At 71.1% G+C, this 57,671-nt stretch carries 42 protein-coding genes (1 of these 42 cut by a window edge); 9 read left to right on the top strand and 33 right to left on the bottom strand.

What is annotated here, in order from left to right:
- Window positions 1-686: the 3' portion of an RICIN domain-containing protein gene (locus ABTY59_RS32555; RefSeq protein ID WP_352022698.1), read on the top strand. The gene continues 1,315 nt to the left of window position 1, outside the view; only the last 686 of its 2,001 coding nucleotides appear in the window; its start codon lies off the left edge, out of view; its stop codon occupies window positions 684-686.
- Between the two features lie 116 nt (window positions 687-802).
- On the top strand, window positions 803-1,444 hold the full coding sequence (locus ABTY59_RS32550) for a hypothetical protein (RefSeq protein WP_352022697.1): 642 nt from the start codon (window positions 803-805) through the stop codon (window positions 1,442-1,444).
- 34 nt (window positions 1,445-1,478) lie between these two features.
- Here ABTY59_RS32550 and ABTY59_RS32545 read toward each other — a convergent pair whose 3' ends face one another.
- From ABTY59_RS32545 to ABTY59_RS32500, 10 genes are all read right to left on the bottom strand, one after another.
- Window positions 1,479-3,230 (bottom strand): glycoside hydrolase domain-containing protein, encoded by a 1,752-nt coding sequence (locus ABTY59_RS32545; protein ID WP_352022696.1) that lies wholly within the window; start codon window positions 3,228-3,230, stop codon window positions 1,479-1,481.
- Window positions 3,231-3,434: 204 nt separating this feature from the next.
- On the bottom strand, window positions 3,435-4,169 hold the full coding sequence (locus ABTY59_RS32540; protein ID WP_352022695.1) for a D-Ala-D-Ala carboxypeptidase family metallohydrolase: 735 nt from the start codon (window positions 4,167-4,169) through the stop codon (window positions 3,435-3,437).
- Window positions 4,170-4,395: 226 nt separating this feature from the next.
- The gene (locus ABTY59_RS32535; RefSeq protein ID WP_352022694.1) at window positions 4,396-5,280 is read right to left on the bottom strand and encodes an alpha/beta fold hydrolase; all 885 of its coding nucleotides are present in this window, start codon (window positions 5,278-5,280) and stop codon (window positions 4,396-4,398) included.
- A 255-nt stretch (window positions 5,281-5,535) separates the two neighbouring features.
- The gene (locus tag ABTY59_RS32530; protein ID WP_352022693.1) at window positions 5,536-6,744 is read right to left on the bottom strand and encodes an ATP-grasp domain-containing protein; all 1,209 of its coding nucleotides are present in this window, start codon (window positions 6,742-6,744) and stop codon (window positions 5,536-5,538) included.
- Window positions 6,745-6,776: 32 nt separating this feature from the next.
- Window positions 6,777-8,006 (bottom strand): ATP-grasp domain-containing protein, encoded by a 1,230-nt coding sequence (locus ABTY59_RS32525; protein WP_352022692.1) that lies wholly within the window; start codon window positions 8,004-8,006, stop codon window positions 6,777-6,779.
- A gap of 14 nt (window positions 8,007-8,020) precedes the next feature.
- Window positions 8,021-8,983: a cupin-like domain-containing protein gene (locus ABTY59_RS32520; protein WP_352022691.1), complete on the bottom strand. Its 963-nt coding sequence runs from the start codon at window positions 8,981-8,983 to the stop codon at window positions 8,021-8,023.
- A gap of 80 nt (window positions 8,984-9,063) precedes the next feature.
- Complete coding sequence (locus ABTY59_RS32515) at window positions 9,064-9,756, bottom strand: alpha/beta hydrolase (protein WP_352022690.1); 693 nt, start codon at window positions 9,754-9,756, stop codon at window positions 9,064-9,066.
- Between the two features lie 44 nt (window positions 9,757-9,800).
- A complete protein-coding gene (locus ABTY59_RS32510; protein WP_352022689.1) occupies window positions 9,801-10,436 on the bottom strand; it encodes a GNAT family N-acetyltransferase in 636 nt (211 codons plus the stop codon).
- Window positions 10,433-12,115, bottom strand: a complete 1,683-nt coding sequence (locus ABTY59_RS32505; protein ID WP_352022688.1) for an AMP-binding protein — start codon at window positions 12,113-12,115, stop codon at window positions 10,433-10,435. Before ABTY59_RS32505 ends, ABTY59_RS32510 begins: the two co-directional genes overlap by 4 nt.
- Window positions 12,116-12,180: 65 nt before the next feature.
- A complete protein-coding gene (locus ABTY59_RS32500; protein WP_352022687.1) occupies window positions 12,181-13,875 on the bottom strand; it encodes a hypothetical protein in 1,695 nt (564 codons plus the stop codon).
- Window positions 13,876-14,336: 461 nt separating this feature from the next.
- Between ABTY59_RS32500 and ABTY59_RS32495 the strand changes: the two genes are divergently transcribed.
- Window positions 14,337-15,080 carry a DUF4232 domain-containing protein gene (locus tag ABTY59_RS32495; protein WP_352022686.1) on the top strand — a complete coding sequence of 248 codons (744 nt, stop codon included), beginning with the start codon at window positions 14,337-14,339 and terminating at the stop codon, window positions 15,078-15,080.
- 105 nt (window positions 15,081-15,185) lie between these two features.
- On the opposite strand, the gene ABTY59_RS32490 is transcribed toward ABTY59_RS32495, so the two are convergent.
- The 13 genes from ABTY59_RS32490 to ABTY59_RS32430 form a co-directional block, all read right to left on the bottom strand.
- A complete protein-coding gene (locus ABTY59_RS32490; RefSeq protein WP_352022685.1) occupies window positions 15,186-16,052 on the bottom strand; it encodes a phytanoyl-CoA dioxygenase family protein in 867 nt (288 codons plus the stop codon).
- Window positions 16,053-16,397: 345 nt separating this feature from the next.
- A complete protein-coding gene (locus ABTY59_RS32485; protein ID WP_352022728.1) occupies window positions 16,398-17,498 on the bottom strand; it encodes a phosphotransferase family protein in 1,101 nt (366 codons plus the stop codon).
- Complete coding sequence (locus ABTY59_RS32480) at window positions 17,498-18,736, bottom strand: acyl-CoA dehydrogenase family protein (protein ID WP_352022684.1); 1,239 nt, start codon at window positions 18,734-18,736, stop codon at window positions 17,498-17,500. The genes ABTY59_RS32485 and ABTY59_RS32480 overlap by 1 nt, the downstream gene beginning before the upstream one ends.
- 29 nt (window positions 18,737-18,765) lie before the next feature.
- Window positions 18,766-19,548, bottom strand: a complete 783-nt coding sequence (locus ABTY59_RS32475) for an SDR family oxidoreductase (RefSeq protein ID WP_352022683.1) — start codon at window positions 19,546-19,548, stop codon at window positions 18,766-18,768.
- Between the two features lie 3 nt (window positions 19,549-19,551).
- Entirely contained in the window at window positions 19,552-21,231 is a 1,680-nt protein-coding gene (locus ABTY59_RS32470; protein WP_352022682.1) for a class I adenylate-forming enzyme family protein, read from the bottom strand.
- Window positions 21,232-21,273: 42 nt separating this feature from the next.
- The gene (locus ABTY59_RS32465) at window positions 21,274-22,830 is read right to left on the bottom strand and encodes a long-chain-fatty-acid--CoA ligase (protein WP_352022681.1); all 1,557 of its coding nucleotides are present in this window, start codon (window positions 22,828-22,830) and stop codon (window positions 21,274-21,276) included.
- Between the two features lie 99 nt (window positions 22,831-22,929).
- Complete coding sequence (locus ABTY59_RS32460; RefSeq protein ID WP_352022680.1) at window positions 22,930-24,186, bottom strand: aspartate aminotransferase family protein; 1,257 nt, start codon at window positions 24,184-24,186, stop codon at window positions 22,930-22,932.
- Between the two features lie 17 nt (window positions 24,187-24,203).
- Entirely contained in the window at window positions 24,204-25,319 is a 1,116-nt protein-coding gene (locus tag ABTY59_RS32455; protein WP_352022679.1) for a Zn-dependent alcohol dehydrogenase, read from the bottom strand.
- A 29-nt stretch (window positions 25,320-25,348) separates the two neighbouring features.
- The gene (locus ABTY59_RS32450) at window positions 25,349-26,707 is read right to left on the bottom strand and encodes an NAD-dependent succinate-semialdehyde dehydrogenase (RefSeq protein WP_352022678.1); all 1,359 of its coding nucleotides are present in this window, start codon (window positions 26,705-26,707) and stop codon (window positions 25,349-25,351) included.
- Between the two features lie 26 nt (window positions 26,708-26,733).
- Entirely contained in the window at window positions 26,734-27,441 is a 708-nt protein-coding gene (locus ABTY59_RS32445) for a transporter (protein WP_352022677.1), read from the bottom strand.
- Window positions 27,438-28,832 carry a flavin monoamine oxidase family protein gene (locus ABTY59_RS32440; protein ID WP_352022676.1) on the bottom strand — a complete coding sequence of 465 codons (1,395 nt, stop codon included), beginning with the start codon at window positions 28,830-28,832 and terminating at the stop codon, window positions 27,438-27,440. The genes ABTY59_RS32445 and ABTY59_RS32440 overlap by 4 nt, the downstream gene beginning before the upstream one ends.
- Window positions 28,816-29,751: an alpha/beta fold hydrolase gene (locus tag ABTY59_RS32435; protein ID WP_352022675.1), complete on the bottom strand. Its 936-nt coding sequence runs from the start codon at window positions 29,749-29,751 to the stop codon at window positions 28,816-28,818. The genes ABTY59_RS32440 and ABTY59_RS32435 overlap by 17 nt, the downstream gene beginning before the upstream one ends.
- A complete protein-coding gene (locus tag ABTY59_RS32430; protein WP_352022674.1) occupies window positions 29,744-31,279 on the bottom strand; it encodes a flavin-containing monooxygenase in 1,536 nt (511 codons plus the stop codon). The genes ABTY59_RS32435 and ABTY59_RS32430 overlap by 8 nt, the downstream gene beginning before the upstream one ends.
- 453 nt (window positions 31,280-31,732) lie before the next feature.
- Here ABTY59_RS32430 and ABTY59_RS32425 point away from each other — a divergent pair, with 453 nt between their 5' ends.
- The 3 genes from ABTY59_RS32425 (at window position 31,733) to ABTY59_RS32415 (ending at window position 36,053) form a co-directional block, all read left to right on the top strand.
- A complete protein-coding gene (locus tag ABTY59_RS32425) occupies window positions 31,733-33,214 on the top strand; it encodes an APC family permease (RefSeq protein ID WP_352022673.1) in 1,482 nt (493 codons plus the stop codon).
- A 130-nt stretch (window positions 33,215-33,344) separates the two neighbouring features.
- Entirely contained in the window at window positions 33,345-34,454 is a 1,110-nt protein-coding gene (locus ABTY59_RS32420) for a dihydrodipicolinate reductase (RefSeq protein ID WP_352022672.1), read from the top strand.
- Between the two features lie 234 nt (window positions 34,455-34,688).
- Window positions 34,689-36,053, top strand: a complete 1,365-nt coding sequence (locus ABTY59_RS32415; RefSeq protein WP_352022671.1) for an NAD(P)/FAD-dependent oxidoreductase — start codon at window positions 34,689-34,691, stop codon at window positions 36,051-36,053.
- A gap of 68 nt (window positions 36,054-36,121) precedes the next feature.
- Here ABTY59_RS32415 and ABTY59_RS32410 read toward each other — a convergent pair whose 3' ends face one another.
- On the bottom strand, window positions 36,122-36,730 hold the full coding sequence (locus ABTY59_RS32410) for a helix-turn-helix domain-containing protein (RefSeq protein ID WP_352022670.1): 609 nt from the start codon (window positions 36,728-36,730) through the stop codon (window positions 36,122-36,124).
- A gap of 392 nt (window positions 36,731-37,122) precedes the next feature.
- On the opposite strand from ABTY59_RS32410, the gene ABTY59_RS32405 reads away from it, so the two are divergent.
- Window positions 37,123-38,358 (top strand): PucR family transcriptional regulator, encoded by a 1,236-nt coding sequence (locus ABTY59_RS32405; RefSeq protein ID WP_352022669.1) that lies wholly within the window; start codon window positions 37,123-37,125, stop codon window positions 38,356-38,358.
- A 315-nt stretch (window positions 38,359-38,673) separates the two neighbouring features.
- On the opposite strand, the gene ABTY59_RS32400 is transcribed toward ABTY59_RS32405, so the two are convergent.
- Window positions 38,674-40,764 carry a LamG-like jellyroll fold domain-containing protein gene (locus ABTY59_RS32400; protein ID WP_352022668.1) on the bottom strand — a complete coding sequence of 697 codons (2,091 nt, stop codon included), beginning with the start codon at window positions 40,762-40,764 and terminating at the stop codon, window positions 38,674-38,676.
- A 125-nt stretch (window positions 40,765-40,889) separates the two neighbouring features.
- Here ABTY59_RS32400 and ABTY59_RS32395 point away from each other — a divergent pair, with 125 nt between their 5' ends.
- On the top strand, window positions 40,890-41,588 hold the full coding sequence (locus ABTY59_RS32395; RefSeq protein ID WP_352022667.1) for a HEAT repeat domain-containing protein: 699 nt from the start codon (window positions 40,890-40,892) through the stop codon (window positions 41,586-41,588).
- Window positions 41,589-41,664: 76 nt separating this feature from the next.
- Here the strand turns inward: ABTY59_RS32395 and ABTY59_RS32390 are convergent, their stop codons facing one another.
- The 6 genes from ABTY59_RS32390 to ABTY59_RS32365 all read right to left on the bottom strand — a co-directional run bounded on the left by ABTY59_RS32390 (window position 41,665) and on the right by ABTY59_RS32365 (window position 54,699).
- A complete protein-coding gene (locus ABTY59_RS32390; RefSeq protein WP_352022666.1) occupies window positions 41,665-48,336 on the bottom strand; it encodes an RHS repeat-associated core domain-containing protein in 6,672 nt (2,223 codons plus the stop codon).
- A 1,056-nt stretch (window positions 48,337-49,392) separates the two neighbouring features.
- Complete coding sequence (locus ABTY59_RS32385; protein WP_352022665.1) at window positions 49,393-50,367, bottom strand: D-alanyl-D-alanine carboxypeptidase family protein; 975 nt, start codon at window positions 50,365-50,367, stop codon at window positions 49,393-49,395.
- Between the two features lie 113 nt (window positions 50,368-50,480).
- A complete protein-coding gene (locus ABTY59_RS32380) occupies window positions 50,481-51,737 on the bottom strand; it encodes a sensor histidine kinase (protein WP_352022664.1) in 1,257 nt (418 codons plus the stop codon).
- 16 nt (window positions 51,738-51,753) lie between these two features.
- A complete protein-coding gene (gene cseB, locus ABTY59_RS32375; protein ID WP_502995452.1) occupies window positions 51,754-52,512 on the bottom strand; it encodes a two-component system response regulator CseB in 759 nt (252 codons plus the stop codon).
- Window positions 52,513-52,577: 65 nt separating this feature from the next.
- Complete coding sequence (locus tag ABTY59_RS32370) at window positions 52,578-53,585, bottom strand: endonuclease/exonuclease/phosphatase family protein (protein WP_352022662.1); 1,008 nt, start codon at window positions 53,583-53,585, stop codon at window positions 52,578-52,580.
- 169 nt (window positions 53,586-53,754) lie between these two features.
- Complete coding sequence (locus ABTY59_RS32365; protein WP_352022661.1) at window positions 53,755-54,699, bottom strand: ligand-gated ion channel; 945 nt, start codon at window positions 54,697-54,699, stop codon at window positions 53,755-53,757.
- A gap of 318 nt (window positions 54,700-55,017) precedes the next feature.
- Here ABTY59_RS32365 and ABTY59_RS32360 point away from each other — a divergent pair, with 318 nt between their 5' ends.
- Window positions 55,018-55,869: a universal stress protein gene (locus tag ABTY59_RS32360; protein ID WP_352022660.1), complete on the top strand. Its 852-nt coding sequence runs from the start codon at window positions 55,018-55,020 to the stop codon at window positions 55,867-55,869.
- A gap of 19 nt (window positions 55,870-55,888) precedes the next feature.
- Here ABTY59_RS32360 and ABTY59_RS32355 read toward each other — a convergent pair whose 3' ends face one another.
- Entirely contained in the window at window positions 55,889-56,449 is a 561-nt protein-coding gene (locus tag ABTY59_RS32355; RefSeq protein ID WP_352022659.1) for a hypothetical protein, read from the bottom strand.
- Between the two features lie 59 nt (window positions 56,450-56,508).
- A partial coding sequence (locus tag ABTY59_RS32350) for a MinD/ParA family ATP-binding protein (RefSeq protein WP_352022658.1) occupies window positions 56,509-57,671 on the bottom strand: 1,163 nt, incomplete at its 5' end.

Genomic DNA, 57,671 nt, shown 5'->3' with positions numbered 1-57,671 from the left:
GCCCGGCGGTGACGGCCGGTCAGGTCCAGTCGACGGCCGTCGTCGTGAGCTGGCCCCGGGTCGCCGACGCCACCTGGTACCAGGTCCTGCTGAACGGCAGGCACCTCACCTGGGTGCAGTCGCAGGCGCTGCGGATCTACAACCTCCAGCCCGGCACCGCCTACCGGGTCGCCGTCTCGGTCCGTGACCGGTCCGGCCGTGACAGCGGGGCCGGTCCGACGACCACCTTCCGTACGGCAGAGGCGGGCGGCGGCGCGACCACCCCCGGCGCCCGCTACACCCTCGGCAACGCGGGCACCGGCATGGCCGCGGAGATCTGGGGCGGGCGCTCCGCCGACAGCACGGTGCTCGTCGGGGCGCGGGCCACGGGCTACGCCCAGCAGCAGTGGCTGTTCGACGACGCGGGCAGCGGACTCGTCCGCATCCGCTCCGCCGTCTCGGGCAAGTGCCTGCAGACGGGCGGAGCCCCCGCTCGGGGCATGTGGATCGCCCAGCAGACGTGCGGCGACGTCGCCACGCAGAGGTGGAAGCTGTCCAGCCGCGGCGGAGCGGTCACCGTGACCGAACCGAGCGGCGACTACGCCCTGTCGGTGAGCAACCGCCCGTACTACGGGAGCTGGCTGCTCGACCTGCAGCGCACCGACGGTGGTGCGACACAGGCGTGGACGGTCCAGAAGCTCTCCTGACCTCGGCCTGAACCCCGACGGCGACTGTCCGGGTCGCCCCCAGCGCCGGTGAACGGCCACCGCGGCCGTTCACCGGCGCCACCGCACAGCACCCTCGTACCAGGAGCACTGCAACGATGCGTAGACACCGTGCCTTCCCCGCCGGCAAGGGCCTCGGCCTCCTGCTCATGCTCTTCGTCCAGGCCCTGGCCGTGCCGGCCACCGCCCAGGCCCACGGCGACACCGTCGAGGTGGTGGTGACCGGCCAGCGAGACGGCCACGTCACGACGGAGATCACCTGGGAGAACGACGGGGACGCCGTCGACGAGGCCGTCGCCGCCACGGTCAACGCGACCAGCCCCGACGGGTCTCGTTCCCTGGGCCCGTGGCCGCTGGTCCGCGACCCCGGCACACGGACGGGCTGGAGCACCGCAGAGGTCCTCACCCCCGGCACGTGGAAGGTCAGCGTCGACGTGGGCTTCCCCGCCCTCGGTCATGGAGTGGGGGAGATCTCGGTCCCTGCTGTCGATCCGTCACCGCCCGGCACGCGCCCCACCCGCACCCCCACCACCCCCGCTCCGGTCCGCACGACGTCCGCCGCGTCTGCCGCTCCGGTCCCGTCCGCGCCGGCGCCCGTGCCGTCGTCTCCCTCCGCAAGCCCGGCGGGCGACGGGGAGGGCCGTACGGTCGGGTGGACCGTGGCCGGTCTGGCCGGGTTCGCGCTCGTCGGCGCCGCGGCCGGCCTGTTCGTGCGGAGAGCCCGCGCCCGCAGGAGCTGAGCACGGGCCCCGACCGCCACGGCAGGGAGTGACCTCACCGTCCCGACAGGAGGGCGTCCCAGGTGCCGGAGCCGACGATGCCGTCGACGGTCAGGGCGCGTGCGGACTGGTAGTCGCGTACGGCCTGGTCGGTGCCCGGACCGAAGGCGCCGTCGACGGCCACCGTCCGGCCGAGCGCGGCGGTCAGGGCACGCTGGAGTCGGGTGACGGCCTCTCCCGTCGAGCCGCTCCGGACGAGGGGGGTGGCTCCTCGGGACAGCAGGGCGGTCCAGGTCTTCGGCCCGATCACTCCGTCCGCGGTGAGCCCTGTGCCGCTCTGGAAGTTCCGGGCGGCGGTGGTCGTGGCGGCCCCGAACGTCCCGTCCGGGGTGCCCGGGTCATGTCCGGCGGCTTCGAGCAGGCACTGGGCCGCCTTGACCTGGTCGCCGGTCGAGCCGTTCTGGACGGTGGGGTACGCGCTGAAGTCGAGGTTCGTCTCCGTGCAGTCGGGTGCGGGCTGTGTGCCGGTGCCCACGTCCAGGTAGTCGCGGTCGATGGTGATCGAGTAGCCGCCGTAGGACTCGGTGGCCTCGCCCGCGTACTGGTGGATGCGCTGGTGGCCGGCCCAGGAGGTGGACGGAACGTAGGAACCGGTGCTGGTGTCCGCGGTGCCGTTCCACCAGCCGTAGAAGATGTGGTCGACCCGCGTGTAGGCGCTGTTGCCGTACTCGCTCGCGGCGTCCTTGATGCCGGAGGACGCGCTGGAGTAGAAGCCCGACAGATAGCCGCCGCTGTGCAGCCGCTCGGTCCAACCGGACAGGTACGACAGCACGGCCGCCTTGCAGGAGGCCGTGGAGGCGTATCCCTCGATGTCGCTGTAGACGGCGCTGCCCGCGGGGATGCCGAGGTTCGCCGCGGCGGTGAGGGCGGCGGCCGCCGCTGTGACGCCCTGGGACCTGGCCGTGGCGGGGTCGGCGGACATCTTCAGGGAGAAGCTCGTGCACGGGGCCTGGCGGCCGACGTCGATGGGGATCAGCCGCCAGCCGTTGCCGGTCTGGCTGGTCACCCAGTTCGCGGTCAGATTCGGCTGGGCGCAGCCGCGGAAGGAGCCGCTGATGTAGACGCCGACGGCGCGGTACGGCGAGCCGGCCCGCCAGGCGTTCATGGCCGCCTGGGAGGGTGCGGCGCAGGTGTCGAAGCCCTTGCCCAGGTAGCTGCCGGGTTGCGGCGCGGCCGCGGTCAGGGCGGTGGCGTCGGGCCGCTGGGCCGCGCGGGGCAGCTCGGTGCGCTGGGCACTCGGGGTGAGTGCGGCCGAGGCCAGGACGTCCCGCACCAGACTCTCGGTCGCCGGGGTGTGGGCGGCGGTGACGAGTACGCCGGCGTCCTCGACCGCGATCTGGATGGTGTCGTTGCCGGACGTGGCGGTCGGAGCGGTCGCCTTGCCGCGCGGGGCCCGTACGGTCGCCGCCGACGCGTGCTCGGCGGAGCGCGCGGTGAGGGGCTCCACGATGATGCCTGCCGTACGGCCCACGAGGTGGGCGGGGCAGTCGCTCTGCTCGGCGGGCTCGCCCAGGTAGACGGCGGGTCGGTCGAATCGGAGGCAGGCCTGCGGGCTTTCGGCCAGATCGACGACGTGCCAGTCGGCGGGGACCTCGATGCGGTAGCCGTGGTAGGTGACGGTCTGCCGGGCGGCCCCGGGCGAGGGGGCGGCCGTGGCGGATCCGGACGCGGAGAACGCCCCGATACCGGCGAGCACCGCCAGCGTGGCCGTTCCGGCACGGACGCGCCGGGGGATGCGGGAGGACATCAGGGCACTCCTACTCGATGGGGGAGGGGTGAGAGGGGTGGGTGGGGCAGGTCTGTTCGGGCCGGGGAGGAGTGGCGCCCGTAATCGGAGGGCCGGAGCGTTGTCGGCCTCGTGCCTCGTGCCTCGCGGGCAGGTGCGGGCTCTCGCCCCCGGGCCCGAGCCGGTCCGGCGGAGAGAGCCCGCTGCCCGAGGCGTCCGTACGGGTCAGACGCCGCAGTTGGGCGCGGACCAGGATCGGCTGGTGCGTCCGTCCACGTGGGTGTGGTCGCCGTGGTCGGGGTAGCCGGGGCCGAAGATGCCGCCGAAGCCGTGGTAGCGGGCCCGCTGGGCCAGCGTGCAGAGCGACGGGCTGCCGGTCAGGTCGGCGGCGTCACCGTACAGGTGCCGGCTGTTCGAGGCGCCGCCCACCGCGCTGTTGCAGGCGTACGAGCGGAATCCACTGGTCACGGTCAGCGGCACGTCACCCAGGGCGTGCCGCATGGCCTCCAGCTTCCACATGGTCCGCAGGCCGTTGGCCTTGGCCGTCGTGGCGCTGACCGCGCCGCCGGACCAGTCGGAGTTGCACTTGTTCAGTTCGGCGTAGGTGAAGTGGACGGGGGTGCAGTCCGGGTCCTGCAGGGCGTAGATCCTGCTGAACGTCTGGGACCCCGCTATGCCGTCCGCGGGCAGACCGTACGCCTGCTGGAAGCGGGTCACGGCGGCCTTCGTGGCCGGGCCGAACGCGCCGTCGACGGCGATGACCTCGCCGTACGCCGCGTGTCCGGCCACGCGGATCTGCAGCTGCGTCACGTCGGAGCCCGACATGCCCTCGGACAGGGTGCGGCCCCAGGTGTAGCACTCGTCGGCCTGGGCGGATCCGGCCGTGGACAGCATCCCACCCAGCATTGCAATCATGGTCATGACAACCGCGAGGGTCAGTTGGATCGTGCGCCGAAGCATTGCGCCTCCGTCCCGATTCCGATTCCCCGTCAAGGGGCTGAGGCGAGTGTGATGTCTGACAGCGGTGCGTGTCCACACCGACACCGTCCGCCACAGGATCAGACCTTCGAAACAACCCTTCTGCAGGTCGACGGGCGTGGTGACGCCGGTCGCACACCGGCCCGGATGTGTCCCGCTCCAGGGATCGGACGCACGCTCGGCCCGGTGTGCCGCATCGGGTCCGGTGCTACATCAGTTTCAACTCCTCGCGCACCGTCTCCGCGATGGCCGCCGTCGCGTGCTCCGCGAACAGGATCGTGTAGTGGTTGGTGTCGTCGACCCGGCGGATGGTGAGCCGGTCCGGGGAGAGGCCGCCTGCGGCCAGACGCCCCTCGTCGTAGAGCCCCTGAGGCTCGTCCATCACTCCTCGCTCCGCCCACAGCATGGTGCCGCGCACCTCCGGCCGGTGGATGGCGGCCAGCGTCTCGGGGTCGCCGATGGGGCCCGCGCCGTCGGCACGCACCGCGTCCAGGACACAGCTGCTGCGCATCTCGGGGGGCTCGCCGGTCAGGTCGCGGTCCACGTATGCCTGTATGTGCGGGCCCCAGTGCGCCGTGAAGGCCGGGTGCTCACGGAAGAGCGCGTGGTACGCGTCGCCGTCCGGGAAGGTCGTCCTGAGCCGGCGCATCGCCGGGCCGATGACCGACTCGATCACCGCGTCGATGTCCGCGCCGCCCGGTATCGGGAATCCGAGGCCGCCGTCGACGAGGACCACGCGCGGGAAGCGGTCCGGGTGCCGCGCGGCGGCCACCGCGGTGGTGAAGGCCCCCAGGGAGTGGCCGACGAGCAGCGCCTGACGCAGGCCCAGGTGATCGAGGAGGGCGACGACGTCGTCGACGTGCGCGGGGATGCCGTAGGGAGCCGGCAGACGTGCGCTGCCGGCCCTGCCGCGCAGGTCCGGGGCGTACAGGTCGATGTCGTCGAGCTGCTCGGCGACGGCGCCGAAGGACAGGCTGTTGCCCGTGATGCCGTGCAGGGCGATGACCGCGGGCCCTTCGCCGGGCCAGCGGGTCACGGCGAGGTCGCCTCCTCGCACGGGGACGGCGAGTTCCTGCGGAGTACGGGTGGTCATGCGGACCTCTCCCATCTGATCGGTCTCCCGCTGCCCGGCGCGGCGGCACTACCCGCGACCTCGGGGAGACCGCCGCCAAGAAGGGTGTCCCGAGAACGAGCGCGGGTTCAAGGCCTTGATCCGCCGTCGGCGGACAGGCCGATTCTCGCCACGAGCGCCGGCGCACACCGCGCGCACGCCGTCAGATCTCGATCACCGAGAGGCCGGTGACCGGCACCGGGCCGCGCACTCGATCGGACGGCTCCTCGTGGAGGTTCAGCCGTAGACGAAGCGCAGCATGCCGGTCGCGCTGCGGGCGTGGTGGAGTGCTTCCTGGGGTGAGTCGCCGACGGCGAGGACCCGGCCGGAGCGGTCGAAGTTGTGCCGGACGGTGGGCTGGGGGCTTCCCGGTTCCCTCAGGAGCGTGACGGCCCGGACCTGGGGGAGGCCACGGGCCCGTTCGATTCCCTGGACTTCCAGCAGGGTGAGTGTCGGGGGGCCGGAGGGTGCCGCGTACCAGGCGGCGGCACTGCGTGCGTGGACGATGTCCTCGGGCAGCAGCGCACCGATGTCCTCGCCGATGCTCTGCCGTGCGACGAGGTCGTACATGTCCACCCCGGTGGAGAGGCGGACGAGGTCCATGATCGCGTCGCCGCCGATCCGGTTGTGCATCTCGATGATCCGCGGGCCGTTCTCCGTCAGCATGACCTCGGTGTGCGAGGGACAGTCGTGGAAGCCGAACGCGTCGAGGACACGGGTGACGTACGCCGTCACGGCGGCGTGCTCCTCGGTGGTGAGGGGGGCGGGGATCACGTGGCCCCGCGAGACGAAGGTCACCGGGTCGGTGAACTTGCGGGTGACCGCGACGATGCGGTGGCGGCCGCCCGTCGACAGCGCCTCGACGCTGAACTCGTCGCCGTCGAGGAACTCCTCGACGACCACCCCCCTGTCGATGTGGTGGGGACCGACCCGGCGCAGTGCCGCTTCGACGTCCTGCGCGGTGGCGATGCGGGACACCCCCAGGCTGCCTTCGGTGTCCACGGGTTTCACGATGCAGGGCAGGCCGATCTCCTCGACGGCGTCGAGGACGGCCCGGCGGCCGCGTGCGAGGACGAAACGGCAGCTGGGGATCGCGTGGTCGTCGAGAATCCGCCGCATCCGCGACTTGTCCACGACCCGGTGGAACAGCTCGACGTCGACCGTGGTGGGGATGCCCAGCCGCTCGCTGACGGCCCGCACGAGGGGGTAGGTGTGCTCGTTGTAGGCGGCCACCGCGTCGAAGGGGTATCGCCGGTGCAGGACCTCGGCCGTCTCGGCCCACAGATCCGCGCCTGCCTCGTCGTCGAGGATCACCACGTGGGCGTACGGACCGACGGCGTCCTCGCGCCGGGCCCGGCCGCGGGGGACGAAGAGCACCATCTCGTGCCCCAGGTCGCGCAGCCGGTCGTGACACACCCTGTTGGTGCCGATGACGAGAACGCGCATGGTCCCTCCGGGACGTCGTGCTTCCGGGGCGCTCACGGGCGCCCTGCCGCGCCGGTGCCCGCGGCGAGCGGCACGGAGTCGACCCGGACGAGGTCCCGTGCCGCCTCGGCCTTGGCCACGGCGTCCTGCGTGCTGTCGCCGGTGCAGAGCACGTATCCCTGCCGGGAGTCGGAGGACAGCAGCGGGCCGAGGTCCTGGTCCGGGCGCAGCGTGCACACCGCCCGGATGACGCCGGGTGCCGACCGGGCTTCGGAGAGGCCGTCGACGTGCCGGACGCGGACGTTCTCCTGGGAGAAGAAACGGATGGCGGCCGCGGGGGCGCGGGGCACGCGCGGCGGGTCGGGAAGGCCGAGCAGGGCGCACATGGTCTCGGTGATCTGGTCGACTCCGCTGACGGTTTCGCACATCTCCCAGATCTGGTCGCCGCCGACGCGGGTCTGGGCTTCGATCAGGCGGGGGCCGTGCGTGGTGAGGCGCAGTTCGCTGTGGACCGGGCCGGTCTTCTGGCCGATGACGTCGAGGAACTCCAGGATGAGCTTCTCGATCGCCTCCAGGTCGCCGGCATCGAGGCGGGCGGGGACCTGGTGGCCGAGTTCCACGAAGCCCGGGAAACCGGTGGTGAGCTTCTCGGTGACCATGACGACCTCGTGGACACCGTGCCGGGAGACCGACTCCACGCTGTACTCGGGCCCGGACAGGTACTCCTCGGCGAGCACCGGTTCCGGGCCGGCCACGGCCGAGGTCCAGGCCCATCGTTCAGCGAGCCGGCGCCCCGACTCGACGACGTAGACGCCTTCGCTGAGACCCCCCGAGGGGGGCTTGAGGACGAGGGGCCGCCCGTCGAGCTCGGCCAGGAAGTCGGCCGCGTCCGCTTCGGTGGCGCACACCCGGTGGCGCACCGGGCTCAGCCCGTGCCGGTCGAGCAGTGCGCGGGTCCTGGTCTTGTCACGGGTGGCGAGGACGGCGGCCAGGTTCTCCCCGGCGACGCCGAGGTCCCGCGCGACCCGGGACGCGGGCTCCAGGCCGTACTCGGTGAAGGAGAGCACGGCGTCGAAGGGGTCCTCCCGGTGCCAGGCCCGGACCACGGGGAGGAGCGCGTCGAGATCGCGGTAGTCGAGGACGGCGTACCGTGCGGCGGCCGCCGCCTGTTCCTCGCTCGCCCGCTCGGGGCTCTGGACCATCGAGTGGCGCAGGCCCAGCGCCGCCGCCTTGGGGATCTCGTGGCCCCGGCCTCCGACCAGCATGATGTGCTGCTGCCTCATGGGCTCTTTGTACCTCACTGACGCAGGCGGGACAGGTCGATGTCCATCCGGTCGGCGAGTGCCCTGGCCCGCGCGACGACGACGTCGAACAGCTCCGAGTGGGTCACGCGCAGTTCGTCCGGATTGAGGGCGAGCGCGAGGAGTTCGCCGATGCGCTGGCGGACGTGGGCACGGAGGTTGGCCTCGTCGAGGCACTTGCGGCCGAGTCCGATGGAGTCGCCGAGGAGCTCGATGCGGTGGAACCACAGCGCGGGCAGGTACAGCACATCGCCGGGGCGCAGGACGAAACGCGTCAGCCGGGTCTCGGGGGCGGCGCACAGCGCGTCCAGGTCGGGCTCGCCGCCGGGTCCGGGCAGGAGCTCGGCACCGGGCCCCATGACGTGCCAGAGCTTCTCACCGACGATCTGCGCGTGCATGACGTCGACGGAGTACGCGTCCTGGTGCAGGCGCGTGATGCCGCCCCGCTGGCCGATCCACAGCTGGTGGTTGGTCGACGCGGCCTCGCCGTAGAGGTCCCGGCGGAAGTCGTACTGGGCGATGTCCAGTTCGGGCATGTCCGCCGCGAGGTGGGGAGCGGTGGTCTGGTAGTACCACTCCTGCAGGTAGAGGGGGGCCGCGCCGCTGCCGGTGTTCTCCTCCAGGAGGTCGACGAACGCCCCGAAGGTGGTCCTGCGCGCCGCGGCGCTGCTGTAGCTGTCGACCACGACCGGGACGTCCGCGCATCGCTCGGCGAGGTTCCGGAACGACCACGCGCGGACCGAGGGCCAGTCGGCGGCGTACCCCTCCAGCACGACGGGACGGCCCGGGAAGCGGTACTCCCGCTCGAACTCCTCCCGCGTCAGGTCGGGGCGGCGTTCCAGTTCCGGGGCGGACGCGAGGAGATCCGCGAGAGGGCCGGAGTGGAATGCGGACTCGACCGTCTTGAGGGCGTCGATGTCGCGTCGTTTGAGCAGGTTCCGCTCGTTCTGCACGGCCATGACGATGAGCCTCCTGAGGTACGGGAGCGGGTGGGGCGCGGACGGGACGGGGGCCCGGGGGTCCGGGCAGGACGGGGGCGTCAGGCGGCGAGCAGGCGCAGCACGGCCCGGACCGTCTGCTCCCGCTCGGGCACCCGGTCGGGCAGCCAGCGGTGCACGAAGTGGTCGCAGCCCTCGAACCACACGACCTCCGCGGACCGGGCGCGGCGGGCGTTGTCGAGGTACCCCTCGACGACCTCGGGTGCGCACACCTGGTCCTGCCGTGCACCGAAGATCAGCAGATCGCCGTCGAATTCCCGCAGGGCGGCGTACGCGGGGGAGTCGGGGTGACGGGCGGGGCGCACCAGGCTGCCGTCGAAGGGCAGGTCGACGGCGTGCGCGGGGTAGGTCGCCGGGCAGAACAGCACCAGGGCGCGCGGGCGCAGCTCCCGCACGGTCCACGCGGCGAGATGGGCGCCCAGGCTGGTGCCGACGACCACGGGCGGCCTGTCGGCGCCGAGCCAGGCGGCCGCGGCGAGCGTCTCGGCGCGGCGGCGGCGCAGGGTGGAGCGTTCGAGATCGCCGCTGCTGTCGCCGTTGCCGGAGAAGTCGAAGGTGAGCGAGCCGTGTCCGTGGCCCGCCCACGCGTCGAGCAGGTATCGCGCCCGGTGCCGGGTCGCGGTCGTGCCCAGACCGTGCAGGGTCAGGATCTCCGGATCCGCCCCGTCCGCCCCGGTGGTCCGCGTCGCCGCCAGCCGTTCTCCGGCGGAGTCGAAGAAGAAGTCCTGCCGCACAGCCCACTTCCTTTCGCGCCGGGCATCGGGATCGGGTGCCGGACTCAGACGTCGGTGTCCGCCGTGCCCGTGGCTCCGGCCGCCAGGCCGGCCCCCCTGGCCTCGAACCGTTCCTTGCGGACCGTGGGCCAGGCGTCGCGCAGGATGCTGTAGTAGACGACGTCCCGGCGGCGCCCGCCCGGCATGACGTTGAAGCTGCGCAGGACGCCCTCCTCCTGCGCCCCGATGCCGGCCAGCCCCGCGCGTGCTCCGGTGTTGAGGACGTCGGTCTTGAACTCGACCCGTTCACAGCCCATCTCGTCGAACGCGTGGTCGAGGAGGGCGAGCTTGACGGCTCGGTTGACACCGGTCCGGCGAGCCCCCGCGTACAGCCAGGACCAGCCGATCTCCAGCCGGCGGTCGGCAGGGAGGAGATTGCCGTACGCGGTGCTGCCGACGATCCGTCCGTCGGACCTGTCGATGACGGCGAACACGATCCGGCCACCGGTCAGCGTGTCCTTGATCGCGGTCTCGACGAACGCGTGGAGATCGTCCGCCGTCTCGATGCGCTGGACGAAGTAGCGCCAGATCTCCGGCTCGTACACGATCTGCGAGAACGCCTCGACGTCGCTGACGCGGACACGCCGCAGCGCCACCCGGTCATTGCCCAGTTCGAGGTCGGCCAGCCTGTCCCAGCTCACGGTTCCTGTCCCTCCGCTTCCCTCACCACCACCGGTGCGCCACCGATCGTGCCGTCGTTGTAGACGCGGTGCTCGTCGTAGACCCGCTCCAGGTCCCGGGCGTAGCGCGCTCCGATCCGTCCTCGCACCAGCTTGTACTGGGCGTTCAGAAGGCCGTTGTCGATGGAGAACGGCTCCTCCGCGACGACGGCCGCGTAGACGCGCTGCTCGTAACGGAGCTCACCGTTCAACTTGGCCAGGCCCCGGGCGAGCTCCTCCCGACACCTCCGCCGCCCGACGGTCCCGCCCCCGCCGCCGGACGAGGCGGCAGGAGAGACCACCACGGTGAGGTAGGGCCGCCCGTCGCCGAACACCGCGCAGTCGTGCACCCCGGGGAGTTCCCTGACGCGTTCCTCCACGAGGGGGACCAGGACGTTGAGCGCGCCGCTCAGGGTGACGATGTCGTCGACACGGCCGTCGATGTAGAGGAAGCCGTCCTCGTCGACGTGGCCGACGTCGTAGGTCCTGACCTCACCGGTGGGCAGGAACACCTTCTCGCTCGTGCCGGGTGCGCACCAGGTGTAGCGGGTGTTGACGGGGGCGCTGGTGCCGACGACGAGCACTCCGTCCTCGTCGAACCGGATCCGCTTGTGCGGCAGGACCTTTCCCACGCTGCCCAGCCGGAACGCCCCGGGATGGTTCTTGGAGACGATGCACGTCTCGTTCAGTCCATAGCCCTCGTACAGGGGAACACCGGCATCGTTGAAGAACCGCAGCACCTGTCGTCCGGCGGGGGCGGAACCGGTCCACAGGTAGCGGACGCGACCGCCCAGCGCCCGCTGGATCGCCGCCCCCCGGTCCGCGCGATCGGCGGAGACGCCGTCCGCTTCGAGCCGGGCCTTCAGCTGCTCGTAGAAGCCGGGCACGCCCATGACGACGGTGGGAGAGACCGCCCGCGCCGTCGTCTCGGCGGTGACCCGGTCGGCCAGGGTGACATCGTGACCGTGGAAGAGGGCGGAGTAGAGCCAGTAGCGTTGCTGCAGGAACCTGACGGGCAGGAACACCAGCAGGTTGTCGCCGTCGCCGTGACCGAACATCTCCTGGACGGCGGCCAGTGACTGGTTGACGCTGGCGACGGTGACCTCGATGCCCTTGGGAGGGCCGGTGCTCCCGGAGGTCTGTTTGATCGCGCAGATGCCGGCGGGATCGTAGCCGGGGTGGGGAGGGGGGCCGGAGGGACCCGTGGGCTCTCCGGAGGGGCCGAAGGCCCACTCCCGGACCTGAGCGATGCCTCGCACGGCACCGGAATCCGGTCCGGCGTCCCCGGGGCGAGGGGCGTCGGTGAAGAGCAGGGCGAGACCGAACTCGGCGAGCACGGCCGCCGGCTCGTACCGGTCCGGCTCGATGCCCGCGGTCACCGCACCGAGCTTGAGCAGGGCCAGATCGAGCAGCACCCACTCGATCCGGTTCGGCGCCATGATGCCGACACGGTCACGGGCACGGATCCCCAGCGCGTGAAGCCGGGCCGCCACGCGTAGGGCAGCGGCGTCGAAATCGGCCAGGCTCAGGGAACGGACCTCGTCGCCGTCGCGGTAGTGGAGACGGTGCCGGGTGTCCTGGCAGCTGCGGCGGGCGAGGGTGCCGATGACGTCGGCGGGCGGGGGAGGGTTCTGGGCGGGACCTAGACTCTGCTCGCTCATCTACGGGGTGTCCTCCTCGAAGGGGCCGAGTCACCGGCCGTGTCACCGGGCCGGGGGGGCGACGTTCAGCCGGGAACGGAAAGCGCGCCGGCCGCGCGCACGTACCCGTCCAGCCGTTCCCAGCCCCGTGACGCGTACCAGTCGCGGTCGAAGCCGCCCAGGGGGCGTACGGGCAGGCTGCCGTGCTGGACGCCGTCCGCGAGGGTGCGCCACAACTCGTCGACGAGCGAGCAGTGGCGCACGGCTTCGCGCAGCTCCCGAAGGGTGTAGGCCGGGCCTTCCATGCGCACGAGCCGGATGTCGTAGCAGCCGCGGAAGCCGTGCCCGAAGACGGTGAACGGCGGGTGCCACACCTGCGCTCCCGGCGCTCGTATCGTGAAGCGCACCCGAGAAGCGGCGTGGCCGCCGTGGTGGTGCTCGGCGTGCTCGGCGATGTCGGGGATCTGGGGAGGGAAGAAGTAGTGCCGCGTCTCGGGAATGTCCTCGCGGTCGAACTCCCCGGGAGCGAAGTGCCAGCGGTTGTACATCATGCGCTGGGCCGCCCGCCACAGGACGGACGAGGTGTCGTCTCCGACGTCGGCCATCCGCGTGGGGTGAGGCAGACAGCAGCAGACGAAGTCCCTCTTCCCCAGTTCCAGCACACCCTCGGCACCCCCGGGACGCGCGCCGCGCAGCCGCGTCAGATCGCGGACCGCGCTGCTCATGCCGTAGTCGGAGTCGGTGGAGCAGACGGCCGAGAGCACGATGGCCGCGAGGAGTTCACCGACGGCGCCGTGTCCGGCCCGGAGTCCGGCGCCCGCCGACACCTCGGCGTCCTCGCCGGACCGGGCGTCGACGAGGACGGCGGCGACCGCCAGGGCGCGCAGGTCGTCCCGTACCCGGCCCGTCGGCTCGACGCCCAGCCTTTCGCTGCCGTGGCGGGCGACCAGCTCGGGAAGGCCGTCCGGGTCGCGGGGGTGCGGGAACTCCGCCAGGTACTCGTTCTTGACGAAGGTCAGGCCGTTGATGCGCCGGTAGCGCATCAGGGGCGAGTGCCGGTCGACCTCTTCCTGGAGAGTCCGGACCTCCTCCGCCAGCTCCAGCAGCCCGATGCCGTGAAGATCATGCGAGGGACGCCCGACGGCGGCGGAGTAATGCGCGTGCCGATCGAGGAAGTACTGCCGCAGCCGGGTCGCCGAGAGCTGCCGGCCGTTGAATTCCTCGAACCGGACGGATCGGCCGCTGCTGAACAGGCAGTACGCGAGGACCACGAATAACCGGTCCGCCGCGCTCCAGCTGTCCACCGGGCGAAGCCGAAGATCGGACAGACGGCCCTCTCGTGTCAGGGTATTGCTGCCCGCGTCGGACTTCGAGAAGACGTCGCGGCCCACGAATATGTACACCGTCTCGACCCGCTCGACCCAATCCGCGAGCCGGTCCAGACGGCTGTCGATCTCCCCCTTTGTTTCCCATTCCCGGAGAAGGGCGTCGACTTCGTGGAGTTCGGCGGCCTCCCGTGCCGCGACGGACCGGGCCTCCTCCTCGGCCAGTTCCAGTACGTCCGGCGGCACCCGTAACCAGGCGAGCGGTTCGGAGGGTGATCTCGGCAGCTCACCGGGCTTCCAGAACGACACGCTGAAGAGGGCCGACCGGGTCACCGTCACGAGGCCGGCGCTCGCGGCCGGGTCCGACACGACCTCGAAGTCCGGCCGGCCGAGAACATGCGCGACGAGCTGTTCTTCCCAGGCCGTCAGTCGTTGGCAGGCGAGACGAAAGGACACCCTTCCCCCGCTGGTGAGTTCCCTCAGTAACCAGCCCGAGGCTTCCTGTGCACGTAAGACGGCAGTGCCCGACCCGGTCGAAAGCATAAGATCCCCGTCGTTCGGCAATGGAACGCGTCAACCCATGTGGTGGAACGTGCTGTCTAGCCTGACGGAACATCAGCCATAGTGGCGAGGCGGTGCTTTGCCGTACACGGCAATTCCGGCCGTTCATGCCGCAAGACGGTGCTGTTTCGGCCTCAACCATGCCGGGCCCCTTTCTCGCTCACCCCTCCGTCCGGCATCGAAGCTGCCCCTGGCATAGGCCGCGGGGCGCGATGGTCACGCCACGGCTGCTGGTTCGTGCGAGTGGTGTAACAAAAGCGGGCTGCCGGTGAACCGTTCCTCCCTAGCGGCAAGGATTGTTCTGTCGCTTGCATGTCGGCCGGACGCGGTTCGGTCACGGGGGAAGAGGAACACACATGAACACGCGGACGATCAGAGCTGCTTCGCGGCGTCGAGGCCTGCGCGGCGCCGTCCTGGGCGCGACCGCGGTCGTGGCGCTGCTGACGACCACCGCCTGCCAGTCCTCCGGGGGTGACGACAAGGCCGCGACCCCGACGACCACGGCTCCCTCGGGCTCGGCCTCGGCCTCCGGGACGACCCCGGACACCACCGCGCCCACGGGGGACTCGGGGACGGGCAGCAGCAGTCCGACGCACGCGGGGACCGGGGACAGCGGCGAGACCGGCGGCGGCAACGGCACGAAGTACGCGGACTGCGAGGCCGCCGGGCTCGCCACCGCGGTCGAGCTGCAGGACCGGCCCGGGGAGTCCCCCCGCCACTTCCTGCTGACCGTCACCAACACGTCGAAGACGCCGTGCGTGCTCAACGACGCGCCGCAGGTCCGGCTCACGGCCGGCAACGACGCCCCGATCGTTCGCTCGCTCGGGGAGCCCGACACCGAGCCCGTCGTCGTCGAGGGAGGCGGCAAGGCGTACGCCGGTCTCTACGTCTTCGGAAACGACGAGGGCGGTGAGGCGGAGTACGACCAGTCCGACCGCTTCACCGCGACCCTGGTCGCCGGCGAGGGCACCGAACTGAGCGGCACGCTCGTCTTCGACCTGCCCGACGGCCTCGACACCGTCTCCGTCGACGACGCGGCCCGGGTCAATGGCTGGGCCGGCACCGAGGGCCTCGCGATGCGCCCGATCACCCAGCTCTGAACGTGCCGCGAGGCCGTCGACCGCGGCCCGGGACCGGGGGTGTTCCCCCGGTCCCGGGCCGCGGTGGCGGGCGAGCAGGGTGCAGCCGTGCGGTGCGGCCGGCTCTCAGAGACCGAGGTGGTCGCCGAGATCGGCGTAGTCGACCTGCCACAGGCCGGGAGAGCCCGTGGGGTACTGGGAGCGGAAGCCGAGCACGCGCTGGACGCGCGGCGAGAGCGTCTTGGCGAGCTCCCGGTCGACCAGGAAGGGGTACGCCTCCTCGCCGGTGAGGAAGCCCGCGTTGAACGTGAAGGCGAGGCCCCGCCGGTACTCGTCACCGGTCCGGTTCGCCCCACCGCCGTGCGCGGTCTTGCCGCTGATCAGGAGGACGTCTCCCGCGTTCATGATCGCGGGAGACGTCTGCTCGGGAGTCCCGCGATCCTCGAAGTCGCTCCAGTGGTTGCTCGCGGGGATGACGCGGGTGGCGCCGTTCTCCTCCGTGAAGTCGGTGAGGGCGACCAGGAAGTTGATGGTGATCTCCGGGCCGGCGGGCCCCATGCCGATGAACGGGAACCAGTTCTCCAGGTCACGGTGCAGCATCTGCGCCTTGTTGCCGGGACCGATCTCGATCACCTGCGCGGTGGTCATCCAGTACGTGCCCGACTCCTGGAGGAAGACCAGGTCGCTGATCTCGTGGACCAGGGGATGATCGATGACCTCGCTCCGGAACGTGGCGCTGTGCGTCACCAGGTTCGTGAGGCGCTTGGTGTTGCTGCCGTGGAAAGCGGCCACGACCTCGTCCTCGTGGGTCGAGCCCGGGCTGAGCGCTTGGAGCGGCGTCTCGATCTCGGCGTTGAAACAGGAGATCTGCTCCTGCGTCAGGAACTCCTGGATGATGACGCCACCGTCGCGAGTCACGATCCTGAGGATCTCCTCCGCCGGTGTGTCGTTCGCCACCGACGTCAGGGCCTGGGCCTTCTTCTGTGCCGTCATGGTGAATCCTCTCCCTCAAACTGAATCGTCGGCCGATCGACCGTTCGGTCGGCCGCGGGAATTCCGTCTTCCCTGGTCTCCTGCGTCGCGGCTGCGCGACGGTCAGGCGGGTTCGATCGGCATCGTGTTTCCTCGCCGTTCCCGTGGCGTTCGTCTCACTGTCGCCAGCCGCGACCGTCGGCGAGAACGACAGCGGGCACCTGCTTCGCCCGGGCCCGGTGCACGGTGCACAGGGCGGTCCCACCGCCGCGCTCGTACGGTCGTCGGCAGCCGAGTGGACTGCCGGTACGGAGCCCGGGCACGGCAGTCCCCGGCGGCCGAATCCGTACACGGAACCGTCAGGCGTCAGCGGCGGGTGGCGGCCGTCAGGCCGGCGTACTGCCCGGCCCGCTCCAGCAGGCGGGGGACACCCGATGCGAGCGACGGACCGAAGGACGTGTCGTGGGGACGCTCACCGCGCTTCCAGCGGGTGTGGATGGCCTCGCAGAAGATCGCCGCCTTCCACAGGGCGAGGGTCTGGTACCAGGGGAGCGGGGTCAGGTCGAGGCCGGTACGGCGCTGGTAGCGCTCTGCCAGTCGGCGCTGCGTGAGGTAGCCGGGCGACCGGGTCACCTGGGTGAGTTCGAGCGGGGTGGCGGGGCGGCCCGCCTCGGAGTAGGTGGCGGTGAGGTATCCCAGATCCGCGAGCGGGTCACCGAGCGTGGCCATCTCCCAGTCCAGGATCGCCAGGACCCTGGCGGGTGCCCGAGGCGCGAACATGAGGTTGCCCATGCGGTAGTCGCCGTGCACCACCGAGGCCGCCTGGCTCGTCGGGAGGTTGCGGCCGAGCCAGTCCCCGATGCGCTCCACCGCGGGCAGGTCGCGCGTGGTGTTGACCTCCCACAGACCGCGGAACCGCTCGATCTGGCGCCGCAGATACCCCTCGGGGAAGCCCAGGGAGGCGACCTCCCCCCGGGTCACGTCGATGCCGTGCAGGGCGACGAGGGTGTCGACGACCGCCTCGCTGGTGGCCCGGCGCTGCTCGACAGGGGAGAGGTGGGGCGGGATCGTGTCGGTGATGACCGTCCCGTCGAGCCGGCCCATGACGTAGAACGGCACGCCCAGGAACGACGCGTCCTCGCAGACGGCGATGATCTCCGGTACCGGTACTCCGTGCTCGCCGAGGATCTTCTGGATGCGGGCCTCGCGCACCACGTCGTGCGTCGACTTCGGCAGCGGCGGCCGCGGCCCACGGCGCAGGACGACGGACTCGCCGCCGCGCTCGATCAGATAGGTGATGTTGGACTGGCCGTCGCCGATGCGCTGCCAGGCGAGCGGTCCGCTGCCGATGCCGTGGGCGTCGAGGAAGCCGGTGACCGTGTCGAGGACCAGGAGCGGCGGGCTGTCGAGGCGGCGGGCCTCCTCCCGGCTCGCGACGACCTCCACGCCGTCGGGGACGCTGTGCATCACGCGCCCCCCTTCCGGCCTACGACGGCGTCGCCCCGGTAGGGCTCACCGGCCCGGACAGCGGTGCGCCGGCCGGCCGAGGCCCTGCGGGCGATGGCCCACCGGTGGGTCTCGTTGGAGCCGTCGTAGATGCGGAACGGGCGGACCTCGTTCAGGTACTGCGCCAGCGGAAGGCCGTCGGAGACCCCGTCGCCGCCGCAGATCTGGATGGCGCGGTCGATCACCCGGAAGACCGCCTCCGAGCAGTGCACCTTCGCGATCGACGACATGGCCGAGCCCGCCTTCGGGTCGCTGTGCAGCAGGGCCGCGGTCTTGGTGATGATCGCGTCGGACGTCTCGATGTCGATCACCGACTCGGCGATCAGGTGCTGCGCCAGGCCGAGCGAGTCGATCGGACCGCCGAACAGCTCCCGCTTCCCCGCCCGGTCCAGCGCGATGTCGTGCGCGCGCCGCGCCAGCCCCAGCCATCGCATGCAGTGCGTGAGACGGGCCGGTCCGAGCCGCACCTGGGCATAGCGGAAGCCGAGCCCCACCTCGCCGAGCACCGCGTCGTCCGGGACGAAGCAGGCCTCGAAGTACACGTGCGGGTGGCCGCCGTCGATGGAACGGTCGACGGTGTGGATCGCCTCGCCGACCCGGACCCCGGGGTTGTCCGTATCGACCAGGAACATGGTGGCCCCCTCGGGGGAGCCGTCCACGGCGGGAGTCCTCGCCATGACGATGCAGAACGCGGCACCGACGGCGCCGCTCGTGAAGCGCTTGTGGCCGTCGATGACCCAGCCGCCGTCGGCGCGCACGGCCGTGGTCAGCAGCGCCGCCGGGTCGGATCCCGCTCCCGGGTGCGGCTCGGTCATGCCGAAGCACGACCGGACGTCCCCCGCCGCCAGCGGATCGAGGTAGCGCTTCTTCTGCTCCTCGGTCGCGATCAGGTGGAGCATGTGCATGTTCCCCTCGTCGGGGGCCATGCAGTTGAGGGCGACGGGGCCGATCGGCGAGTAGCCGGCCTCCTGCAGGATCGGTGACCAGTGCTCGACGGGCAGGCCCAGCCCGCCGTGCTCCGCCGGCACGAGCGGCGCGAAGACGCCGGCGTCCTTGGCCGCGGCCTGCAGCCGGTCGCGGGTGGCCTGGTCGAGACGTCCGCCCGGTACGGGCTCCGCGTCGACGACGACCTCGCGGACGAAACGGCGCGTGCGCTCACGCAGCTCCGCGATCTCAGGAGGAAGGTGAGGGAAAGTCATGGCAGTCCTTTGTCGGGGGGCGCGGGTCGTTACGCGGTGCCGCCGGCGACCGTGAGGCCTCCGTCGACGGTGAGGACGTGGCCGGTGACCCAGGAGGAGTCCTCGGAGGCCAGGTACGCCACGGCGGAGGCGATGTCCGAGGGCACGCCCAGACGCCGCAGGGGATAGCCGGCGACCACCTCGGTCTCCCTGCCCTCGTACAGGGCTTCCGCGAAGCGGGTCTTCACCACGGCGGGGGCCACCGCGTTGACCCGTATCTGCGGGCCGAGTTCGACGGCCAGGGTCCTGGTCAGGTGGGACACCGCCGCCTTGCTCACTCCGGGGAGGCCGATGCCGGGGGCCGGGGTGTCGCCGGTCACGGAGGACAGGTTCACGACGGTGCCGTGGCGTGCGGTGAAGCCGAGCTTCGGGTGGGCCACGGCGTCCTGCACCCAGGCGAGGGTGGCCAGGACGTTGACTTCGAGCACCTTGCGGGCGACGTCGAGGTCCAGGCCGACGACGGGGCCGTACGCCGGATTGATGCCCGCGTTGTTCACGAGGACGTCCAGACCGCCGAACTCGCGCGCCACGGTGTCGAAGACCTCGCGGCGGTGGTCGGGGTCGTCCGCCCTGCCGGCGACGGTGATGACGCTGCCCGGGGGAAGAGCGGCGGCCGCCTCTTCGAGGGGTCCGGCCTTGCGGGCCGTGATGCACACGCGCGCGCCTTCGGCGACGAGCCGTTCCGCGACGGCGAGACCGATGCCCCGGCTCGCTCCGGTCACGACGGCGGTGCGGCCCGAGAAGCGGCCCTGGTTGGTGTGGTTCTCGCTCATGGATCAGTCCTTCGAGGGGGAATCCGGCCCCGGGCCGTCGAGGCCGCGAAGCTCGGCGCGCCGGATCTTGCCGCTCTGGGTCTTGGGCAGGTCGGCGATGAAACGGATCGTGCGGGGACACTTGTAGGCGGCCAGCCGGTCGCGGGAGAAGGCGATCAGCTCCTCCTGCGTGGCGTTCAGACCCGCCTTGAGCGAGACGTAGGCGACGACGGTCTCGCCTCGGTAGGCGTCCGGCTGCCCGATGACGGCCGCCTCAAGCACCGACGGGTGCTCGTACAGGGCGTCCTCGACCTCGCGCGGCCAGACCTTGTACCCGGACACGTTGATCTGGTCCTTGAGCCGGTCCACCAGGTACACCCAGCCCTGCTCGTCGATGACGGCGACGTCGCCGGTACGGAGCAGGCCTCCCGGCATCGTCCGGAGGGTGGCCTCGGGCTTCTCCCAGTAGCCGGGCACCACCTGCGGCCCGCTCAACTCGAGTTCGCCCTGCTGCCCGCTCGGCACCGGTTCACCGTGCGGGTCGACGACGCGCGCGGTGAGGTGCGGCAGCGGCCTGCCGATGGACAGCGTCCCGCTCGGCAGGTGCACCGGAGCTCTGTCCCCCGGCGGCACGGCGATGACGGCCGACGTCGTCTCCGTCATCCCGTAGCCGTTGTGGAGGTAGACGCCGAACCGCTCCTGGAAGCGCTCGACAGTGGCCGGCGGGATCGGCGCGCCGCCGGAGTACAGGGCCTTCACCGACGCGAAGTGCTGCGGCCCGGCCTGCGGAAGCTCGTAGATCGCGTTGTACGCCGTGATGGAGCCGATCGTGTAGGTCACCTCGTGCTCGGCGAAGGACTCCAGGGCGACCTCGGGGTGGAACCGGCCCGCCATGACGAGTGTGGTGTCGGTGAGCAGGGAGATCGTCGCGTTCACCACGGCGCCGGTGATGTGGAACAGCGGCGCCATGGCGAGCACGACGTCCCCGTCCCCTATCCCCATCCACGACGCGCAGGTCTCCACCACGCTCAGCACGTTGCCGTGGGTGTTCATGGCGCCCTTGGGCGGCCCCGTCGTCCCCGAGGTGTACGTCAGGAACGCGACGTCGTCACGGGTCGGCTCCACGGGCGAGGGGCCGCGCCCCTCGAACTCGGCGATCAGGGCCACCAGGTCGCCGTCCGGGGCCGGGGCGTGGCGCTGCGCCGTCGCGAAGACCCGCGGATCGTTCCTCGACTGGTAGTCCAGCGCCGACGTGCTGATGAGCCATCGCACCGTGCTCCCCGCCAGCGTGCCGAGCGTCTCGTGGACGTCCTCGTCCGCGCAGACGACGCCGACCGCCCCGGAGTCCTCGACGATCCGGCGGAGCTCCTGGCGCCGGTACATGGGATTGAGTCCCAGTGCCGTGGCCCCGAGCTTCCACAGGGCCAGCAGCACCAGCGCGTACTGCGGGACGTTCTGCAGGTACACCCCGACGCGATCACCCCGGCCGGTTCCGCGGGCCTCGAAGGCGGCGGCCAGGGCGTCCGACGCCGCGTCCACCTCCCGCGCGGACAGGGCACCGTCGAAGAAGCGGAGCGCCGTGCCCTCCGGGTTCCTCGCCACGCGTGCCTTCCAGGCGGCCACGAGCGAGCCGGGGGCCGCGCCCGTCCCCGTACCGAGCCCGTCGCGGTGCGTGTCCCTCCGCCTGCTCTCATCCACTGTCATCTGCCGTCCTTCCCACCGATGTCCATGCGCTTCGCCTGCCGGTCACGTGAGTTCGCGCTTGAGGATCTTTCCGGTGGAGGTCATCGGCAGCGTCTGCACGATCTCCACGACGCGCGGGTACTTGTAGCCGGCCATCTGCTCCTTGCCCCAGGCGACAAGCTCGTCGGGACGGGCCTCGGCGCCGCGGTCGAGGATGACGAACGCCTTGATCTCCTCGCCGTGGCTCTCGTGCGGCACGCCGACGACCGCGGCCAGACTGATCGCCGGGTGCGTCATCAGGACCTCCTCGATCTCGCGCGGGTACACGTTGAAGCCACCGCGGATGATCAGGTCCTTCGCCCGGTCGACGATGTAGTAGAAGCCGTCCTTGTCCCTGCGGGCCAGGTCGCCCGTGCGGAACCAGCCGTCCCTGACGGCTTCGGCGGTGGCCTCGGGGCGGCCGTGGTAGCCCTTCATCACGTTGTGGCCCTTGACCGCGATCTCCCCGACGGCGCTGCCCGTGCCGTCGTCCTCGACCTCCGACCAGTCCGGCTTGACGAGTTTGACCTCGACGCCCCAGATCGGCACGCCGATGGAGCCGGGCCGGGGCTCTCGCGCCGGATCGCTGAAGGTCACCACCGGCGAGGTCTCGGAGAGGCCGAAGCCCTCCAGGACCTGGACGCCGAGGCGCTCCCCGACCTGCTTGACGATCTCCGCGGGGAGGGAGGCGCCGCCGGAGACGCCGACGCGCAGGTTCCGCGCGATCCTCTGGACGTCGACGTCGTCGGTGAGCGCCTGCAGCAGGCCCCACCACATGGTGGGGACGCCCGCGAAGAAGGTGATGTCCTCCTGCCGCATCAGGGACACCGCCTGCCGGGCGTCGAACCGTGGGAGCAGCACCAGTGTGCTCGCCGTCGAGAAGCCGGAGTTCATCTGCACGGTCGCGCCGAAGGAGTGGAACAGCGGCAGCACGACCAGGTGGGTGTCCACGGCGGGCCGGTTCTCCAACAGCCGGTTGCACGCCAGGGCGTTGAGCACCAGGTTGGCGTGGCTGAGTTCGGCGCCCTTCGCCTGTCCCGTCGTGCCGCTGGTGTAGAGGAGCACGGCCGGGTCGTCACCCGAGGTCCCGATGGTGTCGAACGTCGTCGCGGTACCCCGCAGCGCGGCGCCCAGGGTCTCGACGCCCGCGATCGGGCTCTCCGCCGCGGGGTCGGCGGTGATGAGGAAGAAGTGCTCGCAGCCCGGAGTCCCGCTGAACCCGGCGTGCCCCTCCGTACCCATCGGCAGGCCCTCGCCGCCCTCGAAGCAGAGGTACGCCTTCGCCCCCGCGTCGGCGAGGTGGTACGCGACCTCCCGGCCCTTGAGCAGGATGTTGAGCGGTACGACGACGGCGCCGGCCTTGAGGATCCCGTAGTAGACGATCGGGAACCAGGGCACGTTCGGGCAGCTGAGCGCGACCTTGTCGCCGGGCCAGACGCCGCGGTCGACCAGGAGGTTGGCGACCTGGTTGGCGGCGGCTTCGACCTGGGCGTAGGTCAGACGCGTCTCGCCGAGGACGACGGCGTCGCGGTTCGGGTGCGTGCGGGCGGAGTCCTCGAGCAGGACCGAGAGGTTCAGCATGGTGTCTTCCGGAAAGGTGGGACCGGGCCAGGACGCGGGGGAACGGAACACGCGGCCTGGCCCGGGGTGGGTGGGGTCGTGCGCGGCGTGACGCGGACGTCACAGCGTGCGCAGGAGCCGGTCGAGGGCCTCGGCTGTCGCCTCGATGTCGGCGGTGGTGTGTGCCGTGCTGAGGAAGACCTTGCCGGACGGCATGAAGAGGAAGCCCTGACGCAGCATCCCTTCGAGGATCACGGTCCACAGCCCGCTGGTTCCGTGGAGCCCGGTGCCCCCGCCGGCGGGGACGTACTGGAGGAGCGAGCCGACCCGGTTGAAGCGGCCGAAGTCGGGGGACGAGCCGAGGACGCCGCCGACGAGGGTCTCGAACGCGGACGAGGTCCGTTCGAGCAGCTCGTAGACCGCGGGATCGGCCAGGACGCGCATCGTCGCCGCGACGGCCGCCAGTGCGATCGGATTGGCGTTGAACGTTCCGGCGTGGACGACGTCGGCCGTCACCTGGTCGACCAGTACGGCCCGGCCGACGACGGCGCTCTGGGTGAAACCGCCGGCCATCGCCTTCCCGAAGACGGACAGGTCGGGCAGCACGCCGTACTTCTCGGCCGCCCCGCCCCGTGCGATCCGGAACCCGGCGATCACCTCGTCGAAGACGAGGACGACGCCGTGCCGGTCGCAGAGGGTCCGCAGCGTCGACAGGAACCGCGGCGAGGGTGCCTCGACCCCGGCGTTGCTCATCACCGGGTCGACGAGCACGGCCGCGATGTCGCGCTCGACGCACTCGCTCAACAGGCGCTCGGCCAGCTGTACGTCGTTGAAGCGCGCCACCACCAGGTCGTCGAGGACGCTGACCGACTGCCCCGCCCCACCGGGGGTGGCGGGGCGGTCGCAGTCGTCCTCGGACATCCCGGCGTACACGGTGTCGTGCCAGCCGTGGTAGCTCCTGGCGAACTTGAGGACGCGGCGCCGCCCGGTGGCGGCTCGCGCGAGGCGCAGCGCCACCTGCACCGCTTCGGTCCCCGTGTTGCTCCACAACAGTCGCTCGCCGTGCGGCACGACCTCGAGGACGGCTTCCGCCGCGAGGTACTCGAGCGGGTGGCCGGTGCCGACGACCTGCATCCTCGTCGCGACCTCGGACACGGCGGACACCACGCGGGGGTCACCGTGACCGAGGACGAGGGGGCCCCAGGCCATCACGTAGTCGATGTACCGGTCGCCGTCCAGGTCCCAGACGTACGCGCCCCGCGCCTCGCGCACGAAGAGCGGATGGGGCGGCATCGCGGCGCGCAGGCCCGATCCCACACCCCCGCCGACGCTGCGACGGGCTCGCTCGAAGGCCGAGCGTGATGATTCCAGGGCCATGAGGTTGCCCCTGCCTTTCAGTACGTGATCACCGAGCGGATGCCGATGCCGCGCTTCATCTGGTCGAACGCCTCGTCGATGTCCTGAAGGCCGATCACGCTCGTCACGAGCGAGTCCAGATCGATGCGGTGGTCCATGTAGTGGTCGATCAGCAACGGGAAGTCGGAGTCCGGCTTGCTCGATCCGTAGTTCGAGCCGATGAGCGACAGTTCCTGATCGGACATGACGAAGGGGTCGATGGAGATCCTCATGCCGTCCGCGACCTGCCCGGCGACGACCGCCGTGCCGCCTCGGGCCAGGACCGCGTAGGCCGACTCGATGGTGCGGGGCAGCCCGATGGCCTCGATGGCGATCTCCACACCGCGTCCGTCGGTGAGTTGGTGCACCCTGTCCGCGAAGTCCTCGCGGCCGTTGTTGATCAGGTCGGTCGCGCCGAAGACCCGTGCCTGCTCCAGCTTCTCGTCGGAGAGGTCCGCGGCGATGATCTTCCGGGCGCCGGCGAGGCGAGCCCCCTGGATCGCGTTCAGACCGACGCCGCCGCAGCCGAGGACCAGCACGGTGTCGCTCGGCCGCACCTTGGCGGTGTTGACGGCCGCGCCGACGCCGGTCGTGACGGCGCATCCGACCAGAGCCGCCTGCTCGAACGGGGCATCGTCCCGGATGGCGATCGCGCCCGATTCGGGCACGAGGGTGTACTCGCCGAACGTTCCGAGGCCCGCGAAGCTGTAGACGTCGCCCCCGTCCACGGACGTGACCCGCGACCGGCCGTCGAACGACAGGTGGTTCGCCGAGTGCCGGCTGACCATGTCACAGAGAACGGGCCTGCCACTGACGCAATAGCGGCAGCGGCGACACGAAGGCGTCCAGGACAGCACGACGTGGTCGCCCTTCTTCAGCGTCGCGACACCTTCGCCGACACTCTCGACGATCCCGGACCCTTCATGGCCGAGGATCATCGGCGAGGGCACCGCCCAGTCGCCCGCGAGCACGTGCAGGTCGCTGTGGCACACCCCGCTCGCCTTGAGCCGGACGAGCACCTCGCCGGGCGGAGGCGTCGAGGGCAGAGCCACTCTCTCGATGGTCAGTGGTGCGTTCGGCGTCCTGAAGACAGCGGCGTCGAATTCGATCGTCATGGCAGATTTCCCTCTGTGCGGTGCGGCGATCAGGTCAGAACGGTGCGGATGAGCTTCTTGTTGGCGAACTCGTCGATTCCCGCCCGGCCCAGCTCGCGGCCGAAACCGGACCGCTTGACCCCGCCGAAAGGCAGTTCCGCGCCTTCGAGGCCGACGCCGTTGACGAAGACCATGCCGGCGTCGATCCTGTCGGCGACGCGCTGCGCCTGTTCGGCGTCCGTCGTGAACACGTACGAGCCCAGCCCGTACGGGGTGTCGTTCGCCAGATCGACGGCTTCGTCCTCGGATCCGACGCGGTAGACGGTCGCGACGGGGCCGAAGAGCTCCTCGGCGGCCGACGGCGACGTCGGCGAGACGCCCGTCAGCACGCCGGGCGGGAAGTACGCCCCTTCGCGCTGTCCTGCGGAGACGAAGGTCGCCCCCTCGTCGACGGCTCGCTTGACCTGTTCCTCGACGTACTCAGCCGCCGCGACCGAGGAGAGCGGCGCCAGACCGTCGGTCATGGCGAGCACCTTCCGGGTGAAACCGTCGAGGAAGGCGTCGTAGACGTCCTCGGCGACGATGAAGCGCTTCCCGGCGTTGCACGCCTGCCCGGCGTTCTCGAACCGCGCCTCGACGGCCGCCTGGACCGTGGCGTCGAGGTCGTCGGTCGACAGCACGACGAACGGGTCCGAGCCGCCGAGTTCGAGCACCACCTTCTTGAGGCAGCGCCCGGCCGTGGCCGCGACTTCCGCGCCGGCCTGTTCCGATCCGGTGAAGGAGACGCCCCGCACACGGGGGTCCGCGATGGCGCGGGCGATCTGCTCGCCGGTGGCGCGCACGTTGACGTAGCAGCCCTCGGGGTAGCCCGCGTCCGTGAACAACTGCTGGAGAGCCGCGGACGACTCCGGACACTGCGAGGCGTGCTTGAGCACGATGGTGTTGCCCAGTGCGAGATTGGGCGCGGCGAATCGGGCCACCTGGTAGTACGGGTAGTTCCAGGGCATGATCCCCAGCAGCACGCCGATCGGCTGGCGACGGATGAGAGCGCTGCCCTCTCCCTCCAGGAGCTCGATCGGTTCGTCGGTGAGGAACTCCTGCGCGTTCTCGGCGTAGTACCGGTAGATCGCGGCGCTGAACTCGACCTCCGCGACGGCCTCGTCCACCGGCTTGCCCATCTCGCGGTGGATGATCTCGGCGAGCTGCCGGCTGCGCTCGCCGTGCAGGGTGGCGACGGTGCTCAACAACTCGGCGCGCCGCTCCACGGAGGTCTGCCTCGACCACTGCGCGTAGGCGCCCGCCGCCGCGTCGAGTGCCCCCGCGACGACCTCGTCCGTCGCGGTGGGGTACTCCTTGACCAGCTTGCCGCTGGCGGGGTCCACCACGGCGTACACGTGCCTCTTCGCCATACTCGCTCCTTGTTCGGGTTCCGGGTTCATGCGAGGGCCGCCCCGGCCGCAGGGGCCGGGTTCGCGTCCAGGGCCGCGTTGCGGTCGTGCAGCGCGCGGTAGGCGCGGAAGTAGACGAATCCCTGGGTGCCCCACGTCGCCAGCGCGGCGGTGTAGAAGACCGTGCGGTTCGCGTCGTCGAACGGCAGCGGGAAGAAGTCGTACGTGATCGCGATGGTGGTCCCGGCCGCGGTGACCAGTCCCGTCCAGATCGCCGGCCACCGGGCGCCCGCGGCCCAGAGCCGCTTGACGAAGTACCCGAGAAAGACCGCCGTGAGGAGATTGACGACGACGTAGAACACGGCGGCCGAGAACGCGGTGGGGTCGGTGTGGGGATCCGCGTCGTGGAAGTGCCGCAGGAACAGGCCGGCCACGATCGCGACTCCGAACACGCCGACATCGACGCCGACGCTCGGCCGGTAGCGATGGGTGACCTTCATCAAGCCCATGACCAGGATGGCCGTGATGCCGACCGACCGGGAGAACGCGTCGAAGAAGTACGCCAGGTCGTACAGGACGCTGTCGCCCTCGGCTCCGAGCAGCGACCAGAGCAGGAAGTTGCTGCCCGACGTCGCGACGACCATCCATTCGAGGCCCAGGAGGTAGTTGCCGTACCGGCGGATGAACTTCCATCCGTAGAAGAAGCCGGCGAAGATCATCCACAGGTCGGCCAGCAGGAACAGCGCCTCGCTCATCGCGGCGCCCCCTCTCGGACGTCGCGGGACAGGAGGCTGACGACGCGCTCGGCGGTGCGCTGGCCCGTCAGGACCGCACCGTTCATGCTGCCGGCCCACTCGCCCGCGGTTTCGGAGCCGGCCCAGTGGACGCGCCCATGGGGCTCGGACAGCGCCTTGCCGTAGCTCGTGGTGGCGTAGGGGGCGACGGCGGGGTTGGGGCCGCCGGGGGCGAAGGGCTCCGCTCCCCAGCAGTGGTCCACGTAGTCGATCGGGGTGAGGGCCTGCGGACCGTACAGGTCGGCGAGCTGGCGGACGACCCGGTCGCGCCGGGTCTCGGGGCTGAAGCCGTCGAAGACGCGCGGATCGCAGAAGGCCATCAGGACGCCCGGTCCCGTGGGGGCGGGAGACACGTCGAAGGTGATGAACACGGTTCCGGTGTCGGTCACCGCCTCACCGGAGCATCCGTCGGCCCGCCAGAACGGCTTCGCGTAGGCCACGAAGGCCTTGCTCAGCACACCCATGCGCCAGGTGCGCGTGAGCCCCTCCGCCCGCTCGGGCAGAGCGGGGTCGAACGCGATGGCGGCGCGGTGCGCCGGCGAAGCGGTGACGATCGCGTACCCGGCGCGGATCTCGCCGGAGTCGGTGCGTACGGTGACGCCGTTCTCGTCCTGGGCGATGCGGCGCACGGGTGTCTCCAGGCGCACGCGGTCGCCGAGCCGCTCCGCCACCCGCGCGGCGATCTCCTGGGTGGTCTCGACGAAGCGGTCCTGCTGCTGACCGCCCTCGACGTCCAGCATGTGATCGAGTCCGCCCGCCGAACGGATGTAGCGCAGCGCGTGCAGCAGGGAGACGTCTCCGGGGGTGCAGCCCCACTGCACCTTGCTGATGACGGTCATCAGCGCACGCGTGCCGGGCAGCGCCTTCTTGCGGTCGAGCCACTCGCCGAACGAGAGGGCGTCGAGCCGGTCGGCCCCCGGCGTCTCCCACGCGGCGTTCACGTCGATGGTCGCGACCAGCTTGTTCACCGCCGTCTGCATGCGGGCCATGTCCACCAGGGCCGCGGGGGAGACCTTGGGAATGGTGCCGCTGTACGTGCGGCGCCGGCCCGCCATCCACAGCACGTTGCGACCCCGGTCGAACTGGGCGGTCGTCGTACAGCCCACTCGGCTCGCGAGGTCCCGGACGGCGGTGTGGCGTCGTGCCACCCACGTCGCTCCGAGGTCGACCTTCACGCCCGCCACCTCGCCGGAGAGCGAGCGGCCTCCGACCCGGTCACGGCCCTCCACGACGAGGACCGACCGCCCCGTGCTCACCAACCGCTCGGCAGCGCTCAGACCGGCGAAGCCGGCACCGACGACCACGACGTCGACCGTGGTGCTCGCGGCGCGGGGCTCACGAGATCCGGGCATGGTTTCCTCCTTCACCCACGCGGTTCGCGTGCTGCGAGATGTAGGTCGTGAGGGGGGCGACGAGCGCCTCGGGGATGTGATGACCCATGCCGGGAATGACCACGTGCTGGGCCGAGCGGATCGCCCGTACGGTCGCGGCGCCGCCGCTCGGGTTCACCAGCGGGTCGCGGTCGCCGTTGATGACCAGCGTCGGGGCCGTGATCCTGCTCAGCTCCGCCGTGCGGTCTCCGGAGCGCTGGATCGCCTGGATCTGGCGCGCCGTGCCGGCCGCTGGATCCCCGGCGCTCCGATCCCATCCACGCGCCGCGATGGCCGCCTCGGCCGCGTCGTCGATGGGATGTCCCACTCCCGCGACGTGACGGGTGAGCCGCAGGTGAGCACGGACCGCCGCGGTCCTGGTCCTCGCCGGCGGGGCGGCGAGGAGCCGCATCGTCGACAGGGAGGGCTGACCGACCTTGCGGTTCCCGGTGGTGGAGTAGAGGGAGGTCAAGGACAGGGCTCGCTCGGGTGCCGAGGCCGCGATCGTCTGCGCGATCATTCCGCCCATCGAACGCCCGACCAGGTGGACCCGCGAGATCCCGAGGTGGTCGAGTACGCCGACGGCGTCTTGCGCCATGTCGGCCAGCGCGTACGCGTCCCCGCGCGGACGCGCGGCGATCTGACGCCAGATCCCGGGAGGGGGAGCGGCGACGAACGTCGACTGGCCGACGTCCCGGTTGTCGAGCGCCACGACGCGGAAGCCGCGGGTCACGAGCGAGCCGACGAACGAGTCGCCCCAGAAGGTGAGGTCCTCGCCCAGTCCCGCGACGAGCAGCATCGCGGGATCGTTCCTGTCGCCGTGGTCCCGGAAGCAGATCGTCATTCCGGACGGCAGGGTCGCGTACTGGTCGACGCTCTCGGCGCCGCTCGTCTCAGGCACGGGTGGCCCGCTTCCCGCCGCGCGACGGGGCGGCCGCCCGACGGACGCCGAACTCGAGGTGCTCGTCGGTCACCGGTCCGCGCAGGGCCTTGGCGTCCTCGGGGTAGGACATCGCCATCCGCCAGGGCTTCTCGGGACCCTGCTTGGGCAGGAGCTTCTCGCCGCGCTTGGCGTACCCGGCCTGAAGGTCCATGACGGGCCTGAGGCTCGTCCCCGACGGTGCGACCGGGACCACCGTGTCGTGTCCGTGGGCGTCCATGTGCCTGACCAGGTCGATGAAGTAACGACACATCAGGCTCACCTTGAGCGTCCAGGACGAGGTGGTGTACCCGATCGCCATCGCCCAGTTCGGCATCCCGCTCAGCAGCATGCCGCGGTAACAGAGCGCGTCCGCGATGTCGACCTGGCGCCCGTCGACCACGATGGGCATGCCGTCGAAGAGCTGCAGGTTCAGCCCCGTCGCGGTGACGATGACGTCGGCTTCCAGCTCCTCGCCCGACGCCAGGACGATGCCGCGCTTGCTGAACCGCGCCACGGCGTCGGTGACGACGGAGGCCTTTCCCTCCTTGATCGTGTCGAAGAAGTCGCCGTCCGGTGCCAGGCACAGCCGCTGGTCCCACGGGTCGTACGGCGGGTTGAAGTGCTTGTCGACGTCGAATCCCTTGGGAAGGCGCTTGATGTTCTCGCGCCGGATCAGCGCGCGTCCTGCCTTGGGGAAGGTCCGCAGACCCTTGACGACGGCTCGGTCGGTCCAGATGTTCTTGAACCGCGTCACGGCGTACCCGCGCTCTTCTCCGAGCAGCCTGGTGAGCGCCAGGGCGACCCGGTCGACCCGGGGAAGCGCCATGACGTAGGTGGGGGTGCGCTGCAGCATCGTCACGTGCCCGGCGGCGCCCGTCCCGCGGGCCATGGCCGGCACCAGCGTGATCGCGGTCGCACCGCTGCCGATGACGACGACCTTCTTGCCGCTGTAGTCGAGTCCCTCGGGCCAGTGCTGCGGATGGACGATCCGGCCCCCGAAGTCGTCCCGCCCGGGGAACTCCGGGGAGAACCCCTCGTCGTAGCGGTAGTAGCCGGTGGCGGCGAAGACCCATCCCGCGTGGATCGTCTTGGTCCGGGTCGCTCCCGTGGCGGGGTCCGACGTCTGGACGGTGAGCGTCCACCGCGAGTCCGCCGAGGACCATTCCGAGCGGATGACCCGGTGGCGGAGCCTGAGGACGCGCTCCAGGCCGTTCTCCCCGACTGTTTCCTGGAGGTACTCCTTGATGAGGGGAGCGTCGGCGATCGCGGCTTCGTGGCGCCAGGGCTTGAACGCGTAACCGAACGTGTGGAGATCGGAGTCCGAGCGGATGCCGGGATAGCGGAACAGGTCCCAGGTGCCCCCGATGTCGTCGCGCGCTTCCAGCACGACGAGCGACTTCTCGGGGAGCTCCTGGCTGAAATAGGTGGCCGCGCCGATCCCGGAGATCCCTGCTCCGATGATCACCACGTCGAATTCCTCGACGGCGTCCAACACCTCAGCTGTCATGACGTTTCCTCGCTGTTCCTGTGGCGGTTACCTCACTGTCGCGAGCCGCGACCGCCTGCGAGAACGACAGCGGGCACCTCCTTCGCCGGGGCCCGGTGCACCGTGCACAGGCAGGTCGCGCCGCTGCGTTCGTACGGTGGTCGACTCCCGGACCGGGGCCTTCAGCGAGGCCGCGGCTCGGCCCTTCGAGGAGCAGGACGCCTGGTCGGGGGTCCGCGTGGGGCCGGCCTCGTCGGCGCCATTGCGGCGTCGGGGCCGGCGTGATAGACGTTTGCCCCCTGCCGTTCAGTGGCACTAAACAGCTCGTTGCCGTCGCGTCCTGCCGGGGCTGAGCCGGAGAGACGCGCACCGGATCTCCTCGCCCCGCTGCGCGGGAGCCGCTCCGTTTCCCTTCGCGTCGACGCACCGCCTCACGCACGCGTTCATCCACCCACGACGGGCCGGTGCCGGCCCGTGAGCCGAAAGGTGGTCGAGATGGCCGACCTCTCCAAGACAGGACACGTCGAAGCGCCCGGCGGTGAAGCGGGGGCGGGCGACCCGCTCAACCGCGGGCTCGGCGTGTCGCAGATCGTGTTCATGGTCGCCGCCGCGGCGGCGCCGCTCGGGCTGGTGGCCGGCGGGGTGCCGCTCGCCTTCGCCGTGAGCGGCAGCCCGGGGATGCCGCTGTACTTCGCACTGTCCACCGTGATGCTGCTGGTCTTCGCGATCGGGTTCACGGCGATGGCCGGACGGGTGCGCAACGCGGGCGCCTTCTACGCGTACATCCAGGCAGGACTCGGCCGCGTACCCGGTCTCTCGGCCGCGACGCTCGCGCTCTTCTCCTACACGCTGCTTCTCGTCGGGGTGAACGCCTACGTCGGCGTCGCGACGAGCAACATCATCGAGCGGTACGCCGACGTCGGCTCCCCGTGGTGGTCGTGGGCACTCGTCTCGCTCGGCGTCATCGCCTTCCTCGGCTACCGCGACATCGAGCTGAGTGCCAAGGTGCTCGGTGCCGTGCTGGTGCTGGAATCCCTGCTGCTCCTGGTCATGGACCTCGGCGTCGTGGGCCACGGTGGAGCCCACGGCCTGACTGCCGAGCCGCTGTCGCCTTCGATCACGGGGACCGGCTCCGTGGGCCTCGGCATCATGTTCGCCGTCTTCGGGTTCATCGGCTTCGAGGCGACGGCGGTGTTCCGCAGCGAGGCGAAGGACCCCGACGTCACGGTCCCGCGGGCGACGTACGTCGCGATCCTGACGATCGGGATCTTCTACTCGTTCACCGTGTGGGCGATCGTGGTGGGCGTCGGCGTCGACGCGGTGACCGGCGCCGCGAAGGCCGACCCCGAGGGCCTGGTCCTCACGCTGGCGGACAGGTACGTCGGGTCCGTCTGGGCCGACGTGATGCAGGCGCTCCTGATCACCAGTCAGTTCGCGTGCGTGCTGGCCTTCCACAACGTCGTGACGCGCTACCAGTTCGCACTGTCCCGGGCCGGCGCGCTTCCGGCGTCGCTGGGTGTCGTTCACCCCCGGCACCGCGCGCCGTCCGCGTCCTCCGCCGTCGCCTCGGCGATCGCGTTCGTCACCACGCTCGTCGTCGCCGCGCTCGGCCTCGACCCGATCGGGGACCTCTACGCCTGGTTCTCCGGCGCCGCCACCCTCGGCATCGTCCTGCTGATGGCGGCCACCAGCCTCGCGGTCATCGGCTTCTTCCGGCGCGCCGATGAGCAGCGGTCGGTGTGGCGCACGGTCGTGGCCCCGGCCGTGGCCTTCCTCGGCCTGGCCTCTGTGGTCTACCTGATGGCCGCGAACTTCCCGCTCCTCGTCGGCACCATCGGGGGCGCCTGGGTAATCGGCGGGCTCGTCGCCCTCTCGGCCGTGGCCGGAGCGGTGCAGGCCCTCGTCCTGCGGGCGCGCCGACCGGCCGTCTACGCCCAGCTGTCGACCACCGTATGAGCGCAAGGGCGCGACCGGCCCGTGCACCGTGCACCGCATCCGGCGGAAGCAGGTGCTCAGTGTCGTTCTCACCGCGGCCGCGGCTGGCGACAGTGAGGTACGAGGCAACCGCCACAGGTGAAGTCCAGTCGTGCTGAACACCGTGTCGTGGGCTTACCCGACCGGGGAGCCCAGGGGAGTGACTTTGAGTAATCAGGCTGTCGTTGTGGGTCTCGGTGCCACCGGCCGGGCCATCGCTTCTTCCTTGCTGCAACGCGCGGACGTGGAGATCGTCGGAGCAGTGGACCAGGACCCCCGCGTGGTGGGTCAGGACCTCGGAGAGCTGCTCGGTGGCGCCGCGAACGGTGTCGTCGTCGTGAGCGACCCGGCCGACCTGCCCGCCGCCGACCTCGCGATCGTGGCCACCATCTCGGATCTGCGCAGGGTGGCCGACGTCCTGCTGCCGCTGCTGGAGCGTTCGTACAACGTCCTGAGCATCTGCGAAGAGCTGGCCTATCCCTGGCAGAGCCATCCCGACCTGGCCCGACGGCTCGACGACACGGCGAAGGCGCACGGCGTGACCGTCCTCGGCAGCGGGGCGAACCCGGGCATCCTGATGGACACCCTTCCTCTCCTGCTGACCGCGCTGACCCAGCGTGTGGAGAGCGTGCGCATCCGCCGACGGGCGAACATGTCGCGCTACGGCGCGATCCTGTCGAAGTTCGGCCTCGGTCTGACCGCGCGCGAGTTCGCGACGGCTCGCAGCCGGGGCGAGGTCGTCGGGCACTACGGCTTCGAGCAGGCCATCGGGGCGCTCGCGGCAGGCCTCGGATGGGATCTCGACTCGGTGGACGTGGGAGACGTCGAACCCGCTCTCGTGACGACGTCGCCGCGGGCCGGGGACCACCTGTGCATCGAACCGGGGCAGATCGCGGCTGTCACCCATGCCGCCCGGGGCGTGCTCAAGGGCGAGGTGGTGATCGACCTGGAGATCACGTTCGGGTTCTTCGAGCCGGCCGACGAGGTGGCCGCGGGTGACGACTATCGGATCGTCGGAGAGGAGCACGTCATCGACCTTCGTTCCTCCGTGGGCTTCGACTCCTTCCTCAGCACGATCGCGGCGGCGGTCAATGCCGCCGCCGCGGTCGTCGAGGCGCGTCCCGGTCTCCTGTCGATGGGGGACCTCCCGGCCCGCTCGGTGGCGGCCAAGGGAGAGCGACGAGCGGCGCGGGCCTCGCTCGGGGCCACGACTTCAGGCTGACGGCCTTCCCCGCTGCCGTCGGTCATGCCGCCGGCGGCCCGCTCGACCGCCGCCCACGACCGTGACTCGCAGGTGAGGTCACGGTCGTGGGCGGCACCGCGCCACGGGGCAAGCGCCCACCGGCCCGCAGGCAGCCCCGACTCCGCTCGACGGGATCGAGGGCTCGGGGTGCTGCCGAGCATGCCTTGACGCGGAGCACGAAGCAGGACGGATACCAAAGGAGATCAGGACAGCATGAGGACCGACGGCACGAAGTACACCGACTTCACCGGCTGGATCGACCGGCCGGACGACGTGCAGCCCGCGCTGGACGGCGATCTCACCTGTGACATCGCCGTCATCGGCGGCGGCATGGGGGGCATGGCGGCTGCGCTGCGCCTCGCGGAGCGCGACCAGGACGTGGTCCTGCTGGAGGCCGAGTTCTGCGGCTACGGCTCGGCCTCGCGCAACGGCGGCCAGATCGCCGGGGCGCCGGGTGGCGACCTGCGGATGCTCAGCCTCCAGTCGCCGAAGAAGATGCCGGTCATGGCCAAACTGGCGGAGCACGCGGGCCGCTATGTGGAAGACCTCATCAAGACGCACGACATCGATTGCGACTACGTGGCGAACGGCCTGGTGTGGGGTGCGGTCTCACCCCTCATGATGCTCAGGGTGCGTACCCAGGCGGCGATCCTGCGCGCCTTCGGTGGGGGCGGGACCGTCGGCAGCAGGGAGGAACTCGGTCTCCCCGCCGGCTTCGTGGGCGGCATGCGGGAATCCATCGGCGGGATGCTGAACCCGGGCAAGCTCGCTCGCGGTGTGCGTCGCGCGCTGCTCGCCTCCTCGGCCAGGGTCTTCGAGCAGTCGCGGGTGAGCGATGTCCGGCGGACCGGAAGCACCGTCGAGATCACGACACCGCGCGGCACCGTGCGGGCCGCCAAGGTGCTGCTCGCCACCAGCGTCTACGGCGGCGAGTGGGACATCACGCCCAAGAACCTCGCGACCCCGCTGTACGTCATCGAGATCGAGTCGGAACCCATCGCGCCGGAGCGGCTCGCCGCGCTGGGCTGGACCAGTCGGTCCGGCATCATCACCCAGCACCAGTTGATGACCCACTACCGGCTCACCGAGCGCAACACCATCGTCTGCGGGGTCCGCCGGGCGCAGCGAGGCCAGACCTACCCGCTCCCGGACCGGGTCCCGGACCCCCGTGTCGTGCGGGACATGGGGAAGGATCTGGCCCACCGGTTCCCGACGCTGTCCGACGTGGCCATCGAGCGGGCCTGGGGCGGTTGGATCGGCATCAGCCCGGACTGGCTGTCGGTCGCCGGGCAGGTGGGCGACAACGTCTTCTACGCGATGGCCTGCAACGGCCACGGCCTCTGCCAGGTGCCGTACGTGACCCATCAGCTCGCCGACTACATCGTCGACGGTGAGATGCCGGAGGACCTCGCCGGCATCTGGTCGGACGCCTCGACGTATTCGCCGTCGATGTCACTGCTGCTGCAGCCGTCCGTCCTGCGGGCCGTCTGGGGGCTGGACCGGTTCAACGACTTCTTCAACGGCAGCAGGACACTGGCCGGGCGGGCGCTCCGTCGTGGCAGGCGCGGGGACTCCTGAAGGCGGGGGCGGCGCCTGATCCGTGACGGCGGGGTGTGAGGTCGCCACCCGCCAGGACACGACACCCCCTAGGGGGTGTCGTGCGCGACACGAGGCAGGGGAGGCGACAGGACCCACAGGACCTCGCTCGCCGTCGTACCGGGATTGTCGAACTGGTGAAGGGTCTGCCCGGAGAACGAGGTGGACACGCCGGCTGACAGCATCCGGGTCTCGTCCCCGACGATCAGGCGGGTCGAGCCGCTCAGCCCCATCGCGAAGATCGTGGTGGTGGCGAGCCGATAGGGGCCACCGGTGCCCCCGCCTGGTTCGATCACGGAACGGAAGACCTGGAACGCCGCGGTGTCGGCAGGCGTGAGCAGGTACTCGGCGACGCCTTCACCGCCCATGTCGATCCGGCTGCCGCCCTCCACGACCTGCTCGTCCGGGTGCGTGAACAGCTCGCCGACGCCGATCCGCAGCACCTCGCAGACGCGCAGCAGCGTCGGGACGGACACGCTGGTGAGCCCGCGTTCCCACTGGCTCAGGAACCCCTTGGTGACCTCGGCCCGGTGCGCGACCTCCGTCAACGACAACCCGCGGTCGAGTCTGATCTTCCTCAGCTGCGCGCCCGCGGATGCTTCGAGGGCTGCGGAGTCCATGGCCGCTCCGCCCGCGCTCCTGCCGTCATCGATGGACATCGTGTGCTCACCGCCCGTCCCGAGGCCGGGGTCGTGTGCCCGTCGAGTGACAGGCCGACCCGGACGGTCCCCCTCCGACACGAGGCTAAGGCATGCGCGTCGCGTGCAGCTGCTCTGCCCCTCCGGAGGTGGCGACGGCGCCGAACCCCTTGTGGGGCCACCGAGGGCGTGATACATCTGCCGCTCGTTTAGTGATGGTAAACGCCTCCTCGACTCTTGGAGCCCCATGCGCGCGGTTGTGCCCGAAGCCCCGGTCGTGCCCGTCGAGACGGCGGACGTCGGCCTCGCCGGTCCGTGGTCGTGTCGGACGTGCCGACGGCGGGTCCTGCCTCTGCCGGTGACCCGGCATGTCGGGAGCCTCGGCTCCACGGGATCAAGGGGACACTGAAGACATGGAAGAGCTGTGGCCCCCGCCCTCCCGCGAGGTCGCTGACGCGATCAGGTCACTGTGCCAGCGCCTGCTGACGGACACGGACGCCCTGGTCGACACCTTCGCAAGGCCCTCTCTCGTCGCCCAGAACGATCCCGCCCTCCTCGCGGACGCATCGCTGGTCGAGGAGGATCGCGCGCTCAACCGCTCCGACGCCGTCCAGTGGCTGACCGCGAACGTCCAGCAACCGGGACGGCGGGTGCAGCCCTACGTCGGCCCGAGGACCACGGCGTACATCAACGATCTCGTCTCCCGGGGCATCGCACCCGACTTCGCCGGCGCCTGGCGGGTGGCACTGGGGATCGGCTGGCGGCGGTGGCTGGAGGAATGCGTGGCGTACTGCGACGCCGACCCGGACCTTCTCGTCGGGGTCCTGGACGTGACGGCGAAGTCGCTGGTGCAGTACGCCCTGGACTCGGTCGCGACCCTGCGCCAGGCCGGACTCGCCGCGGCGATGGGAAACACGGATGCCGAGGGGATCGCGCTGATCCAGCTGATCGCCAGCGGGGCACCGATGGCGGAGGACCTCGCCGAAGGGCGCCTGCGCTACCGGATGGCGCGGTGGCACGTGGGCCTCGTCCTGTGGATCGATGATCCTCAGGAGGCCGAGTCCCTGGACCGGGCGATCTCCGCCGTGCGCTCCGCCGGCGACCGGAGCGCCCTGGTGGCGCGCGCGAGTGCCACGTCGCGGTGGATCTGGCTCTCGGGGGAGGACGTCCCGGACCTCCACCACGTGGAGAAGGACCTCGCGACGACCGACGAGGTCCGCGCGGCGGTGGGAAGGCCGGGGCGCGGACTCGAAGGGTTCCGGTCCAGCCACCAGGACGCCCTCGCGGCTCAGGCACTGGTCATCCGGCTCGGGTCCGACCGGCGGTTCACCGCCTACGCCGACGTCGAGCTGATCGACGCGCTCACGAAGGACGGTGTCGGCGCACGTCGGTTCGTCATCAACACCCTCGGGCCGTTGGTCGAAGCCGACACCGCCCTGCGGCAGGCCCTCCTCACCTACGTGCAGTGCGGCTTCAACACCACCCGGGCCGCCGCCAACCTCTACGCGCACCGCAACACCGTCGAACGGCGGGTCTCGCGGGCCAACGAGCTCTCGGCCGTCAAGGTGGAGGACAACCCGACCCACGTGGCGGCGGCGCTCCTGCTCCTGGACCTCGCGCCCGACATCGCGGCGACCACTCCGAGCTGAGTCGACCGAACACCGCACCGCGGTGCCCGAGCCCACCGGCCCAGGGAGTCGCTCCGAAGGCGAGCAGGCTCCGATCAGCCGGGCGTCGTTCCCGGGGGCACGCTGGCCTCGGACGCTGGACCGCGCAGGCGGCCCGCGTGCTCCCGGGCGGAGACGGGGCTGCGGGAGAGCGGGCGAGCCATGCGGCGATTCTCGCGCAGCAGCGGGAGTGGGGCCCTGGTTCGTGCTCTTCCTCCGTCCGCAGCCCCGTGCGGTACACCCTGCCCCCTCCGCCTCACGGGCCGAGCCGGCGGAGCCGCACCGGCTTCCCGGCGTCTACGGGGCTGGTGCCACCGTGAAGTGGCAGACGGCGCCGGTCGGCGACGGGCTCGACGAGCCGTCCACCGTACGGGCGTACCACCCGTACTTGTGCCCCGCGGTGAGCGTCGGCCGGACGGAGACCGTGCCGTCCCCCGTCACCTTGCCGCTCGCCGACCCGGGACCGCCGAGCCGGATCGGCTGGGTGGAGTCGGTGTTGTCCCAGATGGAGAACTCGGCCCACACCTCTCGTGAGGGATCCGGGTGGGAGACGTGCGCCGTCAGATCAGGGGTGGTGGAGGAGACGGTGCCGAAGTCACCGGCGGAGTAGCTGCCGACGTGGCAACCAGAACCGTTCTTGTCGGTCGCGGGGGTGGTGGCCGTGCGGGTGGGGGCGGTGAGCGAGCCCGCCGCCGACGCGACCTGCGCGGCGGTCATCGGGTAGCCGTACACCTCGACTGCCTGGACAGAGCCCTTCCAGAAGCCGTTGGGGCGTCCGGAGACCTTGTCCCTGCCCACGGTGAAGGGGCCCTCGGCCGACCAGCGATCCGGATGGTTCGCGGAACCGGCGGGCACGCCGTCCACGTAGAGGGTGACGGCCCCGTTCGACGCGTCGAACGTGCCCGTGAGGTGGGTCCAGCGGCCCGGAACAGCGGCCGTCGCGGAGATGGCCTGGTGCACGTTCCAGGTGGGGATGTCGGATGCGGGCAGGCCGAACCGCCAGGTGCTGTCCGGCTTGTTGAACCAGAGCATCATGCCGCTGATGTACGACCCGTCCTGGGCCAGGACCACCGACGTCCCTGCCCCGGCGTCCACCTTGGCCCAGGCGGAGACGGTGAAGCTTCGCGTGGTGTCCACGACGGGACCGCTGGTGACGATCTCCCCGGTGGATCCGTCCAGTACGGCCGTACCTCCGTGGTCGGGACTCCACCCGACGCCGCCCTTGACGGTTCCGGAGTGGCTCGACGCGTCCCGCAACGGCCAGTGCAGAAGCGGGCCGCCGTTCACCGAACCGAGGAGCGGGGCGTGGTCGGAGGTGCCGCTCGGTACGCAGGACGTCCTGGTGGTCTCGGAGTAGAGGCAGCCGGGCTGGGCCGCGTAGGAGTAGTCGGCGTTGTCGGCGAGGTCGGGCCGGGAGTCGCAGGCTCCGAAACCGGCGGTGGCGAAGAGGTAATCGATCTTGGAGGTCTGTGTGGCGCCCTGAACGAGGGAGCCTTCCGGGACGGTGGAGCTGGCCGGGGCCGCGGTCCAGCTGTGGGTGACCTTGGTGGTCTCGTCCGGGACGTCACCGGCGTGGTAGGACTGCTGGTCGCATTCGGCCATGGTCCTGTACAGCGGCTGCAGCCGGTCCTTCTGGCGGGTGTTGAAGTCCCCGCCGAGGATCACGGACCGGAAGTCGTCCACCTGGCCGGCGACGGTGTCGACCTGCGCCCGGTACGCGGCCACGTCGGCAGGGAGGTCACCGTAGTTGGTGAGGTGCGTGGTGCACAGGTGGGTCTCCCACCCGGCCACTCCCGCACAGAGAACCTTCCCCGGTACCGGCTGCTGTGCCTCGGCCGGCACGGGCAGCGGCGTCTCGCGGGACCACTCGACGTCGCCCTTGACCAGGATCGCCACGCTCACGTCACCCGAGAGGGTGTTGCGGCAGGACGACTTGCCGTCGGAGGAACGCGGGGTGACCGCCGACACAGCCGTCCAGGCCCCGGTCGGGGTCAGCAGGCGGAGGATCTGGTCGAGCTGGCTGGGGTTGTCGGGGAGGCCCGGCCTGGTGCTGTTCAGCGTTCCCGCGCACACCTCCTGGAGCAGGACGGCGTCCGCGTTCTCCTGGTTGACGAGGTGGGCGACGTCGTACGCCTTCTTCAGCGTGGCGGAGTCGTCAGGCAGCCGCGTGTTGCGGTCCGGGCAGTATCCGGTGGACCACGGGCCGAGGCCGCCGGCCTCGCCGCACACGTTCCACGTCATCACGCGCAGCGGCTCGGACGTGTAGGCGCTGTTCGTCGGGTCACCGGGAGTGGTCTCCAGGGCGGCGGCTTGTCCGGCGCCGAGAAGAACGGCCGCGGTGACAGCGCCTATGACGCGGCGCCACGGCTTCGATCTCAGTTTGATCATGAGCATGAGGATAGTTCCGAGGCCGTTCGGGAAGTCCGTGGGGAGTTCCGGCCGCGTGGACCGGAACTCCCGTGAAGGCCCACCCGATGCGCCGGACCGGACGGCGCTGCGGCACCATGAGCCCCATGAACGCGGAAGAGATCGCTGCCCTCATCGCCCAGGCCGGTGACCAGGACCCCGAAGCGCGTGCCGAGGTGGCGAGCGAGCTGCCCGCCGCCCTGTCCGGGCGCGCGGACGATCCCGTGCTGGCGGCTCTGATGCGGCTGACCTCCGACGAGGAGGCGCGCGTGCGCGAGCAGGCGACCTTCGCGCTGGGGCAGCTCGCCGAGGTGGACGGCCCGGACGTCAGGGCGGCCCTGTGGCGGCGCGTCGGCGACGAGGACACGGAGACGCACGAGGAGGCCGTACGCGGGCTTGCGGTGCGGCGGGATCCGCGCGCCGTTCCGCTGCTTGCGGCGCTGCTCGGGGAGCCGACGGCGTACGTGCAGACGTTCGCCGCGGCGGCGGTGCTGGGCGATCCCGGGCTGCTGCCCGCGCTGCGGGCGTACGACCCCGCCGACCCCGGTGTCGGCGAGGCCCTCCGGGCCTGCGACCCGGCCGCCCGGGAACGCCGCGACGCCGCGGCGGACGCCCTGCTGGACGCGGTGTACGACCTGCTGCCGGCGGCGGACGCCGCCCTCTACGCCTCGCGCTTCGAGGCGAACCTGACCCTGCTGCTCGTCACCGCCGGCCGCGGCGAGGTGACGTGGAACGCGGACGCCCTGCTCGTCCGCGCCGACGGGGATCCGCGGCGGGCCGCGGAGCTGGTCGCCGAAGACCTCTGAGGTTCCCGGAGAAGCCCCGTGCCCCCGTCCGGCGGTGATCGCCGGACGGGGGCACGGGGGTGGTGCGGGCGGAACGTCAGTTGCTGCGGCGCTTCTGCGCGTTGCGGTCGCCCGAGAGCTTCTCGTTGAACTTCTGCTTCTGCTTGGCCGCCTTCAGGACCTTCGGGTCAAGACAGGGCAGACCCTTGGCGGCCCTGTCGAGCGCCTCCTGTTCCGCGGCGGTCAAGGTCTTGCCGCTGGACTGCTTGCCGCCCTTCGACTGGGCGACGCTGGAACTGGTGTCCCAGGACGTGGTGTCGTCGCTGGTCGAGTCGTAGGTGGTGCCGTAACTCTGCGAGTCGCGCCAGCTGTTGATGCCCTCGCTGATGGCGTACGCCACCGCGATGACCGCCACGACCACGACCACGGCCACCACGAAGACGACCAGCGCCTCGGGCGCCGCGAGCACGGCCGCGACACCGCCCAGGAGGGCTCCGAAGAACCTTCCGCTGGGGTCGGCGTGGTTGAGCGGGTTGTTGTCGACGTACCCGTAGGCGCTGAGCGTGCTGCGCACCTCGGGGTCGACGGTGAGGAACTGCGCGGTCGCGGGGTCGTAGTACCTGGCGCGCAGGTAGGTCAGACCGGTTTCGGCGTCCGCGTACTGCCCCGAGAACTGCAGCGGGGACGACGCGCCGGTGTGCGCGCTGACGGTGCCGTACGGCGTGTAGCCGTACGTACCGGCGACCGCGCCGGCGGCGTCCGTCAGGGCGCGGGTGGAGCCGAGCTGGTCGTGGAAGTACCACTGGCTCCCGGCCGCGGTGATCTGCTCCACCGGGGTGCCGCCGGGACCGTAGAGGTAGCTGGTGGCCCCGTCGTACAGCAGGTTCGCGTCCTGGTCCGCGTCCCACGAGAAGGCGGTGGTCGTGGACCCCACCGTCTTGGAGGCGCGCAGACCGTTGCCGTCGTAGGCGTAGGTCGACGTGGTGCCGCCGACTTCGGCCTTGGTGAGGCGGCCGGCCTGGTCGTAGGTGTACGAGCTGACCGCGCCGGCCCCGGTGGTGGCCTTGGTCCGGTTGCCCTGCGGGTCGAAGGTGTAGGTGGTGGCGCCGGACGCGGGGGTGCCGCAGACCGGATCGACGGGCGCGGTGCCGGTCGTGGACCAGCACAGCTGACCGGCCGCGTCGAAGACCTGGTGGGTCGTTCCGACCTTGGTCGGGTTGCCGGCGGCGTCGTAGCCGAAGCCCGTGGTCACGGAGCCGGCCGTGGCGGCCTCCAGCTGGTCGCGCGGGGTGTAGCCGAAGGTCTGCGCGCCACCCGGTACGCCCGTGGACGTCTCGCCGCTGAGCTGGCCCGCGGGGTCACGGGTGTAGGTCAGGGAGGCGAGGGTGGCCGTGCCCTTCCGGAGGGTGTCCGTCATCCGCTGTCCGGCGTCGTTGAAGCCGGTGGTGGAGACGGTGCCGTTGGGGAAGGTGGTGGAGTTCCAGTGGCTGTCGGCGTCGTAGCCGAAGGTGGTGGACTTGGCGTTCCAGTCCAGCAGCCCGGTCAGCCGGTCGGCCTTGTCGAAGGTACGGGTGACGGTGCGGCCGGTGCCGCCGGGGTAGACGACGGAGGTCTCGTTGCCGTTGGCGTCGTAGCCGAACGTCGTGGTCGCGCCCGCGCCGTTGGTCTGCGAGGCCAGCTGGCCGAAGGCGTTGTAGGACCGGGTGGTGGTGCCCGTGCCGTCGGTCATCGCCGTCTGACGGCCCGCCGGGTCGTAGCTGATGGTGACGTTCGGCGTCGTGCCGTCGGAGTACGTGACCGTGATCGGCTTGCCGGCCGGGTCGTAGGTGTACGTGGTCACGCGGTTCTGCGGGTCGGTGGACGTCAGCATGTTGCCCGCGGTGTCGTAGGCGACCGTCGTGACCCGGTTGTCCGGGTCCTTCCTGGTGGTCTGCCGGCCCTGCCCGTCGTAGCCGTAGACGGTGGCGGCGTTCGCCGCGTCGACGGTCCTGGCCACGGTCCCGTCACCGTTGTAGACGGTCGTGAGCCTGCTGTTGTCGGGCAGGGTGACGCTGGTCTTCTGGTCGAAGGCGTCGAACCCGTTGACGGTCTTGCGGTTGTTGGCGTCGGTGGACGACGTCATGTTCCCGTTGGCGTCGAAGGTCGCCGACACGGAACGGCCCAGCGGGTCCACCGTCCTGGTGTGGTGGTCCCGGACGTCGTACGCGAAGGTGGTGCAGCCCTTGGCGGGCGGCGTGCAGCCGGGCACGGTGCCGGCGGCGACGCCCGCCGGGCTGACCATGGAGGTCATCAGGCCGCGTTCGGCGTCGTAGCCGTAGAGCGTCTTGTTGCCCTCGGCGTCGGTGGCGCTGGTGATGTTGCCGGCCGCGTCGAAGGTGTTCGTGCTGGTGTTGCCGCGGGCGTTCACCGTACGGGTGGCGTCCGCGGGGTGCGCGGCGTCCTCGTAGTAGATGCTCACCTGCCGGGCGGCGGCGGTGCCGCTCACCGGCTGCTGCGTGACGCTGGTGAGCAGTCCGAAGCCGCTGCCCGAGGCGGTGATGTGCCCGGCCTCGTCGTAGCCGTAGGTGGTCTGCAGGCCGGTCGGGTCGATCTTGGTGATCAGACGGTCCGTGGCGTCGTACGCCTGACTCGTGGTGAAGCCGCGGGCGTCGCTCGCCGAGATCTGGTTGCCGTGGTCGTCGTAGGCGAAGGTCTGGAGGTTCCCCTTGGGGTCACTCGCCGACGTCATGCCCATGCTGATCGGGTCGTACGTGTACGTCCACGTCCCCGCGTCGGCGGTGCCGAACCCCCGGGTCTCGGACGTCAGCATCCCGCTCTGGTAGGTGTAGAGCGTCTTGTGGCCCGCCGGGTCGGTGACCCGGGTCTGCCCGGCGGTCAGGCCCGCCGCGGCGTCCGGACCGTACTCGAAGACGGTCACGGCGCCCAGCGGGTCGGTCTGCTTCGTGACGCGCTCGGAGGCGTCGTACACGTTGGTCGTGACCGGGGCGGGGGTCGCCGTGGAGCCGAACTGCGCGGCGGAGCGCATCGACGTCATCAGGTGCGACGCGTCGTAGCCGAAGGTGGCGTGGTCGTCGTCCTTGAGCGTCGGGGCCCGGGTGGTCCCGGCACCGTAGACGTCGGTGAGGTTGCCGCCGGCGTCGTAGCCGTAGGTGACCTTGCGGCCCGCGGAGTCGGACAGGCCCGTGATGTGGCTGCCGGTCCAGGTCAGGGTGTAGACGCGACCGCCCGGGTCCGTGATGGTGCTCAGCTGCCCGGAGCCGTTGTAGGCCATGGTGGTGGCGTACGGCGGGGAGGCCTTGCTGCCCGCCAGGTCGGTCGCCGACAGCAGGCGCCCGGTGGCCGTGTCGAAGGTGAAGACCTCCTTCGACTTGCGCGTGAAGGTGTAGCTCGTGCCGGACTTGGTGAGGGACGCGTTGTAGCGCGGTGCGCTCGGGGCGTAGGTGCCCGAGCTGTTGACGAAGGTGACCTGGGAGCCGTCCTCCTGGCGGATCGTCACGTCACCGCTGGTGCCGTCGGTGGCGGCGGAGAGGTTGTAGGAGTGCGTCCAGCCCCAGCCGAAGGCTCCGTTGACGGCCAGCGCCGCGTTCGGTCCGGCCGGGCTGGAGAGCGCGGAGGCGTAGGTGCGGGAGAAGTTCAGCGCCGCGCCGCGGCCGGGCGTGCTGAGGTCGGTGATCGTCTCGCCGAAGTACCCGGTGCTGGTGTCCACGGGGTCACCGGCGGTGCGTCGCACACAGCCGCACTGGGTCCAGGCCGGGTTGCTGCCCTTGGGCGCGTCCTTGATGCCCGGCGGTCCGCCGATCGGCTGGCCCGGGGTGCCGCCCATCGGGATGAAGGCCACGGCGTCGTAGGCGACGTCGTAGTCGGCGTAGTTGATGTTGCCGGAGCCGGTGATCTCACTCTGGTTGGTGAGCTTGACGTTTCCGCCGTTCTGCATGGCGAAGGTGCCGATGGTGACCCATTCCTCGGATCCCCAGTCCTGGTTCACCCGGATCTTCCACGGGCTCACCCCGCCGCCCGGATTGATCGTGTAGACCACGTTGGTGGCTGAGGCCGCGGTCGACGGGAAATGCAGCTTGATCTTGTAGTACTGCAGCTTGGGCAGGTTGGGCGTCCACGTACCGGTGTTGATCAGGTCCGGGTTGGAGCCGTCCTCGGTGTGGGTGAACAGCACGTGTCCGCCGAAGCCCGCACCCAGCTGGTGGGTGTCCAGGGCGCCGATCGGGTCACCGGCGCCGTTGGTGCCGTAGGAGTACGTGAAGGTGCCGCCCTGCGACCAGTTCGACGCGCCACAGCCCACCCGGTTCAGCGGTGGCTGGCTCTGGGACTCGTCGACGATGATCGGTGACCCGTACCCGGCGTTCGGGACCTTGGAGGTGTCCAGGGTGCAGGTCGGCGGATGCGGATGGGGCTTGACCATGGCCGGTTCGGCCGATCCGGCCGCCGCGGTGTACGCGCTGGTCGCACATGTGGTGGCACAGTCCGAGATGAACGTCACGGGCGAGTGCCACCAGCACTGGAGGCTGGCCAGGGTGCAGTTCTTGGGGCTCTGCGCGCCCGTCGGGTCACACTTGTTGTCGGCCGTGCAGAACGACCCGACCGGCGGGATCTGCAGCCAGGTCTTGCCGCCGTGGTAGTCGGGCTTGGCGTACGCCGGCTGGTTGAAGCGCAGGATGGGCTGGCCCATCCATCCCATGATGCGCTCCTGGTAGGGCCAGCTCGCGGGGTGCGAGGCGTCCGCGTAGGAGGAGCGCAGGTAGGGGGCGCGGGTCGGCGGGTAGTCGGGGTTGGCCGGGTTGTTCGCCCAGCCGAGGCCCCAGGTGCCGTCCGCTCCGACGCAGGTGGGGCTCGGAACGCAGCCCGTGGTGTTGCCGAAGGCCGCGGTGGGCTGGACGCCGGAGTTGTACGCCCAGGCGGCCAGGTACCAGTTCTCCAGGTAGCGGGGGTTGCCGCCGTTGACGGTGATGCCCGCGTCGTAGAGCTGGTTCCAGGTCCTCTCCAGGATCTGGAGGCCCGCGGACACGTTCTCCTGGTAGTCGACCGCGATCTTCGTCTGGCCGTTCACCGAGTAGGTGGTGTCACCCTTGGACATGCCGGTGGTGACCTGACCCAGACCGTAGCCGCAGTCACCCTTGGCGTAGTCCATGTGGCTGATCGAACCGCCGGCGCCGTAGTAGTCGCCCACCAGCGCACCGCCCGCGATGCCCGGCAGGGCGTGCCAGGAGGCCTGGCTGAAGTTGCTCTCCTGCGCGACGATCGCCTGGTAGAGGGAGCGCGGCACCGAGTCGAAGGTGTCGTTCGCCGGGTGCTTGAGCACCACGCGGCCGAAGTCGCTGTTGGGGGCGTACGCCGCCAGGCCCAGGTTCGCGTACCCGGCCGGGCGGGTGTAGGCCGAGCCCGTCAGCAGCCCCTGCTCGGCCATCTGGATGGCCCAGGAGACCTGCTCCGTACCGGGCTGGAGGACCTGCCGGTTCTCGGCCAGACGGTCCACCGCGCACTTGGGCGTCGTCTGCCCGGCCGCCGCAAGGGCGGAGACCGAGGGGGACGTCTTCGCCTGCGGCAGGACGGAACCGGAAGCCGGCGCGGCGCTCAGGGACGTGGCGCCGGCGGACGGCGCGGCGACGGGCTTCGCCACCGGCGCCGGCAGGGCGGTGACCGCGGACCGGGTGGACTTCGCCGCCGGGCGGTTCAGGAGCCCGCCCGTCCTCGTGGCCAGCACCAGGGGCGCGGACGAGGCGGTCTTGGCGCCGTCGCCTATCAGGGCACCGCCGTCGAGGGAGACGGCGGTGACGCCGTTCGGGAGGCCCTTGGCCTGTGCCCTGGTGATTCCGGAGCCGGGGGCGACCTCGCTGGCACCCACGGCGATGGCGTGGCCGGAACGGCCCTGCATCAGGCGCAGCGACTCCTTGGGGCCCCGCCCCAGGGTGGAGAGCTTGCCGGATCGCAGCCGCATCAGCCTCGACGGCTCGGAGCGCTCGGGCCGGACCGCGAAGTCCACCGTTCCCTCTGCCGTCGGCCGCAGGTCGTACGCGTCACCGTCGACCCTCGCGAGCACCTTCGGCGCCGCGGAGCCCGCCGGCGGCGAGGGGATCCGGACGAGGGCGTCACCCATCACGCCGACCGGGCCCTCGGAGGTGGGGACCACGGAGGTCACCTGCCCCTGCACGGTGGCGGTGCTGCGGATCCTGCCCGTGGGCAGATCCACCGAGAGGACCTGCGTACTGCGCTGGTTCTCACCGGGGTTGACGACGAACGTCGCCTCTCCGGTGAGGCCGCAGCCTGGCGAGTGGTACTTCAGCGCCACGCCGGTGGCCACGGGCTTGACGGCTCCGCTGCGCAGATCGACCGTGTACGCGAACGCCCCGTGGTCCCGGGCCTCCGCCCGGTTGACGGCGGACGCCGGCAGGATAGCCACGGCCGCGTGGCGCCCGTCGCCGGAGACGCACTGATAACCCGTCCAGGAGGCGTCGTCGATGCCTCCCGGACGCATGACCGCCAGTTCGCGCCAGGTGTAGCCGCCGGCGCCGGTGCCCACCGCCAGGTGGTAACCCGCGCTGTCACCCCACCCGTTGACGAGGACGTCCGCGGCCGGACCCGTCGACTCGGCGGGCGTCCGCGCGGCGGACGCGTCCGCCGCCGGGACGGACGCCGCACGCGCGGGGGCCTTCGGGCCGGGCGCCGCGGACGCGGGGGCCGGTGGAGCCGCCAGCACGGACAGGGCCAGGAGCAAGGTCCCTGGTACGCCCAGCGTGGGCCATCTCAATCGCGACAAGGAAACTCCCCATGAAGGGGTGCGCACAGTGCACACTCCACGGGCCGCGCTGGATCCACCAGCACGGCGGATCCCGGCCGGATCCGGGCCGGACCGGCAGGGAAACTCTTGGACGAGGGCAGGGTCGAGCCCGGCGGCGGCGGCCGTGGTCAGGGACGGAGGAGAGGGGTGCACCGGCCGGACTGTGTCTGACGCGCCCCCTCCACGCGTCGGCCTTGACGGAAAGCAGGGGCGGCCTGATAGCCCCGCCCACGTCGAACGTGATCATTAGAGCATTCTTAAATCCAGACAATCGATACAAATGCCAAGCCGAACAGTAAAGACTTGCCATGGACATACCCAGAATCGATTCAGGAAGCGGGACCCCGCCGGATTCCGCGGAATGGCAACCGCCGTCCCGGTGCCCGGATTCCCCCGTGGAGTCCGGAATCAAGAAGAAGATTCCGGCCGGCGTGGACAATTGCTCCACAGGGCCGAGACGAAAAGGAGGGAAATCACGGAAAAACGCGGCACGAACGGTAGCCACCGCACGGGGGCGAGCACGCCCGCAACGCCGTGCCGACGCTGAGGAAGCACAGCGAGACCTCGTGCCTTCAGCGCCTGTTGCGTGCGAATCCCGCGAGCCCCTGGGTGCCTCCGCACCCCCTGCCTCGCGTCTCGGCGTTGGCGTACACCAGATCCGATCTGCCGCGGACAGGCAGTACCGGGACCCGGCGCGTACTCCACGCCGGCCCTGGCCCGGGACAACACCGCCACGGTGATTGTGGCGAGCGATGTGAACAACGGCGTGCGCCATTACCGGAACGTGCAGGGGAACCCCGGCTGGCCCTGGACATTGCGGACGGCGGTACGACTTCATCGATCGTTGCGCAGGCTGCGAACGGTGAAATCCACTTCTGGCGGAAGCCGAACGGCACGGGCTCGTGGACCCGGGACGTCGTCGAGTGGCCCGACATCGCAGGCAAACCGTCGCCGACCCGGAACACGACGGCCAGTCGGATCGCCGCCCTCGGGAACGCGGGCACCACGATCCGCGCCCAGACCCTCAAGCCCCGATCACGCCCCCGCGAGGGCCTGGGGGAGGGCGCTGCGAATGGCGGTGATCAGGGTGTGGCTCGCGTCGAAGGCGGCGGCCATGCCCTGGGTGGGGTTGGTGCCGGCCTGCTGGTGGAGGACGACACCGAGGATGAGGTGGGACGTTCCCCCGATCTCCTTGGTGGCGGCCCACATGAGGTTCCCGCCGGCCGGGGTGGAGGAGCCGGTCTTCAGACCGATCACTCCGTCCTGGCCGAGGAGCCGGTTGCTGTTGTCGATCCGCACGCCGACGCCGGGTGCTGTGACGGTGGGCGTGGCGACGATCTGGCGGAAGGCCTCGTTCTTCATGACGGCGCGGGCCAGCTTCAGCTGGTCGGTCGCCGTGCTCTGCGTGCTCGGCTCCATGCCCGAGGCTCCCGTGTAGACCGTGCGGTCCATTCCGAGCTTCGACGCGGCCTTGTTCATCTTCTTGGCGAACTCCTCCTGGCTTCCGGCATCCCAGCGGGCCAGGAGCCGGGCCACGTTGTTTCCGGACGGCAGCATCATGAGTTCCAGGAGCTGGCGCTGGGTGTACGTGTGGCCGGCCACGACAGGTGCGGTCGATTCGCTTGAGGAGTACGACTCGTCGGCGGCCTGCTGGTCGGCGGTCACCGTCTCGCCCTGCTGCCCCGCCGGCAAGGGGTGGTCGTCGAGGATCACGTACGCGGTCATGACCTTGGTGATGCTGGCGATCGGCACCGGTGTCTGTTCGCCTCGGGTCCCGAGGCTTCCGACGCCTTCGACCTCCGCGCTCGCCTGGCCTTCCGTCGGCCACGGCAGGTCCATCGCCCGGCTCAGGGCGGCATGCGGTGCGGTGCCGGCGGCGCCGAGGCCGGAGGACTCCCCTCTGCCGACGGTGTGACAGCCGGCCGTGCCGCTCATGAGGAGGACGGCGGACAGGTACAGGGCGGCGGGCCGGCGAAGACGGCGGCGGTGACGGCGGGCGCTGTCGGACATGAGGTACCTCCCAGGCGGTTCAGGTGCGGATCCCGCACCTGAACTCACCTTCGAGGGCGCGTGCTTCCGGCCTCGTGCGCCTCTGTTTCCGCCGCCGTGGGGTCGTATTGCGGTTACGTTTCAGACGGGGGCGAGGCCAGGTCGAGGGTGGCGGTCGCGCCTCCGTCGGGGGCGTTGGCGAAGGTCAGCCGCGCTCCGAGGACTTCGGCCTGCCCCAGCGCGATGGTGAGTCCGAGGCCGTGGCCGCGTCCCCGCTCGGAGGATCCCGTACGGAAGCGCTGCGGTCCTTCGGCGAGGAGCGTGGCGGGCAAGCCGGGTCCGTGGTCCCGTACGACGATCCGCGTGCCGGCGACCGTGACCTCGACAGGGGCGGCTCCGTGCCGGTGCGCGTTGGTGACCAGGTTGATCACGATCCGCTCCACCCTGCGCGGGTCGGTCTCCACGACCTGGGCGTCCCCGGTCGTGACGACGGTCTGCGTCCCGGTCCGGCGCACGACGTCGGTGACCAGGTCCCCCAGGGGGACGACGTCGGTCCGGGCCCGTTCGGCGCCCGCGTCGAGCCGGGAGATCTCCAGGAGGTCTTCGACCAGGCCGTTCAGTGCCAGGGCCCGGTCGCGTACGAGTTCCGCCGCTTCGTCGTCCTGCGGGAGCAGCCCCGCGGCGGTGGAGAGGCCCATCAAAGGGGTACGCAGTTCATGGGCGACGTCCGCGGTGAACCGCCGCTCGTTCTCCAGCTTGCGCTGCAGGGCTTCGGCCATCACGTCCACGGCGGCCGACATCTCGGTGATCTCGTCACGGGCTCGCCCGCGCGAGCCGATCCGGGCGTCGAGGTCGCCGTCGGCGATGGCCCGGGCCGTGCGGGAACCACGGCGCAGTCGGCGGTTCATCGGCTCGGTGGCCAGCGCGGCCAGCGGCACGACGACGGCGAGGGCGGCGAGCACGGCCTTGATGATGCTGCGGTCCAGCAGCTGGAGGCCGCGCACCTCGGCGCTCATGTCCGTCCGGGCGACGAGTACGCGGTTGTCGCCGACGGGCATGGCCGCCCACAGCCAGTACCAGTTGGGGGGCCTCCGGTCGTACCAGGTCGCGTACAGACCGTTCGGATCCTTGGTTGCCAGTGCGTGCGCGAGGGGCGCTTCCAGCTCTTGGGGCGTACGGATCTCGATGTCGATGGGTGCGGTGCCGGTGCGGGTGTACTCGCGCTCCGCGGCGGTCAGCCGGGCGCCGACGCGCTGTTCGCCCGTGCGGTCGCCGCGTTCGGACATGGCTTGGTGGACGAGTACGCCGATCACCGCGGCCACCGCGCAGCAGGCGGCCGCGGTCAGGGCCGCGATCTTCCAGCGCAGGGCGCGCGGGTTGAGGAGTGCCATGGTCCGGTTCGGTCTCTCAGTCGCGGACGAGTTTGTAGCCGAAGCCGCGGACGGTCTCGATCCGGCCGGTTCCGATCTTCTTGCGGAGGCGCAGCACGCACAGGTCGACGACCCGGGAGTCTCCCTCCCAGCCGTAGTCCCAGACGTCGCGGAGCAGCCGCCGTCGGTCCAGCACGGTGCCGGGTGCGGCGGCGAACTCCAGGAGGAGGCGAAGTTCGGTGGGGGTCAGCGGGACGGGCCGGCCGTCGCGGTGCACTTCGAGACCGACGGTGTTCACGGTCAGGTCGCCGAAGACCAGCACGCCGGGCGCCACCGCAGCGGCTTGGTCCGCGCGTACGTGCGGGTCCGGGGAGCGGGTCGACTGCTTCTCGGCCTCGTCGGGTCGTCCGAAGCTCGCGCGGCGCAGCAGCATGCGGATGCGGGCGACGAGGACGGCGGTGTCGACGGGTTTGACGACGTAGTCGTCGGCGCCTGCTTCCAGGCCCGCGACGACGTCGAGGGCGTCGCCGCGGGCGGACATCATCAGGATCGGTACCAGGCTCTCCTCCCGGATGCGCTGGCACAGCCCGATGCCGTCTAGCTCGGGCAGCATGACGTCCAGGATCAGCAGATCATGGGCGTCGGCTCGGAACGCCTCCAGGCCGGCGAGGCCGTCCGCGGCCACGGCGACCCGATAGCCGTAGCGCTCCAGGAAGAGCTGCACGGCGCGGCGGATGACGGCGTCGTCCTCGACGACGAGGATGCTGACGGGGCCTGGTACTCGGATGGCCGACATACCACCAATCTGCTCATGGGCGGGCATATGTTCTACGTCATCGTAGTCAGCGCCGGGTGGCGTGGTCACAGCCGCAGCGAGGCCGCGACGGGGAGGTGGTCGCTGCCCGTGGCCGGGAGCGACCAGGAGGAGGCGGGGTCGACTCCCCTGACGAGGACCTGGTCGATGCGCACCAACGGGAACGAAGCCGGCCAGGTGAGGCCGAAGCCCGCGCCCGCTTCGCCGTGCGCGGAGCGCAGCTGTGAGGTCAGCGGGCCGAGGGCAGAGTCCTCGTCCGTCCCGTTGAAGTCGCCCATCACGATGACGCGGGGCAGTCGTTCGGCCCGCACGGCTTCGGCGAGATTCCTTCCCGCCTCGTTGCGGCGGTCGGTGGCGAAGCCGAGGGGGGTCACCCGCACCGACGCGAGGTGAGCGGCGAACACGGCGACGGAGCCTTGCGGGGTGTCGACCGTGGCCCGTACCGCACGGGTCCAGGGCATGATCGGCACGGGTTCCACCTGGCGCAGCCGGTACTTGCTCCACAGCCCGATGCCGAGGTGTACCGAGTGGTACGGGTAGGCCTCCGCCAGCTCACGCTCGTACGCGGGCGTGCTCGTGGAGGACAGCTCCTCCAGGGCGAGGACGTGCGCGCCGGACCGGGCGAGGGCGCGCGCGGTGCCTTCGGGATCAGGGTTCGCCTCGTCCACGTTGTGGGTGACCACGATCAGGTCTCCGCCCTCGGAGCTCTTGTCGGCCACCACATCGTGGAAGAGCGAGCCCCAGACGACCGCGGGCGCGAGCACCGCGACGGCCGCGATCCGGGAGCGTCGAACCGCCGCCAAGGTGAGCAGGACCGGAACGCTCAGCCCGGCCCACGGCAGGAAGGTCTCGAACAGGCTGCCGAGCCGGCCGACCCCGTTGGGGATCCGGGCGTGCAGCGCCATCAGGAGGGCCGCGCAGAGCGCGAAGCCGGCGATCAGCCGTCCGCGACGACCCGTGCGGGCGCCGGCTTCACGCGACCCGGCACCCTCGTGGGGCGGGTCGGCCGGCCCCGGACGGGTGGCGGGAGTGGGGCGATGGGGAGTACTCAACATGACAACGGCCTCCGGCGTCACGTACACCGGGAATCGGGTACGGGCACAGAGTCCCGTGGGCACGCTTCCAGCCGACCCGATCACCGCTTCGAGCGCCCCACGGCTTTGTTTCGGCTACGTATCGACGCGAGCCGGATCAGACGTACGTGACCACCCACCGGGACACCCCTCAGGTGACGGCGAAGCCGATGCTGATGGCGTTGGCGGCCAGGAACACGACCGTGGTCGATACCGACACGATCGTGTTCGTCCGTCGTGCCGAGGCCCTCTTCTCGGGATCGGCCCACCGGTAGAGGATGTAGGACGTGCAGCCCACGCCGACCAGGGTGTAGAGCAGAGTGGCCAGATGGATCTGGTCCACCAGGGTCACCCCGAAGGAGGTCCCCGTCAGACTGGTGGCGCGCATGCTGATGACCACGCTGAAGAGGGACGCCCCCAGAATCCCGAATCGTGCTCCCACCACGGTGATGAAGTCGGCCGCCCAGATCCAGTACGAGATGAAGGAGATCAGAAAGGCGACATAGGCCGGCCATGCCTGTCTGATGAATCCGGCCAGGTCACTCCTCTCCAGGCGGAGATCGATGACGAACTGGCTGTACCGGCTGTCCTTGCCGTGGGCGATCCGAGGGTCACCGAAGGACGTCTGGTAGGCGTGGGTGATCACCCCCGCGTCGAAGCCCTTGATCTGGAACCCTTCGAGGCCGATGGAGTGGTCGTATCCGGAATTCGCGTTGTCGGCGACGTAGGTGAACTGGGAGGAATCGTATTCGGAGTCCTCGATCCGGATCTTCACGTTCTGTTCGTCGAAGGGGTACTCGCGCAAATCGAATTCCTGCCGGAACGTCCCGGACACCTTCACCTGGGACCAGTACTCGTTGCCGACTCTCTCCACGGACCTGTCGCTCTGACTCGCATCCTTCGCATTGACGAACTCCAGGCGTCGGGTGACGTCCAGGTCGGCGGTGGGGCACACGCTCCACAACCAGAAGTCGGCGTTGATGGTCCGCGGTGAGACGTCGAATCCGTAGAGGTCCGTGACGTAGGCGCCGATGCGGCAGCTGGCGGGCGCGGCCGTGGCCGCGGGGGCCGACCATCCCGCGACGGCAGAGACCATCGCGCACAACGCCAGTGTGATGAGCCCCCGCCGCATCAGGTCTGCCGGCCTTCCGGCCCGGATTCCCCTGCTGGGTCGGCGGTCGGGCATTCCCATCGGCTCAAACTAGCGGAGCCCGCCGACGCTCGTTCCGGGCGACACGGGCGTCCCGGCGGCGTCCTCCGCCGGACGGAGTACTTCGGCAGCGTCGCCGAACGCTGTGCACGCCATTGTTCAACCGACTGGGTAGCTTCCTGGCCAGGTGCCCTCGCACACGGATCCCCATCGGAGCCCCTGTGAGGGCCTGCCCACGATGGCCCGAGATGAGGAGAGAGCAGCGTGTCCCGACCTGTCACTGTGGGAGTGGACGGCTCTGAGGCAAGCATGGCGGCGGTGGACTGGGCCGCCGACGAGGCGGCGCTGCGCGGCGACAGACTGCGGCTGGTGTACGCCACACGGTGGGCGGAGCATCAGTTGGGGGCGATGAAGGTGTCGCACGAAGACCGTGCCGGTGCGGCGGAAGGCGTGCTGGCCGAGACCGAGCGGCACGTCGGGTCCCGGCAGCCGGACCTCGCCATGACCGCAGACGAGGTCGAGGACGCGCCCGTCAGCGTGCTGCTCGCCGCCGCCGCCGAGTCGGAGCTGCTCGTCGTGGGCTCGCACGGGCTGGGCAGCGTCCGCGGGTTCGTCGTCGGTTCGGTGGGGCAGGAGGTCATCGCGGCAGCAGAGCGTCCGGTGGTTCTCGTTCGCCCCGGAAACGAGCAGGACGGCCCCGCCGCCTCCGAGGGGAACAGTCGCAGGAAGCTGGTCCTCGGTCTGGACGTGAACGACGTCAAGGACGAGGTCCTGCACTTCGCGTTCGACTTCGCCGGGCGGCACCGCGTCCCGCTGGAGATCGTGCACACGTGGCACGACTCCTTCGTTCACCACCCCAGCGCTGCCGCGAAGGACGAGATGGCGGCAGCGCTCGCCGGCGCGGTCCGACCGTTCCGGGAGAGGTTCCCGGGGACGGAGGTGGCGGAGGTGAGCACTCCGGGGCGGGCGGCCGAGCGTCTCATCGAGGCGGCATCGGACGCGCGCCTGGTGGTCGTCGGCCGGCGCCGGGCGGCACGGGGCGCCCACATCGGATCCGTCACCCACGCCCTCATCCACCACGCCCCCTGTCCCGTGGCTGTCGTGCCGCACACCTGACGGCCGGGTGGCCCGGGGTCTACCAGGGGCTGCTGCTGCTCGTCGACGTCGCGCCCCCGGAAGCACTCCCCGAAGCGCCCCCGGAAGTCGTGGGCGTGGTGCCGAAGACGGAACCGCCCGAGACGGACCCCCTGGGTGCGGAGACGGGGTCGGCCGCCGTCCGGCGGACCGGGGTGCGCGCCGTCGACTGGGTCACCGACCGGGCCGGTGCCTCCCGGCCCGCCTCGCGCGGGCGCTCGTCCACCTCGCCGACCCGCTCCAGACGCAGCACCAGGTTGCGCTCCTGCCGGACGCGCCCCGGCCAGTCCACGTCCTTGCTGGTGATCGTCTGCGTACGCACGCCGTCCACCGTCTCCCAGCGGGTCCTGACCGCACGGACGTTGGGCCGCCACCGGCCCTCGTACTGGTGCTCCACCTCCAGGTGCCAGCTCGGCGCGTCCACGTGCCGGACCGTCCCCACCTCGCCGGGGATCTCGATCCGTGCTCCGCGCGCACCGGACACGGTGACCACCGCGCGCTGGGGCCAGTCGGCGTCCAGGCCGATGACGGTGATCCGGCAGGGGCCCTCGTACCAGGCCATGGGTGCTCTCCAGTGTTCTCGGGGACGGGCGTGAAGAAGATGACGGGGGAGGGGCGGTGTCAGTCGTGGGGGAAGTTCCGGGCGAGGAGCCTCGCGAGCTCGTGGTACGCGTCCCGGGTGCGGCCCCGCACCGTCTCCGGGTCGACCTCGCCGCCCCGGGCCAGACGGGGGTCGTACGGGACGGTCACCACGGCCCGGCAGCGCTGCCGGAGACGGGCGGAGACCTCGTCCACCAGGGCCGGCCGCCCCGAGGAGGACCGCACGCCGGAGATGACGGTCACCGCCTCCCGTGCCTTCTCCTCGTGGCCGAGGGCGGCCAGCCGGTCGAAGACCAGACCGGCGCCGCTCACACCGTCCTCGCCCGGTGTGGCCGCGACGACCAGCTGGTCCGACAGGTCCAGGACGGCACACAGGACGTCGTGCGGCATGCCGGTCCCGGCATCGGTGAGGACCAGCGGGTACTGACCGGCGAGCACCTCCACGACCTGCCGGTACTCCTGCTCGCCCAGGGCCCGCGGGTCCGCCGGGTCCGGGTCGTGCGCCACGACCTCCAGACCGCTGGGCGTCTGCGAGGTGAAGGCCCGGATGTCCATGTAGGTGCGCAGCCGGGGCAGCGCCGCCACCAGGTCGAGCACGGTGGCGCCTGACTGCCGCCGGACGCGGCGGCCCAGGGCTCCCGAGTCCGGGCTCGCGTCCACGGCGACCACCCGGTCGGCCCGCTCCCGCGCGAGGACCGCGCCGAGGGCCAAGGTGGTGGTCGTCTTCCCGGCCCCGCCGTTCAGACCGATCACCGCGATCCGATGGCTGCGCAGCAGCGGGGCCCGGAGGACGTCGGCGGCATGGCCCGCCCCTCCGCGCCGCCCGATCCGGAAGAGGGAGCGGGACGCACGCCGCACCGGCCGCGTCTCCGCCACGGGCTCGGCCGGGACCGCCGGTGCCGGCGGGGCCGGCGCGGCAAGGGCCACGGGCTGCTCCGGAGCCTTCGCCGGCGGTTCGGGCTCCGCCGGGGCGGGCGCGGCCGTCGCTTCGGGCTCCGGCGGGGTGGGCTCCGCCGCAGGCTCGGGCTCCGGCGCCGCAAGGGCCGCGGGCTGCTCCGGAGCCTTCGCTGTCGGTTCGGGCTCCGCTGGGGCGGGCGCGGCCGTCGCTTCGGGCTCCGGCGGGGTGGGCTCCGCCGCAGGCTCGGGCTCCGGCGCCGCAAGGGCCGCGGGCTGCTCCGGAGCCT

The sequence above is a fragment of the Streptomyces sp. NPDC096079 genome (assembly GCF_040303145.1).
Lineage (GTDB): Bacteria > Actinomycetota > Actinomycetes > Streptomycetales > Streptomycetaceae > Streptomyces.
Note: the sequence above shows the minus strand (reverse complement) of the source record. Positions and strands in the feature narration are given on the sequence as shown.

What these genes read in the sequence shown, in the direction of transcription:
- ABTY59_RS32355 (WP_352022659.1), bottom strand. Translation starts at nt 56,449, where the DNA reads ATGGCCTGGTACGAGGGCCCCTGCCGGATCACCGTCATCGGCCTGGAC.
- ABTY59_RS32490 (WP_352022685.1), bottom strand. Translation starts at nt 16,052, where the DNA reads ATGACGGCACAGAAGAAGGCCCAGGCCCTGACGTCGGTGGCGAACGAC.
- ABTY59_RS32535 (WP_352022694.1), bottom strand. Translation starts at nt 5,280, where the DNA reads ATGACCACCCGTACTCCGCAGGAACTCGCCGTCCCCGTGCGAGGAGGC.
- ABTY59_RS32545 (WP_352022696.1), bottom strand. Translation starts at nt 3,230, where the DNA reads ATGTCCTCCCGCATCCCCCGGCGCGTCCGTGCCGGAACGGCCACGCTG.
- ABTY59_RS32470 (WP_352022682.1), bottom strand. Translation starts at nt 21,231, where the DNA reads ATGACAGTGGATGAGAGCAGGCGGAGGGACACGCACCGCGACGGGCTC.
- ABTY59_RS32365 (WP_352022661.1), bottom strand. Translation starts at nt 54,699, where the DNA reads ATGGTCTCTGCCGTCGCGGGATGGTCGGCCCCCGCGGCCACGGCCGCG.
- ABTY59_RS32430 (WP_352022674.1), bottom strand. Translation starts at nt 31,279, where the DNA reads ATGACAGCTGAGGTGTTGGACGCCGTCGAGGAATTCGACGTGGTGATC.
- ABTY59_RS32405 (WP_352022669.1), top strand. Translation starts at nt 37,123, where the DNA reads ATGGAAGAGCTGTGGCCCCCGCCCTCCCGCGAGGTCGCTGACGCGATC.
- ABTY59_RS32415 (WP_352022671.1), top strand. Translation starts at nt 34,689, where the DNA reads ATGAGGACCGACGGCACGAAGTACACCGACTTCACCGGCTGGATCGAC.
- ABTY59_RS32540 (WP_352022695.1), bottom strand. Translation starts at nt 4,169, where the DNA reads ATGCTTCGGCGCACGATCCAACTGACCCTCGCGGTTGTCATGACCATG.
- ABTY59_RS32505 (WP_352022688.1), bottom strand. Translation starts at nt 12,115, where the DNA reads ATGAGCGAGCAGAGTCTAGGTCCCGCCCAGAACCCTCCCCCGCCCGCC.
- ABTY59_RS32400 (WP_352022668.1), bottom strand. Translation starts at nt 40,764, where the DNA reads ATGATCAAACTGAGATCGAAGCCGTGGCGCCGCGTCATAGGCGCTGTC.
- ABTY59_RS32395 (WP_352022667.1), top strand. Translation starts at nt 40,890, where the DNA reads ATGAACGCGGAAGAGATCGCTGCCCTCATCGCCCAGGCCGGTGACCAG.
- ABTY59_RS32440 (WP_352022676.1), bottom strand. Translation starts at nt 28,832, where the DNA reads ATGCCCGGATCTCGTGAGCCCCGCGCCGCGAGCACCACGGTCGACGTC.
- ABTY59_RS32380 (WP_352022664.1), bottom strand. Translation starts at nt 51,737, where the DNA reads ATGGCACTCCTCAACCCGCGCGCCCTGCGCTGGAAGATCGCGGCCCTG.
- ABTY59_RS32460 (WP_352022680.1), bottom strand. Translation starts at nt 24,186, where the DNA reads ATGGCCCTGGAATCATCACGCTCGGCCTTCGAGCGAGCCCGTCGCAGC.
- ABTY59_RS32530 (WP_352022693.1), bottom strand. Translation starts at nt 6,744, where the DNA reads ATGCGCGTTCTCGTCATCGGCACCAACAGGGTGTGTCACGACCGGCTG.
- cseB (WP_502995452.1), bottom strand. Translation starts at nt 52,512, where the DNA reads ATGTCGGCCATCCGAGTACCAGGCCCCGTCAGCATCCTCGTCGTCGAG.
- ABTY59_RS32475 (WP_352022683.1), bottom strand. Translation starts at nt 19,548, where the DNA reads ATGAGCGAGAACCACACCAACCAGGGCCGCTTCTCGGGCCGCACCGCC.
- ABTY59_RS32480 (WP_352022684.1), bottom strand. Translation starts at nt 18,736, where the DNA reads ATGACTTTCCCTCACCTTCCTCCTGAGATCGCGGAGCTGCGTGAGCGC.
- ABTY59_RS32445 (WP_352022677.1), bottom strand. Translation starts at nt 27,441, where the DNA reads ATGAGCGAGGCGCTGTTCCTGCTGGCCGACCTGTGGATGATCTTCGCC.
- ABTY59_RS32455 (WP_352022679.1), bottom strand. Translation starts at nt 25,319, where the DNA reads ATGACGATCGAATTCGACGCCGCTGTCTTCAGGACGCCGAACGCACCA.
- ABTY59_RS32450 (WP_352022678.1), bottom strand. Translation starts at nt 26,707, where the DNA reads ATGGCGAAGAGGCACGTGTACGCCGTGGTGGACCCCGCCAGCGGCAAG.
- ABTY59_RS32525 (WP_352022692.1), bottom strand. Translation starts at nt 8,006, where the DNA reads ATGAGGCAGCAGCACATCATGCTGGTCGGAGGCCGGGGCCACGAGATC.
- ABTY59_RS32410 (WP_352022670.1), bottom strand. Translation starts at nt 36,730, where the DNA reads ATGTCCATCGATGACGGCAGGAGCGCGGGCGGAGCGGCCATGGACTCC.
- ABTY59_RS32385 (WP_352022665.1), bottom strand. Translation starts at nt 50,367, where the DNA reads ATGTCCGACAGCGCCCGCCGTCACCGCCGCCGTCTTCGCCGGCCCGCC.
- ABTY59_RS32520 (WP_352022691.1), bottom strand. Translation starts at nt 8,983, where the DNA reads ATGGCCGTGCAGAACGAGCGGAACCTGCTCAAACGACGCGACATCGAC.
- ABTY59_RS32550 (WP_352022697.1), top strand. Translation starts at nt 803, where the DNA reads ATGCGTAGACACCGTGCCTTCCCCGCCGGCAAGGGCCTCGGCCTCCTG.
- ABTY59_RS32465 (WP_352022681.1), bottom strand. Translation starts at nt 22,830, where the DNA reads ATGCTGAACCTCTCGGTCCTGCTCGAGGACTCCGCCCGCACGCACCCG.
- ABTY59_RS32485 (WP_352022728.1), bottom strand. Translation starts at nt 17,498, where the DNA reads ATGCACAGCGTCCCCGACGGCGTGGAGGTCGTCGCGAGCCGGGAGGAG.
- ABTY59_RS32495 (WP_352022686.1), top strand. Translation starts at nt 14,337, where the DNA reads ATGAACACGCGGACGATCAGAGCTGCTTCGCGGCGTCGAGGCCTGCGC.
- ABTY59_RS32370 (WP_352022662.1), bottom strand. Translation starts at nt 53,585, where the DNA reads ATGTTGAGTACTCCCCATCGCCCCACTCCCGCCACCCGTCCGGGGCCG.